This window comes from Mucilaginibacter sp. P4_E8 (assembly GCF_056401495.1).
Map to the genome: position 1 here is coordinate 1 of NZ_JBFUJG010000036.1, position 52,118 is coordinate 52,118.

The 52,118-nt window shown below is 40.5% G+C and carries 37 protein-coding genes and 1 pseudogene; 27 read left to right on the forward strand and 11 right to left on the reverse strand.

All coding sequences use genetic code 11. The features are described from left to right. Positions 1 to 197, forward strand: a pseudogene (locus AC1DRQ_RS15000) (IS110 family transposase); the annotation flags it as partial. A 296-nt stretch (positions 198 to 493) separates the two neighbouring features. Here the strand turns inward: AC1DRQ_RS15000 and AC1DRQ_RS15005 are convergent. After that, entirely contained in the window at positions 494 to 1,396 is a 903-nt protein-coding gene (locus AC1DRQ_RS15005; protein WP_477425509.1) for an AraC family transcriptional regulator, read from the reverse strand. A 358-nt stretch (positions 1,397 to 1,754) separates the two neighbouring features. On the opposite strand from AC1DRQ_RS15005, the gene AC1DRQ_RS15010 reads away from it, so the two are divergent. The 5 genes from AC1DRQ_RS15010 (at position 1,755) to AC1DRQ_RS15030 (ending at position 7,187) form a co-directional block, all read left to right on the forward strand. Further along, the gene (locus tag AC1DRQ_RS15010; protein ID WP_429396574.1) at positions 1,755 to 2,552 is read left to right on the forward strand and encodes an SDR family NAD(P)-dependent oxidoreductase; all 798 of its coding nucleotides are present in this window, start codon (positions 1,755 to 1,757) and stop codon (positions 2,550 to 2,552) included. A gap of 4 nt (positions 2,553 to 2,556) precedes the next feature. Next, complete coding sequence (locus tag AC1DRQ_RS15015; RefSeq protein ID WP_477425510.1) at positions 2,557 to 3,789, forward strand: enolase C-terminal domain-like protein; 1,233 nt, start codon at positions 2,557 to 2,559, stop codon at positions 3,787 to 3,789. A 105-nt stretch (positions 3,790 to 3,894) separates the two neighbouring features. Continuing rightward, the gene (locus tag AC1DRQ_RS15020; protein ID WP_477425511.1) at positions 3,895 to 5,550 is read left to right on the forward strand and encodes a sodium:solute symporter; all 1,656 of its coding nucleotides are present in this window, start codon (positions 3,895 to 3,897) and stop codon (positions 5,548 to 5,550) included. Between the two features lie 8 nt (positions 5,551 to 5,558). After that, positions 5,559 to 6,011 (forward strand): L-rhamnose mutarotase, encoded by a 453-nt coding sequence (locus tag AC1DRQ_RS15025; protein ID WP_429396580.1) that lies wholly within the window; start codon positions 5,559 to 5,561, stop codon positions 6,009 to 6,011. A 591-nt stretch (positions 6,012 to 6,602) separates the two neighbouring features. After that, positions 6,603 to 7,187, forward strand: a complete 585-nt coding sequence (locus AC1DRQ_RS15030; protein ID WP_477425512.1) for an RNA polymerase sigma-70 factor — start codon at positions 6,603 to 6,605, stop codon at positions 7,185 to 7,187. 65 nt (positions 7,188 to 7,252) lie between these two features. On the opposite strand, the gene AC1DRQ_RS15035 is transcribed toward AC1DRQ_RS15030, so the two are convergent. The 3 genes from AC1DRQ_RS15035 to AC1DRQ_RS15045 form a co-directional block, all read right to left on the reverse strand. Next, on the reverse strand, positions 7,253 to 7,942 hold the full coding sequence (locus AC1DRQ_RS15035; RefSeq protein ID WP_477425513.1) for a tetratricopeptide repeat protein: 690 nt from the start codon (positions 7,940 to 7,942) through the stop codon (positions 7,253 to 7,255). 5 nt (positions 7,943 to 7,947) lie between these two features. Then, positions 7,948 to 8,730 (reverse strand): serine hydrolase domain-containing protein, encoded by a 783-nt coding sequence (locus AC1DRQ_RS15040; RefSeq protein WP_477425514.1) that lies wholly within the window; start codon positions 8,728 to 8,730, stop codon positions 7,948 to 7,950. Between the two features lie 294 nt (positions 8,731 to 9,024). After that, on the reverse strand, positions 9,025 to 9,474 hold the full coding sequence (locus tag AC1DRQ_RS15045; RefSeq protein WP_429396588.1) for an SRPBCC family protein: 450 nt from the start codon (positions 9,472 to 9,474) through the stop codon (positions 9,025 to 9,027). A 114-nt stretch (positions 9,475 to 9,588) separates the two neighbouring features. Between AC1DRQ_RS15045 and AC1DRQ_RS15050 the strand changes: the two genes are divergently transcribed. Next, positions 9,589 to 9,816 (forward strand): hypothetical protein, encoded by a 228-nt coding sequence (locus AC1DRQ_RS15050; protein WP_477425515.1) that lies wholly within the window; start codon positions 9,589 to 9,591, stop codon positions 9,814 to 9,816. A 163-nt stretch (positions 9,817 to 9,979) separates the two neighbouring features. Here the strand turns inward: AC1DRQ_RS15050 and AC1DRQ_RS15055 are convergent, their stop codons facing one another. Beyond that, complete coding sequence (locus AC1DRQ_RS15055; RefSeq protein ID WP_477425516.1) at positions 9,980 to 10,606, reverse strand: FISUMP domain-containing protein; 627 nt, start codon at positions 10,604 to 10,606, stop codon at positions 9,980 to 9,982. Between the two features lie 268 nt (positions 10,607 to 10,874). Between AC1DRQ_RS15055 and AC1DRQ_RS15060 the strand changes: the two genes are divergently transcribed. The 12 genes from AC1DRQ_RS15060 (at position 10,875) to AC1DRQ_RS15115 (ending at position 34,141) form a co-directional block, all read left to right on the forward strand. Next, on the forward strand, positions 10,875 to 12,005 hold the full coding sequence (locus AC1DRQ_RS15060; RefSeq protein ID WP_477425517.1) for a FecR family protein: 1,131 nt from the start codon (positions 10,875 to 10,877) through the stop codon (positions 12,003 to 12,005). 271 nt (positions 12,006 to 12,276) lie between these two features. Then, a complete protein-coding gene (locus AC1DRQ_RS15065) occupies positions 12,277 to 15,753 on the forward strand; it encodes a SusC/RagA family TonB-linked outer membrane protein (protein ID WP_477425518.1) in 3,477 nt (1,158 codons plus the stop codon). A gap of 40 nt (positions 15,754 to 15,793) precedes the next feature. Beyond that, the gene (locus AC1DRQ_RS15070; RefSeq protein WP_477425519.1) at positions 15,794 to 17,677 is read left to right on the forward strand and encodes a RagB/SusD family nutrient uptake outer membrane protein; all 1,884 of its coding nucleotides are present in this window, start codon (positions 15,794 to 15,796) and stop codon (positions 17,675 to 17,677) included. Positions 17,678 to 17,711: 34 nt separating this feature from the next. After that, positions 17,712 to 18,953 (forward strand): DUF4959 domain-containing protein, encoded by a 1,242-nt coding sequence (locus AC1DRQ_RS15075; RefSeq protein ID WP_477425520.1) that lies wholly within the window; start codon positions 17,712 to 17,714, stop codon positions 18,951 to 18,953. 27 nt (positions 18,954 to 18,980) lie between these two features. Further along, positions 18,981 to 20,204, forward strand: coding sequence for a DUF4998 domain-containing protein (locus tag AC1DRQ_RS15080; RefSeq protein WP_477425521.1), 1,224 nt, complete (start codon positions 18,981 to 18,983; stop codon positions 20,202 to 20,204). A 228-nt stretch (positions 20,205 to 20,432) separates the two neighbouring features. Next, positions 20,433 to 22,715, forward strand: a complete 2,283-nt coding sequence (locus tag AC1DRQ_RS15085; RefSeq protein ID WP_477425522.1) for a glycoside hydrolase family 95 protein — start codon at positions 20,433 to 20,435, stop codon at positions 22,713 to 22,715. Between the two features lie 270 nt (positions 22,716 to 22,985). Next, complete coding sequence (locus tag AC1DRQ_RS15090) at positions 22,986 to 24,923, forward strand: SGNH/GDSL hydrolase family protein (RefSeq protein ID WP_477425523.1); 1,938 nt, start codon at positions 22,986 to 22,988, stop codon at positions 24,921 to 24,923. Positions 24,924 to 24,941: 18 nt separating this feature from the next. Then, positions 24,942 to 26,243 carry an alpha-L-fucosidase gene (locus tag AC1DRQ_RS15095; protein ID WP_477425524.1) on the forward strand — a complete coding sequence of 434 codons (1,302 nt, stop codon included), beginning with the start codon at positions 24,942 to 24,944 and terminating at the stop codon, positions 26,241 to 26,243. A gap of 15 nt (positions 26,244 to 26,258) precedes the next feature. Continuing rightward, positions 26,259 to 28,604 (forward strand): glycoside hydrolase family 95 protein, encoded by a 2,346-nt coding sequence (locus tag AC1DRQ_RS15100; RefSeq protein WP_477425525.1) that lies wholly within the window; start codon positions 26,259 to 26,261, stop codon positions 28,602 to 28,604. Between the two features lie 21 nt (positions 28,605 to 28,625). Then, on the forward strand, positions 28,626 to 30,668 hold the full coding sequence (locus AC1DRQ_RS15105) for an alpha-amylase family protein (RefSeq protein WP_477425526.1): 2,043 nt from the start codon (positions 28,626 to 28,628) through the stop codon (positions 30,666 to 30,668). A gap of 48 nt (positions 30,669 to 30,716) precedes the next feature. Continuing rightward, positions 30,717 to 32,921 carry an alpha-galactosidase gene (locus AC1DRQ_RS15110; RefSeq protein WP_477425527.1) on the forward strand — a complete coding sequence of 735 codons (2,205 nt, stop codon included), beginning with the start codon at positions 30,717 to 30,719 and terminating at the stop codon, positions 32,919 to 32,921. A 296-nt stretch (positions 32,922 to 33,217) separates the two neighbouring features. Beyond that, positions 33,218 to 34,141 carry a hypothetical protein gene (locus AC1DRQ_RS15115; protein ID WP_477425528.1) on the forward strand — a complete coding sequence of 308 codons (924 nt, stop codon included), beginning with the start codon at positions 33,218 to 33,220 and terminating at the stop codon, positions 34,139 to 34,141. Between the two features lie 61 nt (positions 34,142 to 34,202). On the opposite strand, the gene AC1DRQ_RS15120 is transcribed toward AC1DRQ_RS15115, so the two are convergent. Both AC1DRQ_RS15120 and AC1DRQ_RS15125 read right to left on the reverse strand, forming a co-directional pair. Next, positions 34,203 to 34,949 carry a DoxX family protein gene (locus tag AC1DRQ_RS15120; RefSeq protein ID WP_477425529.1) on the reverse strand — a complete coding sequence of 249 codons (747 nt, stop codon included), beginning with the start codon at positions 34,947 to 34,949 and terminating at the stop codon, positions 34,203 to 34,205. 369 nt (positions 34,950 to 35,318) lie between these two features. Beyond that, complete coding sequence (locus AC1DRQ_RS15125; protein WP_429396618.1) at positions 35,319 to 35,591, reverse strand: DUF1905 domain-containing protein; 273 nt, start codon at positions 35,589 to 35,591, stop codon at positions 35,319 to 35,321. A gap of 258 nt (positions 35,592 to 35,849) precedes the next feature. Between AC1DRQ_RS15125 and AC1DRQ_RS15130 the strand changes: the two genes are divergently transcribed. The 3 genes from AC1DRQ_RS15130 (at position 35,850) to AC1DRQ_RS15140 (ending at position 40,512) form a co-directional block, all read left to right on the forward strand. Beyond that, positions 35,850 to 36,890: a methyltransferase gene (locus tag AC1DRQ_RS15130; protein WP_477425530.1), complete on the forward strand. Its 1,041-nt coding sequence runs from the start codon at positions 35,850 to 35,852 to the stop codon at positions 36,888 to 36,890. A 245-nt stretch (positions 36,891 to 37,135) separates the two neighbouring features. Further along, positions 37,136 to 38,419: an IPT/TIG domain-containing protein gene (locus tag AC1DRQ_RS15135; protein ID WP_477425531.1), complete on the forward strand. Its 1,284-nt coding sequence runs from the start codon at positions 37,136 to 37,138 to the stop codon at positions 38,417 to 38,419. 1,031 nt (positions 38,420 to 39,450) lie between these two features. Beyond that, a complete protein-coding gene (locus tag AC1DRQ_RS15140; RefSeq protein WP_477425532.1) occupies positions 39,451 to 40,512 on the forward strand; it encodes a GNAT family N-acetyltransferase in 1,062 nt (353 codons plus the stop codon). Positions 40,513 to 40,610: 98 nt separating this feature from the next. Here AC1DRQ_RS15140 and AC1DRQ_RS15145 read toward each other — a convergent pair whose 3' ends face one another. Then, a complete protein-coding gene (locus AC1DRQ_RS15145; RefSeq protein ID WP_429396623.1) occupies positions 40,611 to 41,213 on the reverse strand; it encodes an FMN-dependent NADH-azoreductase in 603 nt (200 codons plus the stop codon). Positions 41,214 to 41,322: 109 nt separating this feature from the next. On the opposite strand from AC1DRQ_RS15145, the gene AC1DRQ_RS15150 reads away from it, so the two are divergent. The 3 genes from AC1DRQ_RS15150 to AC1DRQ_RS15160 all read left to right on the forward strand — a co-directional run bounded on the left by AC1DRQ_RS15150 (position 41,323) and on the right by AC1DRQ_RS15160 (position 44,793). Beyond that, a complete protein-coding gene (locus AC1DRQ_RS15150; protein WP_477425533.1) occupies positions 41,323 to 41,679 on the forward strand; it encodes a winged helix-turn-helix transcriptional regulator in 357 nt (118 codons plus the stop codon). Between the two features lie 168 nt (positions 41,680 to 41,847). After that, positions 41,848 to 44,229 (forward strand): ABC transporter permease, encoded by a 2,382-nt coding sequence (locus AC1DRQ_RS15155; protein WP_477425534.1) that lies wholly within the window; start codon positions 41,848 to 41,850, stop codon positions 44,227 to 44,229. A gap of 342 nt (positions 44,230 to 44,571) precedes the next feature. Continuing rightward, positions 44,572 to 44,793: a hypothetical protein gene (locus AC1DRQ_RS15160; protein ID WP_429396629.1), complete on the forward strand. Its 222-nt coding sequence runs from the start codon at positions 44,572 to 44,574 to the stop codon at positions 44,791 to 44,793. A 115-nt stretch (positions 44,794 to 44,908) separates the two neighbouring features. Here AC1DRQ_RS15160 and AC1DRQ_RS15165 read toward each other — a convergent pair whose 3' ends face one another. Next, the gene (locus AC1DRQ_RS15165; RefSeq protein ID WP_477425535.1) at positions 44,909 to 46,450 is read right to left on the reverse strand and encodes a SulP family inorganic anion transporter; all 1,542 of its coding nucleotides are present in this window, start codon (positions 46,448 to 46,450) and stop codon (positions 44,909 to 44,911) included. A gap of 390 nt (positions 46,451 to 46,840) precedes the next feature. On the opposite strand from AC1DRQ_RS15165, the gene AC1DRQ_RS15170 reads away from it, so the two are divergent. Next, positions 46,841 to 47,959 (forward strand): Gfo/Idh/MocA family protein, encoded by a 1,119-nt coding sequence (locus AC1DRQ_RS15170; protein WP_477425536.1) that lies wholly within the window; start codon positions 46,841 to 46,843, stop codon positions 47,957 to 47,959. Between the two features lie 72 nt (positions 47,960 to 48,031). On the opposite strand, the gene AC1DRQ_RS15175 is transcribed toward AC1DRQ_RS15170, so the two are convergent. After that, positions 48,032 to 49,402, reverse strand: coding sequence for a glycosyltransferase family 39 protein (locus tag AC1DRQ_RS15175; protein WP_477425537.1), 1,371 nt, complete (start codon positions 49,400 to 49,402; stop codon positions 48,032 to 48,034). Between the two features lie 264 nt (positions 49,403 to 49,666). On the opposite strand from AC1DRQ_RS15175, the gene AC1DRQ_RS15180 reads away from it, so the two are divergent. Continuing rightward, positions 49,667 to 51,607, forward strand: coding sequence for an acyltransferase family protein (locus AC1DRQ_RS15180; protein WP_477425538.1), 1,941 nt, complete (start codon positions 49,667 to 49,669; stop codon positions 51,605 to 51,607). A 171-nt stretch (positions 51,608 to 51,778) separates the two neighbouring features. On the opposite strand, the gene AC1DRQ_RS15185 is transcribed toward AC1DRQ_RS15180, so the two are convergent. Next, positions 51,779 to 52,118: hypothetical protein (locus AC1DRQ_RS15185; RefSeq protein ID WP_477425539.1), on the reverse strand; the 340-nt coding region annotated here is incomplete at its 5' end.

Here is a 52,118-nt window from a genome sequence, read left to right on the forward strand (position 1 = left end):
TGAAGCAGGAATTAAATATGGCGGCCAGGACAGCAATCACCTATGATCCTGAAATCAGCGCCTATGCTGAAAGAAAACTTAAAAATAAAAAATATGGATTGGTATTAAATAACGTAAAATTCAAGTTGATCTTAAGAATGTTTGCGCTTGTGAAGCGTGGTAAAATGTATGTGGAAAATTATAAGATAACGGCCTGAAAAATCTTTTTTTATTAAATTTTGGAATTATAGCAAACCTATAATACAAATCGGTCAGAACCACGGGCTGCTAAATTTTGCCCTGCTACGCACGCTCAATTCCATTGCTTCTGGCAAAATTGCTAATGCCCCTGCAGCCGCACGGGCCACCATTGTTCTGCCTAATTTCGTCCGAAGCTTATCTGCTGAGAAAAAATATAATTCAATCTTTCATTTTGGCTCCCTCTTTCCGCCGAAGGCGAAGAGAGGGATGACGAGCGCAGCGATGTCGGGGTGAGTCGACTTGTGGCTTAGCATCAACCCGTATTTTTTGCGGTAACCCTGTACTGCTCAGGTGAGGTGCCGATGTATTTCTTAAATATGCGCGAAAAGTAGTAGGGGTCTTCATAACCCAGATCAACAGCTACTGTTTTTATCTTGTCGCCATTAGCATATAGTAACTGACATGCCTTTTGCATTTTCAGATGAATAAAATAATCAATAGGGGGCATCCCGGTAGCTTTTCTGAAAATATTTGAAAAGTGCGATACCGATAAACTGTGTTTAACGGCCATATCCTCAACAGTAAGTTTTTTATTCAGGTTGTTGCGCATATTGTTAATGGTTTTGGTAATGATGTCGCCTTCATTGTCCTTGTCATTTTGAATATGTCGTTGCGGAAATAAAAAGATAGCTATCAAATGATACAGGCAAAAACTGGCACTGCACAGGTTTTCAGCACTGTAACCCATTTCAAGGGTTTGATAAATATTTTGCCATATTTCAATGGCTTTTTCACTAAAAGGTATTTGAACAGGACCCCTTGTTATGCTCAAATTAAGTGATCTATTAAAAGCCTCCATATTATCGCCGGTAAAGTGAACCCAATAAATAGTCCAGGGGTCGTCCTTATCGGCCCAGTATCGCATGTATTTGTCGGTAGCGGGTATAATTACAAATTGGTTTGAACTTACTTCGTATCGTTTATTATCTAATATATAATGTCCCTTTCCCTGCAGGCAGTAAATAAGTATATTATCCTCGCAACCCTTCCTTCGTTCGCGATAATGAAAGCTTGCCTTAGGGAAATAACCTATATTGGTAATATAAACAGGGAAAAGTTCAGGATCGCGTTCTTTGGCCTCTTTCAATATTTTTTGAGGGATCGCAAAGAGTTTTTCTCCTATAAAGCCATCTCGTCTTTTTAAGCTGCTACTCATTAAAGTAATAATTGGTTTTGCAATGGAATATTACATTATAAAAGCATTTTGCCAGTAATGTAATATGCTATTATAGATAAAACAAATTGCAAAAACAATCATTCAGAGCATATTGCAAACCATTCATAACATTTTGCCAATATAACACATCTTACAGGTATTTTTTAGTAGCATAATCCATCAAAAAAAATGTTTTACCTATTATAATGTACAATACGTGCAGTTACTTTTGATTGTTCAGTAATGACCAATTTAACCGGGTATATTAACAAATTTCAGGGAATTCCATTGGTAGGTTTAACACTATAAAAATATTAATGCATTAAATGCAATGCCTTAATTTCAACTACAACATCATATGTTACTAAAAAACAAAGTGATCTTTTTAACGGGCGGCACCGAAGGTATTGGCTTTGAATGCGCCAGGGTATATCACGCGGCAGGGGCCCGGCTCAGTATAATTTCAAACTCAGCAATAAGCATTAGCCAGGCACGCAGAAAACTCCCGGCAGATAATATACATTTCATAAAGGCAGATGTATCGGTAACGGGCGATATGGAAAAGGCAATTGCCGAAACTGTCAATAATTTTGGAGGGATTGATGTGATCCATAATAATGCCGGTATCTCTAATCCGTCAAAAGCCGTTCATGATACCACAGAAGAAGAATGGAGCAACCTGTTTGATGTAAATGTGAAAGGCATTTATAACACCACCAAATTTGGTATTGAGGAATTAAAAAAAACACGCGGCAATATCCTGAATACCGGTAGTTTGGTAGGCGACATTGGCCAGGAAATACATGCGGCCTATAGCGCTACCAAAGGCGCTGTAAACGCGTTAACAAAATCAATGGCACTTGATTATGCCGCTTACGGCATCAGGGTTAACGCGGTTGCCCCGGCCGGCGTATGGACACCAATGCTTCGTGCCTGGAGTAAAGAGCAGCCCGATTCACTGACCATTGAAAATTATCTCGACCAAATACATCCGCTGGGTTATTGCCCCGAGGGGGATGTTGTGGCCGATGCCTGTTTGTTCCTGATATCAGAACAGGCACGTTTTATTACCGGTTGTATTTTGCCGGTAACGGGCGGGGCCGAGTTAGGTTACAGACGAGTTATAAATCAATCTATCCAACTAAATCAGATCTAAAAAAATGATAAAAAATATAAAGGTTGATGATGTGCGCTATGCACTTGATGGCAGTGCAGGGAGTGACGCTATACACACTGATCCTGTATATTCATACGCGGTAACACGGTTGTTTGACGACAGTGGTTTAACAGGCACCGGTTTTGCCTTTACCCTGGGCGAAGGGAATGACCTGGTTTGCAAAGCTGCTCAATACTACGCCAGTAAACTTGTGGGTAAGGATATTGAAGAAATGATGGCTGGTTTTGGCCAACTGTTTAACCAGCTTTCAAACGATCAGCAATTCAGGTGGCTTGGACCGCATAAGGGTGTTGTGCATTTGGCACTTGCTTCGGTTACCAACGCTTGTTATGATCTTTGGGCAAAAAAAAGAGGGGTGCCGCTATGGAAATTATTAACCGACCTATCGCCCGAAGAAATTGTGGCTACGTTAGACCTGTCGTACCTGGAAGACGAGCTTACCCATCAGCAGGCTATTCAAATGCTTCAAGCTCAAAAATCAACCAGCATGGGGCGTCAGGGTATTTTAGAGAAAGGTTATCCTGGTTATGATACTTCCATAGGCTGGTTCAATTACTCTGACGAAAAGGTGCGTGAAAACTGCAAAAAAGCTTTAGCCGAAGGATTTACCGCCATGAAGCTAAAAGTTGGTTCTGTTGATCCTGAAAGGGACATACGCCGGGCGCATATTGTAAGGGAAGTTGCCGGCGATAGCATAAAAGTAATGCTTGATGCAAATCAGCAATGGAACCTACCGCAGGCCATATCCATCTGCAATAAATTTAAAAGTATGAACCCTTACTGGGTTGAAGAGCCCACCCATCCCGATGATGTGCTTGCCCATAAAACTTTGGCTGATGCTGTGGCTCCGGTGAAGCTGGCTTTGGGCGAACATGTGCCCAATAAAATCACCTTTAAAAACTATCTGCAAACCGGATGCGCATCTTTTATACAGGTTGATGCGGTAAGGGTAGGCGGGGTAAGCGAATTTATAACCGTTAGTTTACTATGTAAAAAATATGGCGTACCCGTAGTACCGCATGTTGGTGATATGGGGCAACTACACCAGCACCTGGTATTATTTAATCACATTTCGGTAGGGCACCAGGCTTTGTTTTTAGAGCATATCCCGCATTTGCAGCAGCATTTTACCTATCCGGTTAAAATTAATAACGGGGTATATACAACGCCTCAGGAGCCTGGAAGCAGCTGCGATCTGATAGTTTTGAGTGAGTAGTGAGTAGTGAGTAGTGAGTAGTGAGTAGTGAGTAGTGAAAAAATGCCTGGCAATGTAGAGTTTAGAAATTACTATTTAGAGTTTAGAAATTAGAGTTTAGCACCAATGATTCATACCCCCGATCTTATTATCAGCGCTTTATACATTGCATTTATTTTTATTATAGGAATGTGGTCAGGCATCCGCCATCAGCTTAAAACCCGTAATAACAATAATGAAGCAGGCGAATATTTTTTGGCGGGTAAAAAGCTGCGTTGGCCAATGATAGGTTTGGCATTATTTGCAACCAATATATCATGTGTTCACCTGGTAAGCCTTGCACAAAGTGGCTTTGACAAAGGATTGCTTAATGGCGACTTTGAGTGGATGGCTGCATTTACATTGATATTACTGGCACTGTTTTTTGCTCCTTTCTATATCAAATCAGGGGTGGCAACCTTGCCCGATTTTTTGGAGAAACGATATGACCGGGCCAGCCGCGACTGGCTTGCCATTATATCGGTAGTATCAGCTGTACTTATTCATATCGCATTCTCCTTATTGGCAGGCGGGGTGGTTTTACATACGCTGTTTGGTGTTGATATGTACACCAGCGTAATTGTAATATCCATCATAACTACCATTTATACCATTGTTGGCGGTTTAACGGCCGTAGTGGTAACAGAATCTATCCAAACCATTGTACTATTGGGCGGGGCCATCATTATGAGTGTTGCCGCTTATAATAAAATGGGTGGATGGGAGCCAATGGTTGATGTGTTAAAACATACCGGCGAGCTAAATAAGCTCTCGATGTTACGGCCACACGGCGACCCCAGCGGAATGCCCTGGTACGCCGTGTTTTTAGGATATCCGGTACTTGGAATTTGGTACTGGTGTGCCGATCAAACCATTGTGCAGCGTGTGTTAGGGGCTAAGGATGTGAATCATGCCCGGGTAGGTCCGCTGTTTTGCGGGTTTATAAAAATATTACCGGTTTTTATTTTTGTGATGCCCGGCCTGTTTGCCTACACGCTGGCCCAAAGCGGGCATCTGGATATTTCGGCTTTAAAAACCGTAGTGGCGGGTAAAGAAGTGGTTGACAGCAAGGGGATTTATACCTTAATGATAACCCAATTAATACCGCAGGGTTTGATAGGAGTATTGGTTGCCGCATTACTGTCGGGCTTAATGAGCCAGATCTCGGGGGCGTTAAACTCTATTTCAACCATTGTGAGTTATGATATTTATAAAAGGTACAATCCCGAAACCAAAGATGCACGACTGGTAAAAGTTGGTAAGATAGCAGCGGGTGTGTCACTACTCCTGTCGCTGGCATTGTTGCCATTACTTAATCATTATGGAAGTATTTTTGATGGCCTTAATGACATTATTGCTCACATAGCCCCGCCAATAACCTGCGTGTTTTTATTAGGTGTATTCTGGGAAAAGGCATCGGCAATATCGGCTAAATATACCTTATGGATCGGTTCGGCTATTGGTGTTGTGGTATTTACAATGAATAAATTGTTCCCAACTACGGCCATAGGGCAGGTGCCATTTATGATGATGGCTTTTTATTTATTTGTTATTTGTGTTGTTATACAGGTAACGCTATCCTACCTGTATCCTGTAAAGCATACCGAAGAAAGTGCGACACTGTATTGGAAATCGCCGTGGGAGCCCTTACGCGGCCCTGCTTGGAGCGGTTTAGGAAATTATAAAGTACTCTCCCTGCTATTGGTGTTTATTATGGTTATACTCTTTTACATATTCAGATAATTTGACCTATGTATAAATTACGTTTAATTCAAACTTTAGCCATTGTTGGATGCCTGGCTTTTGCTGCATGTAATAATCAGCAAGATAAAACATCAAAGACTGTTATAACAGACACGGTGAAAGTGCAGCGTTTTGGAATGGTAACCGGTTTAAAGCCCGAAAAAACGGCTTATTATAAAAAACTCCATGCTGCAGTTTGGCCCGGTGTGTTAAAAAAGATAAAGGATTGTAACATACATAATTACTCTATTTATCTTCAAAAAATTGACGGCAAATATTTCTTATTCAGCTATTTTGAATATACCGGAACTGATTTTAACGGGGATATGGCCAAAATGGCTGCAGATAGCACTACACAGCGCTGGTGGAAAGAAACAAATCCGGCACAAAATCCATTGCCCGAAGCCGCAAGCCAGAAAAAGATATGGCAAAATATGGAAGAAGTTTTCCATACCAATTAAACTGACATCTTTTTTACAACTAAATACGTAAACCGTCGGGAATAAGGAAGCCCGGGGCTTTGCGTATTTTTTGTTTAAAGTAAGTATGCTCGCGTCGTTTATTTAACCCTATTTACTTGAGATGCCGTTTGTTTAGGACAGGAATAAAATAAATTTGCAACATTAATGTAATTGTTCTAAAAAATAAATGACATTTACTGAGATCTTTGCAGATCATATAGATAAGATTGCTTTTTTTAAAGGCTTTTATCTATTTTTAGCTTTTAAATGTATATTGTACATTTATATAACCAATTGTATACTAATAAGTCAACTTAATTTTGTCTGGTTCAGGCAGCCCGAATTTATTTGAAAATATAAATTCTGCGCTATGGGATGGCCCGATTATTAATGGTTTATTGACATACTAATATTTTCTATTATCAGGAACTGTATGGTAGTTGCAAACAATTAAAGTTAAAATATGGAGAAATATTTACCCCAAAAGAGAAGTGTTGTTTTTTTTGAATTCACCTGTACCATGCGCTGCCCGGGTGAGCAATTAGTTGGATGTTCCGAAATAAGTTCTGTTAATATATTAAGGTAAACACCATGCCTGATTACAGCACATATACGGACGAACGGCTAACCCTTTTTTTAAAGAAAGGTGAACAGGGTGCCTTTACCGAAATTTATAACAGGTATTGGGATACAATGCTGGCCATTGCATGGAATCATAGCAAGGACCGGGCTGTTTCTAAAGACATTGTACATGATGTGTTTATTTCCTTGTGGGAAAGACGAGATTTGGTCAATATTCAAAATCTGCCGGGTTTTTTGGCCGTCTCCGTCAAATTAAGTATATACCATTATTATCAAAAAGAACAGCGCCGCAGCCAACTTGCCCTGAAGAATTTTGAATATGAAATCATTTCTTATGAAGAAGATAAGCTGGATGCCCGTTTTCTGCAGCAGTATATCGATGATATAGTAGAAGAGCTTCCTGAAAAATGCCGTCTGGTATTTCGCTACAGCCGTGAAAATGGTATGAAGAACTCGGAGATAGCTGCCGAGATGCAAATTTCCGAAAAAGGTGTAGAGGCTAATTTGACCCGTGCCCTTAAGATCATTCGCGGCGAACTAAAAAAGTACGGCGTATTGTTGCTTGCCATCATTTATATTTATCGCTCTTTCTAAATTTATTCAGAATTTTAATGAGACTGTTTTTCTCTTTTAGTGAGACTATATGCTTATTAGCACTTCTAATCATTGCCGATCTTTTTAAGTTTTCTCAAACAACGCTCGCAGTTTGGGTCAAGTTTTAATGCTGTTTTGAAAGCTTCTTTTGCCCTTTCTTTTTGTCCGTTCATTACATAAATTTCACCCAGACTATCGTAGCAGTTGACGGATTTTGGGTAGGCTTCTGCATTTAATTGCAGCACACTTATAGCATCCCGCAGTTTTCCCTCATCAACAAAGGCATAGCCCAACTTATCCAGCCATTCTTCGGTGAAATCATAGTCGTCGGAATTGTTATTCTTTAGCTCGAAATATTTCTCTTTTGCTTTAGCAAAACTTTCTTTACACATTAACGGCGCAATCACCAGGTTAACCGGCTTTTTTAATTTCCAATCAGTCAGGTTATAAACTGCATTGAAGGCAAGCTCTTTTATCCCGCCATCAGGAACAAAACTGAATAAATTACCCATTACAACAACAGCAACCGAATCTTGCGGGATAATGCTAATGTTGGATGCATACCCTACGTCGCTGCCACCATGACCAATCACTTGTTTGCCATTCCGGGTATCCAGAAACCATCCCAGGCCCATTGAGCTTTCCTGATCAAATTTGTATTGGGTTGAAAGCATCATTTTCAGGCTTTCGGAACTGATGATCTGTTTCCCATAAAGTTTTCCGTTATTCAGGATCAGGCTTGCCCAAATAAGCATATCATTTATTGTAGAATGCAAGGTAGAACTGCTGCATGACAACGGTTATAAGGATAGATGCCGCTCACCTGGAATTTGCAGTTTGCACCAAATACGTGAGGGGTTGTTGCGATGTCAGGCCGTACCGCTTTAACCAGGAAAGTACTGTTGTACATTTTACACGGCTTGAAAATATATTTGTCCATATAGGTCTCAAAAGGCATACCCGATACCTGTTTGATTACTTCTGCCAGTACATCATAAGCCATATTACTATACGAGAAATCCGAGCCAGGCTCGAATAAAAGCTCATTGATGGATACACTATCTTTAATGTACCTTTCTAATGCTTTGTCGTCATACTGAGGTTTATTCCAGCCATAATCCTTAACATCAGGAAAACCGCTCGTGTGGGTGAGCATTTGCCTGATCGTTACTTTTTTATAACGGGGGGCTTTCATTTTAAAATAACGGATGTACGTGGTTAAAGGCGAATCAAGCTTTATTTTGCCCTTGCTGGCAAGCTGCATGATGGCCGTGGCCGTAAATGGCTTGGAAACAGAGGCCATGTGAAATGAGGAACTGGCATCAATAGCACCGGGTTTACCCAATTCCTTAGCCCCAAATCCCTGGGCATAGATCACTTTGCCGCCTTTGATAATGCCAACAGCAAAGCCCGGCAGTTCGTAAATATTCAAAACTTTAGCATAAACGCTGTCCAATCGGGCTTGAACAAGGGCGCTGTTTTCCTGACTGTACGTTTGGTTGAGGCAAATAAAGAACAGGAAAAATAAAGCAGAATATTTCATAGGAATAAGGTTCTGTTAGGCTATACTAACGTCAAAAAACTATGTAATTGTAATTATAATATTGGAAAAATCAATGGAACACATATTAGTAAAAGTTTAATTATAAGACGTTTATAAATATAGAACGTGACAGTAAAAGTGAAAAAATCGTCTCATTAAATAGTTCTTCGTCACTTTTGGTGATGATTCAAAACTCAGATCAATAAAAGTGATTTTTAGGAATTTTTCCTATCAATTACATTTCACGATTATCAATTTTCACCAAAAGTGACGCAGAAACAGTTTGGGAGCTAATCAAGCATCCGGTATTTCAGGTTCTACCAGTTTAATGAGTTTTTCCAGCGATTCCTGCCAGCCCAGGTAACACATTTCGGCTGGTATCACCGAAGGTATTCCTTCCTGCAGTACTTTTAGGTCTGTACCTACGGATGTTTTTTGAAGCCAAACAGAAGTAGTCATTACACCAGGCAGGTTTGGGTCGTCAAATTTGTCTGTGTATTTCAGAAACTCATTTTGTTTGATCTCTAAATATTCCCCACCAAATGAATGGCTGTTACCGGTTGTAAAATTGTGAAACGACATTTTATAAGTACCACCTACCCGAACGTTCATGTCGTGTATGGTACAAAGAAAACCATAAGGCGGCAACCATGAAGCCATAGCCACGGTTTCGGTAAAGGCACGATATACCTTTTCAGGTGAAGCCTTAATAACTCTGTGTAATGAAACTTTGTTGTCTGACATAAAATTATTTTTTTTTGTTCCTACTCGTTTGGCTTTTCGGATCGCCCGTTTTTGTATATGGTAGCTGCTCCACGGTTTGTTAATTGTTGCTTATATCAATTTGCTTTAACAAAGATGCAAGTAAAAACAGGTATTGAACAGGGCAGTATGCGACAATTTACAACCAATTTGCGACAGGTTATTGAGGTTTTTAGGTATCCCATCCATCCAGGCGAAGAATTCCTGAACAGCTGTGGCTATAACCAGCTAATGATCCATCATATTCAAAATGCAATCACCATATTTATGGAAAACACCCTCCGGCACCCGGATTCGTTTAATACCTGTGACAGTTTGGGCTAAGCTTATATGAATGGTTGCAAATGTATGATCGGGTGTAAAAAACTACACCCTGTGATTTTATAGCTTTTCATGCACCACTTTTTTGAACTTATGGTGCCCATAGAAATAATACCAAAGTTTGGATGGAGCAGGTATTACAGGTTAATGGTTTATTATTGCTCCTTTATTTTACGACATCACAGATGCAGCGAACGGAGATAGCCGTTTGCTTTTGGCCATCCTGGTGGCGATTCAGTATTTTACCATTTTTGCCAAAGTTATAAAACCAGGCGCTGACTGTATCGCTTTCTGTAGCCGTCCAATAAAATCCATGGGCATCAACATCAGTGTTACTGCCTTCAGCCGGATCACGGATACCGCCATATACCGCATTAAATGCAGCCTTACCGCCATTTATAAGCGCCTGATAGGCAGCTTTTCCACCATCTTCCGAATCATCGCGTACGCCGCCATACCATTTGGCCATTTTTTGCCATTCTTCATTAGTTGGCAAACGCCAGCCTGCACCTAATAATTTACATCCTTCCTGTGCCGCCTGCCAGGTATATAAACGGCCGTATGAATTATTTTTCTGTTCTGCTTTTTCATAACCATAAGATCCGGGGATATTGATGTTCAGGTTAGCCGTCATCCATTTTTTGTTATCCGGCATGAGTTTGATGGTGTAGCTATTGCCGTCTCTGTCACGCATGGTGTTGTTTTGCGCCTGGCCATTAGCTCCATAATGGATAAAAAAAGAGCAAAGGACAATAGCCCGTAACGTTGCCGGAATATTTACACTATTCTTCATGTTATTCAACAATCATTTACACGAAATTAAAAATTTTATTCAGTTATTGAATAGTCTGCAATTTCCAGCCAGGGCCATCACGGTAAATTAACTGCCACATTATTTATCATACACGAAGGCACGAAAGACATGGTGCGACAAGAACTATAAAAGATGGTGCATGAAAAGCTATAAAATGACACACCCGATAAAAATTAAAATTTATTTTAATAGTGATGTAGGGTAAAGTGCATCTCGTGTAACATACCATTATAAAGCGCCAAACCAATTGAACCGCGAAACCATTTACAGCTTAATAAAAAAACATAAAGACGGCACAGCTACAGCTTCAGAAAAGCAAGCTTTGGCCAACTGGTATAATCATATTTCCAATCAGGAATCGGAATTTCCGGAAGATAAGGAAAGTGTTCGTGAAGAAATATTGATGCGCTTGTTGAGTGAGATCGATTTCCCAAAAACAAGATCCTTTGGTTATAAAAATTGGCTTGTAGCTGCATCTGTACTGATCATGCTTACTGCAGGTGCCCTTCTATTTGAGAAAAAACAAAAGGAAAGTAAAAATTCAGCAATTGCGCTTAGCCAGCATATTCAGCCAGGTAGTAACAAAGCTGTTTTAGTGTTAGCAAATGGAACAAAAATTCGATTAGCTGATGTTGGTAACGGTAAAATAACCCAACAAGGTGGAAGCCAGATCATTAAAACAGCCGACGGTAAATTGACCTATGATGCCGGCTCAGATGCATCTGCCAATGGTCAGTTACAGTACAATACCATGGAAACCCCAAAAGGCGGGCAATATCAATTGCTTTTACCTGATGGCACCAGGGTATGGCTTAACGCCGCCACAACATTAAAATACCCGGTTGATTTTACCTCCTCTAAAGAACGTGTGGTTGAGCTCAATGGCGAAGCCTATTTTGAGGTTGCCCATAATAAAAACCAGCCGTTTAGAGTGGTTACTAATAAACAGGTAGTTGAAGTTTTAGGAACTCATTTTAACGTGAATGCTTATCCTGATGAGCAGCATACTAAAACCACGCTGTTAGAGGGAGCTGTTAAAATTACGGCAGGCAGTAAAAATACCATGCTAAAACCCGGACAGGAAGCCGACCTTACAGCGGCATTCACGGTCTCGGATGTTGACCCGCTTGAAGCTGTTGACTGGAAGAATGGCTTTTTTAGGTTTGATGATGAAGACCTGGAGATTGTAATGCGGGAGATAGCCAGGTGGTATGATGTAAAAGTTGTATTTCAGGATGAAAGCGTTAAAAAAGAATCGCTTGTTGCAGTTACCACGCGATTTTCTAATATAGCAACTTTATTAAAGATGATTGAAAAAGTGACTGATGCCCGGTTCATTATTGAGGGGTCTACCATCAGGGTCACAAAAAATAAATAAACCTAATTATATATTCTTTAAACCATTTAAACCGAGAAGACAATGAAAGACTACACCTGACCAGGAAGAGTATAATTTAAAGGCAAGACCAGAGACACTCGCGATGCCTCTGATCTCAAAGCTTATTAAATTATTAAATGCTATTGGAGATAACAATTTTAACATTAACCAGCCTAAACAAATGTACAAAAATTTTACTACAAACATTTGTAAGCCTTCGTGCTACATCAAGAAATTCCTTCTGATAATGAAAATAACGAGCCTTATACTCATGCTTGCTTTTATGCAGGTTAGCGCATCGGTTTTTTCACAAAATATAACTTATAAACAAAGCAATGTTACCCTAAAACAACTGTTTAGTGAGATCAACAGGCAAACAGGATACAATGTGTTCTGGTCGCCAAAGGGCCCGCAGAAAAACTATACTCTAAATGTTGATTTTAAAAACATCGACGTAAAAGATGTGCTAAACACAGCCCTGAAAAAATTTCAGCTCTCTTACATCATTGATGGTAAATCCATCATCATCAAAGAAACACCAGTGGTAAAACTCCCCGTTACGCCGGCGCTAATAATGGCCGACATTACCATAACGGGATCAGTTAAAGACGCAAAGGGAGAAACCCTGCCCGGGGTGAGTATTTCGGTTGTCGGTAATTCTAAGCAAGGTACTGTCACGGATAATAATGGTAAGTTTATCCTGGATGTAAAGGAGGGTGCAGCGATTAAAGTAAGCTTTGTAGGTTTTAAATCGCAAACTTTTACCATCACATCTTCAACCAGGATATTCAATATCACGTTGGTGGAGGATGTACAGTCGGCAGACGAAGTGGTAGTAACCGCCTATAGCCGCAAACAAACCCGCGAAGCTATAGTTGGTTCGGTTACTACTGTAAAGCCAGGGAATTTAAAGATACCGGCAAGTAACCTTACCAACGCTTTAGCCGGACAGGTAGCCGGTGTTATTGCATATACGCCAAGCGGTCAGCCGGGTAATGATAACTCCAAGTTTTTTATAAGGGGTGTAACTACATTTGGCTATAAACAGGATCCTTTAATTTTAATTGATAACGTTGAGCTAACATCAACAGACCTTGCAAGGCTAAATGTTGATGATATTGAAAGTTTTTCGGTATTAAAAGACGCGAGTGCAACTGCTTTATATGGAGCAAGAGGTGGTAATGGCGTTATTTTAGTAAAAACCAAAGAGGGTAAAGCCGGTAAAGCACAGATCAATTTCAGGCTTGAAAACTCCAGATCGCAATCTACCAGAACGCTCGAGCTTGCTGATCCTATTACGTACATGAAGATGTATGATGAAGCTGTCAGAACACGCTATCCGTTAAACCCGCTTCCATATACCCAAAATAAGATCATCAATACACAAAATACCATAAACAATGCGCCTGGTAGCAACCAGTATGTTTATCCTGCTGTTAACTGGGTTGATATGTTGTTTAAAGATCATACCAATAACCAGCGCGGTAATTTAAGTGTACAAGGTGGCGGCGGTGTTGCCCGTTATTATGTTGCCGGTTCATTTAGTAATGATAATGGTATATTAAGAACTGATATCAGGAACAACAACAATAACAATGTTAATTATAAAAACTACCAGCTGCGTTCAAACGTAAACATTAATATTACTGATAAAACCGAACTGGTTGTACGTTTATCAGGTACCTTTAATGAATACAACGGTCCGCGTAGCAACGACGGCGGATTGGCAACTGACCTGTACAACCTGGCCGTGCATACCAGCCCGGTTGATTTTCCGGCTTATTATCCTGCCGATTCTGCCAATCTTAAAACCAAGCATATTTTATTTGGGAACGTGCCTGCCGCAAGTGGTGGAGTAGGCTCAACTACCTATATTAATCCGTATGCCAATTTGCTATCGGGGCACCAAAATTTTTCAGAGTCAAGAATGCTTGCTCAACTTGAGTTAAATCAAAATTTGGATTTTGTAACCAGCGGCTTAAATTTTCATGCCATTTTTAGTACTAACCGCTATGCGTACTTCCAATCGCAGATGTATTACAACCCATTTTATTATAACGTAGCAAATTATGATAAGGCAAGTAATCAATACACATTGAATTGGATCAACTCGCAGCCGGGRCAGGCTACAGAATACCTTTCCTACAACCGGGATGTAGGTTCAGATAACCTGCAAACCCAGATTTACTTGCAAGGGGTATTGGATTACAGCAAAACACTTGGGAAAAATCATAACATAAGTGCGGCTTTAATAGGAACCCGTCAGCAACAGCTTTATTCAAATAACAAGGATCCTAACATTGTTCAAAACCACCCGGATCAAAACCCATATACGCTGCAGTATTCATTACCTTACCGTAATGAAACCCTTGCAGGCCGAGCAACTTATTCATTCAAAAGTAGGTATTTTTTGGAGTTTAACTTTGGCTACAACGGTTCTGAGCGGTTTTCTGCAAATCACAGGTTTGGTTTTTTCCCAACTGCAGGCGCGTCATGGATCATATCTGAGGAGAAGTTCTGGGGCGATCTGTATAATGTGTTCGACCGTTTTAAACTGCGTGCCAGCTATGGTTTAGTGGGTAATGACCAAATCGGAAGCCAAAGGTTCTTCTATTTATCAGATGTAAATCTTAATGGCGGTAACCCGGCCTCTTTTGGTACAACCAACGGTTATGGACACAACGGCGTAACCATAAATAGTTACCAAAATGAGGATGTAACCTGGGAAACATCAAAGCAAACCAACTTAGGTATAGAGTTTACCTTACTTAAAAAAATCAACGTTATTGCCGAAGTTTACAAGAACAATAAATACAACATTCTGCAAAATCGTGCTTCTATACCAATAACAATGGGTCTTGAAGCACCTATATCTGCCAACATTGGTAAAGCCGAATCAAAGGGAATTGATATCTCAGTTGATGGCAAACAAAATATTGGCAGGGATTTTTCCATGGCACTTAGGGGTAACTTTACCTATTCATCAAACAAATACACACAATATGAAGCGCCTGATTATGCAGAAGCTTACAGGCACCAGATTGGGCAGCCCATTAACCGCCAGTATGGTTATGTAGCCGAAAGGTTGTTTGTTGATGATAATGAAGCTGCCAATTCGCCTTCACAAATTTTTAGTACAGGTGGTTTTGCACCCAAAGGCGGTGATATTAAATACCGTGATTTAAACGGCGATGGCAAAATTGACGGGGCCGACCAAACATTTATTGGTAACCCAACAGTGCCGCAAATTGTATATGGTTTTGGGATATCGGCATCCTATAAAAACTTTGACCTTTCCGGGTTTTTCCAGGGGCAGGCAAAAGTGTCATTCTTTATTGATCCGGCACGTACCTCGCCTTTCATCAAAAGTCCTGATTCATATTATACAGGCAATACCCAATTGCTGCAGGCATATGCTGATGACCATTGGTCTGAGGATAATCAAAACTTATATGCACTATATCCAAGGCTCGGACCCGATGGCGCAGTTATTGAAAACAACAGGCAAAACAGTACGTGGTGGCTACGCGACGGAAGTTTCCTGAGGCTTAAATCGCTTGAATTTGGTTACACATTACCACAAAGAATAGCAAAAGCCTTATTGGTTAAAAATGCAAGGATTTACTTTAACGGTTTAAACCTGTATACATGGAGCCCTTTCAAATTGTGGGATCCGGAGCTTGGCGGCAATGGCTTTGCATACCCAATACAAAAAGTGTTTAACGTAGGTATAAATATCAATTTATAACATTACTCAAAATATGAAATCGTATTATAAATATCTGTTCATGACAATCCTCGCAATATCTTGCGTGTCATGCAAAAAGTACCTTGATGTTACCCCTGATAACGTAGGTACTATAGATTACGCCTTCAGGAACCGTAACGAAGCGGAGAACTACCTGTTTACCTGTTATGCTACATTACAGCAATTAATATATCCACAAAATAATCCGGGGTTTACTACATCATCAGAAATCGTATTCCCGAATGACCTTACCGATTTTCAAGGTATTGATCCAACCGGATTTAACCTGATAAGAGGTACTCAAACCAGTCAAAACCCCGGACTTAATTATTGGGATGGTGCAAATGGGGGCCAGGCTACATACAGATCTATCAGGCGGTGTAATACCATGCTTGAAAATATTGATTTGCCTGTTGACCTTGGTGTTGATGAAAAGAAAAGATGGATAGCCGAAGTAAAATTCCTTAAAGCTTACTATCATTTTATTTTATTCAGGTTATATGGTGCTATTCCAATTACTGATGTAAACCTTCCTATTAATAGCTCAACCGAAGATACGAGAGTTAAAAGAGCCCCTGTTGATTCGGTGGTGAACTATATGGTAAGGCTGATTGACCAGGCAACACCTGATTTGCCAGCTGTTATACAAAACCAGGCAAAAGAACTGGGCCGCGTAACACAACCTATAGCCCTTGCTGTAAAAGCGCAGATACTTACCACGGCGGCAAGCCCATTGTTTAATGGCAACCCAGATTATGCTGGTATAAAAAATAAGGACGGCCAGGCGCTGTTCCCTTCAACAGTTGATGCTACCAAATGGGATAGGGCTGCCGCTGCTACACTTGCTGCCATCAACTCTGCCGAAGCAAATGGCAATAGTTTGCATAAATTTATAGCGCCGGCAAATGTTGGCACCCTTTCAGATTCATTAAAAACAGTAATGGATCTGCAAACCGCGATCACCGAAAAATGGGATCTGAATACAGAGATCATTTGGGCGTTAAACCCTTATTTCCCCGGCCAAACCTATTGCGGACCAAGGTTAACGGCTAAAGCTGCTGCTAACCCATCGTTCCAGGGAACATTTGCAGTCCCTATTGCTGAGCAGGAACTGTTTTATACCAATAAAGGGGTGCCTATTAATGAAGATAATACCTGGGATTACACCAACCGTTATTCATTAAGAACCGGCGATAAAGCAAACAGGTTTTACATAGGCAATGGTTACACAACCGTTAAAGCGCATTTTGACCGTGAGCCAAGGTTTTATTCGTCCCTGGGTTTTGATGGTGGTATATGGTTTGGTAACGGCCTGGTTAACCAGGAGGCCCTGTATTACATTCAGGCACGTGGCAGTGGCGCACTTGCAGGCCCAACTGATAACGTAAGGCTAAACATTACCGGTTGCTGGCCAAAAAAATTGGTTAATTATTTAACGGTTTATGATGATGGCTATACTATAGCCGATTTCAGGATGCCATTGATAAGGCTGGCCGGTTTATACCTGCAGTATGCCGAGACGTTAAATGAACAGGGTAAACCCTACGCCCAGGTTGTTCCTTACCTTGATAGGGTTAGGGCAAGAGCCGGTTTACCGGGCGTTGTTGACGCATGGAGCAACTATTCAAAAAATCCAACAAAATATACTACCCAGGATGGTATGCGCCAGATAATACACCAGGAAACTCGTATCGAGCTTGCTTTTGAATGCGAACCAGGCTGGGACTTGCGCCGTTGGAAAGAGCTGCAAAGCGTATTGAGCAAACCACTACAGGGATGGAATATTTTTGAATCCGATGCGGCAAGTTTCTATCGCCCGCATACTGTAGTAATACCTGTTTTTAATTCAAGGAATTATTTATGGCCGATAACCAATAATGACCTGATAGTTAATCCAAACCTTGTTCAAAATTTAAACTGGTAATAACAGGAAATTTAACAATCATATAATTGAAAATATGAAACAATTAAAAAATTATTCATTTCTGCTCTTTTTGGGTATGATAATGATCATGATAAGCTCGTGTAAAACAAACAATGGGGATCGGGAGCCAATTTCTACAGATAAATCAAAACCCGGTGTGATCACCAACATTAAGGTTAACAACTATAATGGCGGCGCATATATAACATACACCTTACCTAACTCTGATAATATACTGTATGTATTGGCTAAGTACCAGATAAGGAATGGGGTATCCAGAGAAACAAAATCATCTTATTATACCGATACCGTAAATGTAGAAGGTTTTGCCAAAGAGGCAGATTATGATGTTACTTTATATACAGTAAGCAGGGCAAGTGTAATGTCTGATGCGGTTACGGTTAAAGTGCATCCTAAAACACCTGCTTATACACAAATAAAAGCAACCACCACTATGACAGCTGATTTTGGTGGTGTTAATGTTCAGGCGTTAAATCCTTTAAAAAAGGAAATAGGCGTAATAATAACGGTATTTGATAAATCAACGGGCTTAATGGAGGTTCAGGATCAGCATTATACTAAAGCCGATACTATAAACTATTCGTTAAGGGGATTTAATACAGATCAACGTGATTTTGGGGTTTATATAACTGATAATTTTGGCAATGTTTCTGATACGCTTAAAAAGCAACTAACCCCGCTTTTTGAGACGTTACTGGATAAAAGTAAATTTAGCACTTACAATTTACCAAGTGACACGGAGATAGGTTACGGCTGGGTGCTTAGCAACTTTTGGGATGGTAAAACGGATGGCAGCTCGTCAGGCTGGCACACTAATCCAGGTCATACCCCGCCATTTGTTGGCACCTTTAACGTTGGTCAAACCTATAAGTTAAGCCGGTTTGTTTTATGGGAAAGACCTGATGACGGATCAAATAAATATGCATATGGTCATGGTAATCCTAAAAAGTTTACCCTATGGGGATCAAACGCTGCATCGCCTAAAGATGTTCAGTTACCGGTATCGTCAGCAGTAGGTACAGTTCTTGGCGATTGGACTAACTTAGGTAATTACACTTATCCTAATCCACCATCAGGCTTGCCGCCAATAGCCCATAACTCGGCCGATAACGCTTTTGTATTGGCGGGTGTTAATTTCAATATTTCATTGGCGGCCCCCACGGTTCATTTTATACGCTTTGCAACGTCCCAGTCATGGTCTGACGGTAACTTTGCACACGCAATGGAAATATCACTTTACGGTAAACCAGAATAGGTTATTGTTTATTAAAATTAAAGAAACATGAAAAAGCTTATATATATACTACTTGGCTGTTTGTTATTAGCCACATGGTATGGTTGCCAGAAAGATAACCATGCTACAGATTACAAAAAGTTTTATGACGGGCACGAAATAGTTTACACGGGAGCTGTAGGGTTTGCTATTGTACAACCCGGTAATTTAGAATTAGGGCTAAAATGGAAGGCGAGCTCAGACCCCAGCATTACTAAATATGTAATTTATTATAACAACAAAGCCGACTCACAAATAGTAAATATTAGTGGTAAAACGGATACTATCAGAACCGTTATTAAAGGCCTTGCCGAGTATACATATTCGTTTACAATTTACTCATATGATGCTAAGGGTAATAAGTCTATCCCTTATGAGGTTAATAATGCAAAGGTGTATGGACCATTTTACATCGCTACATTATTAAACAGGCCGTACGATGCGGTTACGCCTTATACCATTACTGACGATGGATATTTAAGACTTAATTTTCTTAAACCTGATACCATTAATGTGGGTACAACCATAAAGTACACCAACAAAAATGGCGTAGCCGCACAAAAGGAGCTTAGCGGAGATAGCGCTTCTATAACTATACCTGATTATAAATCGGGTACGCCAATAGCTTATAACTCCTATTATATACCCGTGCGGAATGCGCTTGACGTGTTTCATGCATTAAAAACAGACGCGTTTCCTGCAGTGACCGGTATTGTTCAATGTGATAAATCGTTGTTTAAAAAAGTAAAACTACCCAATGATATGGGCAGCCTGGAAGATGGTACTGATATTGATAAGCTTTGGAATGGATCAACTACACCTCAGGGATACCCTAACATATTTCATAGTGACGGAAACGCTTCTTTACCCCGAACGCTTACATTTGACATGGGTAAGATATACAAACACCTTTTATCAATAGAAGAAATTGGGCGTAATTGCTGTCATAATCCTGATGATTTTGAAGTATGGGGCATTACAGATCTTACCAATGCATCTACTACATTACCTGCTAACGATCCCGGATGGAAAGCTGAGTCAATTGCAAAAGGTTGGAAACTATTAAAAGAAATTAAAAGAACAGATGATGGACAAGCGCCATTCAAAACTGATTTTGATAGTAATGTACCGCCTGCGCGTTATATACGCATCAGGGTTTTACACAACTCAAACGGCGAAAACAATTATACCAATATGACCCAAATTACATTCTGGGCCAATTTGCTTAATTAATTATCATTAGGGGTACATATTTAGTTTACATAAAAAGGGTTCACAGGATAATTTCCTGTACCCTTTTTTATTAGGAAAAACTCTTTCCCTTATCAATAAACTTTTGTTGCATTATAACTAATATGTTACGGGAGCATATTGGTTAAATTAAAACTGTTAATATTACATTTAATGTTTATTTTTAGCACCATTTAAACCCAAATATAAACCGTAGAAATCCGCTTTAAAATGATCAAGAAGATAGTTTGTTTCTCGCTATTCTTTATGCAGATAGCATTTACTGCCATTACAAATGCCCAAACAAGTCCGGGACTGCACCAGCAAAGTTTAACGGTTTGGGATGATAAACCTGCCAAAACCTGGATGACCGAAGCATATCCCATGGGTAATGGCCGTATTGGCGGTATGGTATTCGGAGGGCTTGCACAGGAGCACATCCAATTTAATGAGATCAGTTTGTGGACAGGCAACGAAACCGAAACCGGTGCTTACCAGGCCTTTGGCGACCTGTTTATTAATTTCGATGGTAAAGACAGTACACAACAGATTCCATCAAACTACCGCAGGCAGCTGGATATCAGCAAATCTGTTCAGCAAATAACCTATACCGATAATGCGGTAGCTTTTAAACGCGAATACTTTTGCAGTTTCCCTGATAAAGTAATGGTATTGCATTTTACAGCCGATAAAAAGGGCGCTTATTCAACCATCATAAAACTTAAGGATGCACATAATACCACTGTTATAGCCAATGGCACATCCCTGCAAGTTGCGGGTAAGTTAGATAACGGCCTGGCATACCAGGCCTCCATAGTAGTAAAGACAGAAGGCGGCTCCGCCGTAATTGAATCAGATGGTAATGGTGGTTCGCAGCTTAATATAAAACAGGCAGATGCTTTTACCATATTACTTTCGGCAGCTACTGATTACAGTAATAAACGTGAGCAAAACTGGCGCGGCGAAGCTCCTGATGTGACGGTTAAACAGGCTTTAACCGCAGCATCGGCTAAAACATATCAGCAATTATTAACCACTCACCTTCATGATTATCAGGCTTTGTTTGGTCGTATGGCCCTAAACCTGGGCGCAACACCAGCCGAAAGAAGCTCCCTGCCAACTTACAAACGTTTAATTGATTATAAAAAAGACGGCGACCCGCAGCTGGAAGCCTTACTTTTTCAGTACGGCAGATATTTGCTCATCAGCTCATCACGTAAAGGTGGTTTGCCTGCCAACTTACAGGGCTTATGGAACGACAACAATAACCCGCCATGGCGAAGCGATTATCACTCCAACATCAATATCCAGATGAATTACTGGCTGGCAGAGCCAACCAATCTGTCTGAATGTCATTTCCCTTATCTCGATTATATTAACAGTATGCGCGAGGTGAAAAAAGAAAGCACCCGCAAAGAGTATCCTGGTGTACGCGGCTGGACAGTTAAAACCGAGAACAACATTTTTGGCGGTTCAAGCTTTTTATGGAATACACCCGGCAGTGCCTGGTACGTGCAAGGGATCTGGGAGCATTATGCCTTTACCAAGGATAAAGATTATCTTAAAAGCTTTGGATATCCCATTATTAAAGAAGTGGTTGAGTTTTGGGACGATCATTTAAAACGCCGCCCCGATGGAACCCTGGTTTCGCCCCTGGGCTGGTCGCCAGAGCATGGACCTACTGAGGATGGGGTAACTTATGATCAGGAAATTATATATGACCTGTTTACCAATTACATTGAGGCTGCTGATATTTTAGGCATCGACAAAACGTACCGTAATCATGTAGCCGATATGCGTGAACATCTGCTAAAACCCAAAATAGGTAAATGGGGACAATTGCAGGAATGGGAAACAGACCGTGATGATCCTAAAGATACGCATCGCCATTCCTCAAACCTTTTTGGTTTGCATCCGGGCCGGCGTATAAGCACCATTAAAACACCCGAATTGGCACAGGCTGCTAAGGTAAGTCTGCTGGCCCGTGGCGATGTATCAACCGGTTGGTCAATGGCCTGGAAAATGAATTTTTGGGCACGCCTGCAGGATGGCGACCATGCTTACAAGATCCTTACCAATTTTATAACACTGGTTGGTGGTTCAGGTGTAAACTATAACGAGGGTGGAGGTTTATATTCTAATCTGTTTTGTGCGCACCCGCCATTTCAAATAGACGGGAACTTCGGCTATGCGGCCGGAGTAGCAGAAATGTTGCTTCAGAGCCAAACCGATGAGATCCAGTTATTACCTGCTTTACCCAAAGTATGGGCAACCGGCAATGTTCAGGGTTTACGTGCCCGTGGCGATTTTGAAATTACCAATATGGAATGGAAGGCTGGTAAAATTGTTAAACTATCTATCAAATCATTAGTCGGTGGCGAATGCAAGCTGCGGGTTCCTAATGCTTTAAAAGCTGATGCCGGGGTTTCAAAAAATATAGGCGACGGACATGATTATAAATATAGCTTTAAAACCCAGGCCGGTAAGGTTTATAATTTTATGGCGGCTAATTAATAGGTTGAATGTATTTAATGGGTAGATGGTTCAATAACCGGTTAAATTGATATTTAATTGGTTATTCCGGGGGATTGTCCATCTACTTCAAAGGTTTATCCATTTTTTGAAATACAATAACCAAATACATTTACCCTAACCAATAAAACACATCCAGTTATATACCGCAACCCCACAATTATATACCTGGCTGTGCTTTAAATCGATAAAATTTTTAAAAGGCATATTAATTACGTTCATTTCTTTTGATCAATACTTCTATATAAAGGCATGATAAAATTTAAACACCTCATTACTTTAATACTATTAATCAGCACTTTTCTGTCTGTTAAAGGACAGGATAAAACCAGCCATTGGAAAGGATTCGAAAAAGTACAGTTAACAATTGATGGTCATGAGGCATATTATGTAAAACCTCCGCATCCGCTGGCTGGTAATCCCTGGGTATGGCGCGCATCATTCCCAGATTGGCATACTGAGATTGACAGCATATTGCTGACCAAAGGTTTCTATGTTGTATTTGTGAATGTTGATAACCAGTATGGTAGCCCTGCCGCTTTGCAGGTTTGGGATAAGTTTTACGCTTACCTCACCGGTAAATTGGCTTTCGCTCCAAAGGCAGCCCTTGAAGCGGTAAGCCGCGGCGGATTATATGCTTATGGCTGGGCCAAACGCAACCCTGATAAGGTGAGTTGTATTTATGCCGAAACACCCGTATGTGATTTCAAAAGCTGGCCCGGTGGCAAAGGAAAAGGTCCTGGCGATGCCAACTCATGGGCCGAATTAAAACAGGTATATCACTTTAGCGAAGAACAGGCTATGGCCTATAATGATAATCCTATTGATCATCTGGAGGGGCTTGCATCATTTCGTGTACCTGTATTGCATACCATTGGCCTTGATGATAAACTTGCCCCACCTGCCGAGAATACCTATTTATTTGCCCAAAGATATATAGCTGCCGGCGGACCGGTAAGCATCCATCCCATAACCCAGGGCCCTAAAGAATTGCAGGGCCATCATTTTAATATTGATCGCCCTGATTATTATGCCGATTTTATTTTCAACAATTCATATCCTGTAAAAAATATCCTGCCTTATAGCAATTACTTTAAAACAGCAGGCAAACTCAATAACTTTTATTACGCGGTTACTGTTAAGAAAAAAGCTACCGTTTCTTTTCTTGGCGGTTCTATTACTTTTAATCCCGGCTGGCGCCAAAAGGTTTGCCAGTATTTAAAGGAGACCTATCCGGCAACCGATTTTCATTTTATAGCTGCAGGCATACCTTCTTTAGGTAGTTTGCCACACACTTTCAGGCTTCAACGCGATGTGCTCGACTCTGGCAAAACCGATCTGTTGTTTGTAGAGGCTGCCGTGAATGACAGGGGAACCGATAGCACCACACAGGTACGTTCCTTAGAGGGGATTGTACGCCATGCAAAAAATGCCAATCCGCTAACGGATATCATATTTATGGCTTTTGTTGATCCTCAAAAAATGGATAATTACAGCAAGGGCAAAGTATCACCCGAACTGGTGAATCATGAAATGGTTGCCCGCCATTATAACATCCCCTATATCAACCTGGCGCTGGAGGTGAATGATAAAATAAAGAACAAGGAGCTAACCTGGGCCGATGACTTTAAGGATATCCATCCATGGTACCACGGGCAGGAATTATATTTTGCCAGTATCAAAAACCTGCTGCAGGCCTGTGTCGAAGATCAGTATAAACTTCCGTTTAAAACAAATCTGCCCAAACCAATTGACAAAGCACGTATTGAAAACGGCAGCTATTATGATCTGTCGAATGCCAAATTAGATAAAGGATGGCAGATCACCCCAAACTGGAAACCGTCTGACGGGCTGCAAACCCGCGATGGTTTTGTTAACGTACCGGTGTTAAATGCTACTGAGCCAGGTTCAGAATTATCACTACCGTTTAAAGGTAACGCTGTTGGCATAGCGGTAGTTGCAGGAGGAGATGCGGGTACTATATCATACGCTATTGATAAAGGCGAATTTAAAGACCTTGACCTGTTCACTGAATTTAGCAGCTGGCTGCATTTGCCTATCTACCATTTGTTGGGCAGCGATTTAAGCAGGGGCAACCATGTGCTGAAAATTAAAATAAGCGATAAGAAAAACAGCTCGAGCAAAGGCAATGCCTGTCGTATCGTGCATTTTTTGGTGAATAATAAGTAAACTATTAATAAACCTAATATGATAAAGAAAAAAGCGGGGCTAATGATAGCGCTGGCAATTAGCACCTGCATGGCTATTGCCCAGCAAAAAACTCCTAAAGCGGTTATGGATCAGTTTATGGACAAACGTTTTGGTATGTTTATCCATTTTGGCCCGGTAACCCAGCGTGGTACTGAAATTGGCTGGAGCCGTAATGATCAGGTAGCACAAGCCGACTATGACAGTCTGTATCATGAATTTAATCCACAACTATTTAATGCCGATACCTGGGTAAAAACCGCGAAGGATGCGGGTATGAAGTACCTGGTAATTACGGCCAAGCATCATGATGGTTTTTGTTTATGGCCAACCACATTTTCTGATTATAATGTATCAAAATCACCTTTTAAAAGAGATATCGTAGGCGAACTTGCCAAGGCCTGCAAAAAGCAGGGGGTAACCTTTTGCATCTATTTCACCGTGTTGGATTGGCACGATCCCAATTACCCCATCCATAACCCCCATCATCCCGAAATTGGTGCAACAGCGGGCGATATGACCGCCTTTAAAACAACCATGAAAAACGAACTGCGCGAGGTGATCACCAAATACAAACCGTTTATGCTTTGGTTTGATGGTTATTGGGAAAAACCATGGACAGCAGCAGATGGTAAGGAAATTTACCAGTTTATAAAAAGTGTTGATGTAAATGTTATTGTAAATAACAGGCTGGGTAAGGTAAGTGATAAACTAAACGACGAGTCAGTAGGTGATTTTTTAACACCGGAGCAAACCATAGGCAAACTCAATATGAATGACCCATGGGAAAGCTGCATTACCATTTGCAACCAATGGGCCTGGAAGCCTAATGACCAGATGAAATCGCTTAAACAATGTATTCAAACATTGGTAACCACGGCATCGGGCAATGGTAACCTGCTGTTTAATGTTGGGCCGGCAATGGATGGCCATATCGAAGCAAGACAGGTGAAAAGGCTGCAGGAAATGGGGGCCTGGTTAAAATTATACGGCGAAAGTATTTACAGTACTCAGGGAGGTCCTTATGTGCCGAATGAAGTATATGGCACCACCCGTAAAGGTAATAAGGTTTACGTGCACGTGTTTCAGCGGAAGGATGGTACATTAACTATCCCTGCGCTGCCAAATACAAAAATTACCAAAGCTTATTTCATGAACGGCAATGCCGTAACGGTAAAATCAGATAACAACAGTTATAAAATTGATTTACCAGCTGTTTTGTCCGACGAAAACTGCTCTGTAATTGTTTTGGAGTTAGATAAGAACGCCCTTGATATCCCCGTAATACCCATAAAAGCCTAATAATATTCCTAACTGATGATCATCAAATATTTTCCATCAATAACTACCGTACTGCTGCTTACATCAACGCTTGGCTTTGGTCAAAAACCTGCGTTAAGATTGCACTACAACAAACCCGCCGCAACCTGGGAAGAAACGCTTCCGCTTGGAAACGGACGCCTCGGAATGATGCCGGACGGGGGAGTGGACAATGAAAAAATTGTATTAAATGATATTACGCTTTGGTCGGGCTCACCGCAGGATGCCAACAACTATGATGCCTACAAAAAACTACCGCAGATCCGCGAGCTGCTACTGGCCGGTAAAAATGTAGAGGCCCAGGCCCTCATTGATAAAGATTTTGTTTGTAAAGGCCCCGGTTCCGGGGGTAGGCAATGGGGCTGCTACCAACTTTTGGGCGACTTGAACCTGAAATTTGATTATCAGCAAGCTGGCGGAACCGACGTTAAATTCACCAATTACCAAAGAGCGCTTTCATTAAATAATGCCATTGCCAATTGCAGTTATGAGGTAAATGGCGTTACTTACAAACGCGAATATTTTACCAGCTTTGGTGACGACGTGGACATGATCAGGCTAACGGCCAATAAGCCAGGTCAGTTAAATTTCAGCATCAATATATCCCGCCCCGAAAGATCGGTTACCAGCACCACCGGCAATACACTGCAAATGCAAGGCCGCCTTGATAACGGTACCGATGGAAACGGAATGCAATACCTGGCCAATGTTAAAGCCAAACTAACCGGGGGCAGTCTTACCACAACTGCAAACAGTTTAGTGGTAAAAAACGCTACAGAAGCAGTTATCTATATATCGGCAGCAACTGATTTCAGGAAACCTGATTTTAAGCAGCGCATACAGCATGATCTTGATGCTGCTATGAAAAAGCCTTATGATCTGCAAAAGCAATTACATATATCCAAGTATCAGGAACTATTTAACCGGGTTAATATCAATTTAGGGGCAACCGGCGAAAACCCGGAAACAACCGACCAGGAACTGGTTAGTTTTCATAAAGAACCTAATAAAAACAAAGACCTGCCGGTTTTATTTTTTCAGTTTGGCCGGTATTTAAGTATCAGCAGCACACGTGTAGGTTTATTGCCACCAAACTTGCAGGGTTTATGGGCCAACCAGATTCATACCCCATGGAATGGTGATTATCATTTGGACGTAAATGTACAGATGAACCATTTCCCGGTTGAGGTAGCAAACCTGTCGGAACTTAACCTGCCATTGGTTGAGCTGGTGCGCGGCCTGGTAAAAAACGGGGAACGAACCGCCAAAGCCTATTATAATGCCGATGGATGGGTAGCCCACGTAATTACCAACGTATGGGGCTTTACAGAACCTGGCGAAAGTGCTTCATGGGGTGTAACCAAAGCCGGATCGGGCTGGTTGTGCAGCAATATTTGGGATCATTACGCATTTACCAATGACAAAGCTTACTTAAAAAGTATTTATCCTATTTTAAAGGGATCAGCACAGTTTTATAGCAGTATCCTGATCAAAGACCCCAAAACGGGTTATATGGTTACTGCCCCTTCGTCATCGCCCGAAAATAGTTTTGTAATGCCCGATGGGAGTGGCCAGCATGCCAGTATTTGCATGGGTGCTACTATTGATAACCAGATCATGCGCGAACTGTTTACCAACGTAATTACCGCATCTGAAACGTTAGGGGTCGATGCCGCCTTCCGTAATACTTTAAAATTAAGGTTAAAGCAAATACCGCCCGCCGGTGTGATCAGTAAAGATGGCCGCATCCAGGAGTGGCTGGAAGATTATAAAGAAACCGACCCGCAGCACAGGCACATTTCGCATTTATATGGGATCTACCCGGCTTCAGAGATCACCGCTGATGGTACACCCGAACTGGCCGAAGCAGCCAAAAAAACGCTGAACGTTCGGGGTGATGATGGCCCAAGTTGGTCAATTGCCTATAAACTGTTATTCTGGGCAAGGCTGCATGATGGTAACCGGGCTTACAAACTGTTTACCGAGATCATGAAACCCACGTTACGTACCGATATAAACTACGGCTCGGGCGGCGGTATTTATGCCAACCTGCTGTCGGCCGGTCCGCCATTCCAGATCGATGGAAACTATGGCACTACCGCGGGTATTGCAGAAATGCTGATACAAAGTCACGAAGGTTATATCAACCTGTTACCTGCCATACCCGATAGCTGGAAAGCAACAGGCGAGGTAAAAGGTTTAAGGGCCCGTGGCAATTTTACCGTTGATTTTAAATGGGAAGATGGTAAAGTAACAAGCTACAAGGTCAAATCAACTACTCCCGGCAAGGTTAAGATAAAAGTTAACGGCGTAATAAAAACAGTAACAGCCCAAAAAATTTGAACCAAGCTATAAATCACCATAATGAATAATTTTTTAAGAACACCCGTAAAACTGATCATTGCTTTATTACTGATCCTGCCTTTTGCAGCGTCGACAAAAACACCGGCAAATCCTAAACAGGTTACTATCCCTTACGGAGCAGGCAGCTCTATTTCATATGATCTGGAAAACGGAACATATACCGTTTATCAAGGTAAATACGCGGCATTCTCTAAAGTAATCGCCTCATTTAAAATTAATAATAAAACCGCTTCGTCAAAAGATTATACCGCCAGAGTATACAGTAAAACTACAATTAGCGATGGTTTTGGCAAGGGTACAAAACATGTGATCACCCTAACAGGTAAAAATTTAACCACAATAAAGCAGGTGTTTTACACTTACGCAAGCAGGGCGTTTTTTCTTACACAGATAGAAGCCACGGGTAAAAATCTTAAAAGCAATTCTATTACCCCGTTCTCAGGTAATATTCCGGCTGTTAATGGCGATGCACGCAGTATTTTTGTACCGTTTGATAATGACACTTTTATCCGATACAATGCCAAACCATTTGTAGCCCCATTCACCAATATGAGCGCCGAGGTAGGAGCGGTGTATGATAATACCAGCCGTAATGGTTTTATAGCCGGTTCGGTAGAGCATGAGGTATGGAAAACGGGCATCCGCAGTACTGCGAAGGCCGGCAGTGGGAATGCCATGGATGTTTGGAGCGGGTACACCGAAGAAAGCGTAACCCGCGACAATATTGCGCACGGTGAAATAAGCGGTGACATCATCAGATCACCTAAAATATTTGTAGGTTATTTTGCTGACTGGCGCAACGGACTGGAAGAATATGCTAAAGCCAACCGCATTGCAGAGCCGCCTTATGTTTTTAACTGGACAAAACCTACCCCTGTTGGCTGGAACAGTTGGGGCGTGATGCAGGAAAAACTTACTTACGAAAAAGCGACTAAGGTTGCTGATTTTTTTGCTGATAGCTTATCAGCCTTCCGCACGGGCAATACTGCTTTTATCGATTTGGATTCATACTGGGATTTTATGCTGAAAGGTGGCCTGGAAGGTGATTACAGCAAGCTAAAGCAATTTGCTGATTACTGCAAAAGCAAGGGCCTGCAGCCCGGCGTATACTGGGCGCCATTTACCGACTGGGGATGGAAAGGCGGCCCGGACAGGAAAGTGCAAGGTAGCAATTATACCTACGGCCAACTTTGGACAAAAGTGGGCAACGGCTACCATGATATTGATGGTGCAAGAGCTATCGATCCAACACACCCGGGTACTAAACAACATATTGACCTGGTTATTGGTAAACTTAGGGAATGCGGTTTTAAAATGATCAAGATAGATTTTTTAGGTCACGCAACGGCAGAGTCGACCCATTTTTATGATCCGAAGGTTACTACCGGCATGCAGGCCTATCGTGAGGGAATGGAATATCTGATCAATAAACTGGGTGACCAGATGCTGATCTATGCTGCTATATCGCCAAGTTTGGCTACTGGCAGGTATGTACATACCCGTCGCATAGCCTGTGATGCTTTTAAAACCATAAAAGATACCCAATACACCCTGAATAGTGTAAGCTATGGCTGGTGGCAAACCTATTTATATAATTATGTTGATGCCGATCATGTGGTATTATCAACCGAAAGTGAAGGCGCTAACCGCGCCCGAATGCTATCCGCAACCATTACGGGTACTGTGATATCCGGCGATGATTTTTCTGTACATGGCCAGTGGAGCGCGAGGGCAAAAGCTGTGTATCAGAATAAGGAATGGCTTAAAGTTATTGAAAACGGTAAGGCTTTTGAACCCATTGAAGGCAATACCGGCGAAAACGCGTCTGAAATGTTTACCCGCAAAATTGGTAATGTTGTTTACCTGGCCGTATTTAATTACTCGGGTGATCCTAAGGAATTTACTATAGATGCGAAAAGGGTAGGACTTTCCCCGCAAAAGGAATATCTTGTTCACGAAATATTACAAAACAATAAAGCAAGCATGAACATAAAAATTGGCGCTTCCGATGCTGCATTGTATAAATTTGAAGAGAAACCATAAACTAATCTGATAACCTTATTTATTTACACTGAAAATAACCCGATAAAAGTGAGAAAAACATTCCGAAATCATTTAATGCCCTTTTGCCTGGTAGTTGGTACCGCGCTTACCGCAGGCAATAGTTTTGCCCAAACAGTAACCATCCCGGTTGAAACACAAAACAATGCATTGGTACTGCAAACCGATGCTGAGAAAAATCTTAAAATGGTTTATTTCGGCACAAAGCTGAGCAATGCAAAGGAGTACGAGCGGATCCAAAAAATGTATAACCAGGCCGATGATTCTGGTATCCTTAATTCGGCTTATACGCCCTCAGGGTCAGCAAACCTGGCCGAACCTGCCATTACGGTTACCCATGCCGATGGTAATAAATCACTAAACCTGGTTTATGTGAGCCATACCACTACCAAAATTGATGACGACGTTTCTTTATTGACGGTTGTACTTAAAGATCCGGCGTATGATTTTGAGGTAAAGCTGTTTTATAAAACCTTTTTTAAAGAGGATGTTACTGAGCAATGGTCGGTTATAAAACATGGCGAAAAGGGTATTGTAACGCTAAATAAATTCGCGTCGGCAAATCTTAATCTAAAAGGAGCAGGCTTTTGGCTTAAACAATACCACGGCAACTGGGCGCTTGAGATGCAGCCCGAAGAAGCAAAACTCACCCACGGCATTAAAACCATCGACAGTAAGTTAGGCACCCGCGCAAATTTGTATGAACCATCTATGTTCATGGTATCGATGGATAAACCGGCTACTGAGGACGAGGGCAAGGTTATGCTGGGTTCGCTGGAATGGTCGGGCAATTTTAAAATTGACCTGGAGCTTGATGTATCCAACAATTTGCGGGTAATAGCAGGCATAAACAACGCTGCATCAGAATATCACCTGAAACCTAATGAAGAATTTACCACTCCTGCATTTGTTTATACCTACTCAGACCATGGTAAAGGCGATGCCAGCCGTAAGCTGCAACGCTGGGGACGCAAGTATAAAATTGTTGATGGCGAAGGCTCAAGGTTAACCTTGCTGAACAACTGGGAGACGACCTATTTTGATTTTAATGAAAGCAAACTTGCCCAGTTATTAAAAGACACCAAAAAGCTTGGCGTTGATATGTTTTTATTGGATGATGGCTGGTTTGGTAATAAATATCCCCGAAATGGCGATAACGCAGGCCTGGGCGACTGGCAGGAGAACAAACAAAAACTGCCAAACGGTATCAGTTCGCTGGTTAAAGAAGCACAGGCTAATGGTGTAAAATTCGGGATCTGGATAGAGCCCGAAATGGTAAACCCGGCCAGCGATTTGTATCACAACCATCCTGATTGGGTAATTAAACAGCCTAATCGCGCTGAAAAATATTTCCGTAACCAGTTGGAGCTTGATCTGGCCAATCCTAAAGTTCAGGATTTTGTTTTTGGGATAGTAGATGATCTGTTTACTAAAAACCCAGATCTGGCGTATATTAAATGGGATTGTAATGCAGTGATTTATAACGCATATTCGGCTTATTTGAAAAAAGATCAATCGCATTTATATATTGATTATGTGCGTGGTTTATATAAAGTGCTGGAGCGTGTAAGGGCAAAATATCCAAAAGTGCCTTTAATGTTATGCTCAGGCGGTGGCGGTCGTGTTGACTATGGCGCGCTTAAATATTTCACCGAGTTTTGGCCAAGTGATAATACCGATCCACTGGAAAGGATCTTTATCCAATGGGAGTATTCGTACTTCTACCCGGCCATCACCAGTTCAAACCATGTTACCGACTGGGGCAAACAACCAATCAAGTTCCGTACGGATGTTGCTATGATGGGTAAGCTGGGTTTTGATATCGTGGTGAGTAAATTAAGTGAGCAGGATTTAAGCTACGTTCATGATGCTTTAAAAAACTATGATAATTTGAAAGAGACTATTTGGCATGGTGATCAGTATCGTTTACAAAGTCCGTGGGATAATGATGCAGCATCAATTATGTATGTTGATAATGCTAAATCAAAGGCTGTGGTATTTAATTATCTGGTGAACAATAGATATGGTACCGGTACAAAAGTTCCTATCCGTTTAAAGGGCCTCGATCCGCAGAAAAAATACCAGGTTAAAGAAATTAACCTTTACCCGGGCTCAAAGTCTGCTTTAGATGGTGACTTGATTTTTACCGGCGATTTTTTAATGACCGTTGGCATAAACCCTGATGTAAACAGCGGCAGATCAAGTGTGGTTTTGCAACTGGATGAGGTAAAATAATACCTTTTCCATTACAGAAAATATCCAATAAGGGAAAGCCTGCAAATCATATGATTTGCAGGCTTTCTTGCTTTTATCCCTAATCAGATTTAACGTGTTTTTTCGCAGGTATAAATACGTGTATGATATTTAATTAATTGAGTGTAAATACGTTGCAGGTAAAGTAATTACCCTGCATCCTTTTCATGTCATCTGACCCACCTTTGATGTGCAGTATAAAATGCGTTTGTAACAGTTTTAATTTCTGTTAAAGGCATCGGTATAAATTAACCCTATAACCTTTTAAAAACCATTACATGAAAAAATTCAATTACTTATTAATGTTATTAGCAATAGGTATGCTATTAACAGCATCGTGCGGAAAAGACGGTGCGGTTGGTCCTGCCGGTTCCCAGGGAACCGCAGGAGCACAGGGGGCTGTTGGCCCAGCTGGCCCTCCGGGCGCTAATGGACAAAGCGGAAGCGTTATTTTCAGCGGTTCTACTACTCCGGCTATTGCTACGGGCGCGGTTGGCGATTTCTATTTAAATATCTCTACCGGATTATTATATGGCCCTAAAACTGCTGCCGGCTGGGGAGCTGGCTTTTCACTCCAAGGACCAGCAGGAGCAAAAGGCGCACCGGGCAACAAGATCCTTAACGGCACCGGCGCTCCTGCGAATTCTTTAGGTAACCTTGGCGATTATTATCTTGATGCAGGAAATTATTTATTGTACGGCCCAAAAACTAACTCAGGCTGGGGAGCAGCAGTATCCTTTAAAGGAGCTACAGGTGCACAGGGCCCTCCGGGAACTGCCAACGTGATGTACACCGACTGGTTTACTCCGGCTACATACACTAAGGATACAGTTTTTGGATCATGGGGATTTTATCACGATATCAGTATTCCGGCTATTACACAAGCCGTACTTGACCATGGAACTGTAATAGCTTTTGCCAAATTAAACGGTTATAATCCATCTATTTGGCCTACCAACCAGGTAGGACAGTTACCAGTAGCTATTACTTATATACAGGGAACTGCCAATATAGATACATGGTCTTCTTTTTCATCTCTTGGTAAGGTTAGGATCAAATTAGTAAGCAGCCTGAACCTTTATACCAGTATTTCTAATGCACATCAGTTTCGGTTTGTAATTATTCCGGGGGGAGTTAGTGTTCCTGGTACTTTAAATTATACAGCATTACAGCGTTATTTACGCATACCAGAAAACCATTAATAAACAATAGCAAGGCCAATGACCATGAAGGGGAGCATAGAACTATGCTCCCCTTTTAATATTATGCTTTACGGGTGGCAGAACCTGCTATTAAAATAGCTATTCCGCTAAATGCCAGTGCTACAAACAGGCTTGTCCATTCGGGCTCTGTATGAATGCTGGCGATAACCCGTGGTAAATGCAGAATTAAAACCCAGATAAAGAACATCAAACCCAAAAGAACTCCCGATAACTTCACTTGTTTTTGAATAATGAAACTAATGGCCGAAGCAAAAAAAGCTGCCATAACCAAATAATTCCAAAACAAACGCGCTGGTATCCAGGCAGGGATGAGGCCAGCTACAAACTGCGCATACATAAAATGCTGAATGCCAAATACCACTAATCCAATTGCAAAAATATAGCTGCCGGTTTTTATCAGTTTAAATTGATCACGCTTCCAAATACTGCCTAACAAAACTAAAATTCCGCTAAGGATTGAAATAACTTCAAATATCGCTGTCCATTCAGATGCGTTATGGAAATTTGAAATCAACAGGGGGATATGGATCAAAAGGAGCGCTAACAAGTAAAGCAGTGCAGCAGCAAATTCCCCGTAGTGCATATATTTTTTTATAAAAATGAGTATTCCCGCTCCAATCATTAAAAAGCCTGTGAGATAGGCCAATATTTCTTTGCCGGGAAGGGATGCTGGCACAGGCAACAAACCCGTAGGAAAATGACCGGTTACTATATGAATTACACCAATTGCAATGATACTTACACCCAGAAACAGCTTTCCGGTGCTTAGGTAAAGGTTACTATTCATTATTTAGGTTTTAAAGTTTCGCATTAAGATAAATAAAAAATATCTGATTAATATTTTATGATGCTCATAGCCAGATCCTTATCGTGGTTGTAAAGAGCGGATGGATGCGCTTAATGAAATAGAAAAGGTATACGGAGAAGTTGAGTTATGTATCGTCCCCGAAATTAAAGCTTTGGTTGATCAGCAGTTAGCAGCCTCTACACAGGCAGATCAATTATGCAAAGTAATTTCGCTCTGTACAGCATAAAGATTGCTTCGTGCCTCGCAATGACGCGTGGAGAGGGTAAAGTATTCTCTTGCGCTCGTTTGCAAACGAACGCAAGCCGGTTAGTATAGGATTATTTTGTTTTACGGTTAAACAGAGCAATGTTATATCCGTTCTTCCAGGTTAACGGTAACTTGGTCTCCAACATCTTTTCCAATGGTTTTACGCAGATCGGCCTTGATGGGTAATTTGTGTGTACCATTGCCTAATGCCATAAACGAACTTTGGAACGGGCACCCATCAACCAGGCCACGCACCTTTACCAGTCCTCTGGTTTTAAAAAACTCAACAGAATCGGGCCATACCAGGTAAGTCCATCCGCCCTTATTATCACTTTTTTGCAGCGTTGCTGTAAATTGTTTATTCAATGTGTTCATAATCATTTAATTTACTTGTGCATTTATTGATTGACATTACAAAGCTAATTGCATTTCGTGGTGTCCGTTAGGTGCAAATGCGGCTTTTAAAGGTTGTTTTGCGACAGATACACAGGCGGTTAGGATTTGATCAAAAAACTCCTTTAATTCTTATATCAAATTAAATCGCTGTATTTTAGATAACCAAATTTTGCCTGGCTCCGGTAGAACTTTCCGGAAGGCAAACCAATTTATTAAAACCGATAATTAATTAAAAAAATGGAACAGCAACCTAACCAGCCATCACCCGAAAACATTATGAAAATTGGTACGGGCTTTTGGGCCTCAAAAATTCTTTTGACTGCAGTAAATTTTGAATTATTCACCAAGCTTGCTGAAAAGAAAACTATGAAGGCCAAAGAGGTCAAAGACATTTTAGAGCTTAAATGCACAGACAGAAATGTTTTTGATTTTTTAGATGTTTTAACCGTGTTTGGTTTTTTAAACCGTGAAGGTATTTTGGATACAGCTATTTATTCAAATACCTTGGACACTGATACATTTTTAGATAAAAACAAACCATCATATATTGGAGGTATCCTTGAAATGATGAACAATCGTTTATATGCATTTTGGGGTAACCTGGGCGAGGGGCTGCTTACCGGGCTTCCGCAAAATGAAGCAAAAAGAAGCGAGGATTTTTTCGGTTTGATATACAAGGACCCTGAAAAATTAAAAGAATTTACCAATGCAATGACCGGTATCCAAATGGGTAATTTTATGGCCTTTGCTCAAAAATTTGATTTTACAAAATATAGAACGCTAATTGATGTAGGCGGTTCGGCCGGATTGCTTTCGCTTATGGTTGCAAAGCATAATCCCGATATGCATTGTATAAGTTTTGACCTGCCGCCGGTTGAGCCTATTGCAAATGCTACCATACAGCAATACGGGTTATCAGACCGTGTAAAAGCGGCAAGCGGCGACTTTTTCACTATGCCAATACCCAATGCAGACGTTGTTGTAATGGGAAATATCCTGCATGATTGGGACGAAGAAAATAAAATGTCATTAATGAGAAAAGCTTATGACGCACTCCCCGTGGGTGGGGCATTTGTAGCTATTGAGGGCATAATAGATGATGAAAGAAAGCAAAACGCTTTTGGTATGATGATGAGTTTGAATATGCTTATTGAAACAGGAACAGGATTTGATTACACATTTGCCGACTTTAACAGGTGGGCAAATATTGTCGGGTTTAAATCAACCTCACTGCTTCCATTAGCAGGACCATCAAGCGCGGCAATAGCATATAAATAAACCAATCAGTTATAAAAGAGTTCGGGTTTTGTAGTGAAAAGGCCACAAAGTAATTCAAAAGCCTTTAGATGAAAATCTGGAGGCTTTTTTGTTGAGGACTCTTCTGCTTATGACTTATTTCGTGGTGCGAATATAAAACCGACTGCAGGTTGAAAATATAGCAAAGCCCATTTATTAGTGTCCAATCGCTTTTTAGTAGTTTAATGTTTGGTAGTAAGGGTATTATAAATTATCTTCGGGTAAATATGAAAAGCCTTTACCTTAAAAGATCCGTTTTATCACTGATCATATTTATCACACTATCTGTTTTTATAACATCGTGCTCGAAATCAGGCACAGGTATCAACCCTAAACCGCCAACCGAAGCCGTTGTTTCAATAACTGCATTTTCGCCTTCCAAGGCATTGCCCAATAGCATAGTAAGTATTACAGGAAGTAATTTTAATACTGCATTAGCAAATAACGTTGTAAAGTTTAATGGCGTTAATGCGCGGGTTAATTCGGTAAATGCAACAGAAATTGTTGTAACAGTGCCTGGTACTGCAACTACTGGCAAAATTGAGGTGAGCAGTAATGGCAAAAATGTTACTTCTGCAACAGATTTTACGGTAACTACTGCTACTATGAGTGATTTTGCCTCCTTGGGTGCAATTGCTATCGATCAGATAGCTTTTGATTTTTCGGGGCAACTTTATGGCGAGAATGGTAGCAACATCTATAAAATTAGTAATGCCGGACAGATAGACTTTCGCGTTAACATTTCGTCCAATTCATTTAGAGGTATCGCTTTTGATAAGGCAGAAAACCTGTATGTGGCGCCCGGAATTAATGTAACCAAAATTGCTCCAGACAACACTGTCACTGTATTAGCCGGGCAAATTATCAGCTCAGGAGGGCTTGCTGATGGCACGGGTGCAGCAGCAAGGTTTTCAGGAAGCTCTTACGGTATTGCTAACGACGCGAACGGCAATATTTATTATGGCGATGCATCTGCCATGCGTAAAGTAACAACGGCTGGTGTGGTTACCACCCTGGCAGGGAATTTAAAATTCGAACAGGGTTATGTAGATGGTAAAGGAGCGGAAGCTAAGTTTGGCTACATGACCCGTTTTACAGTTGATCAGACTACCGGCGATATTTATGTGGTTGATTCTGACCATTATTGCATTCGTAAAATAACCCAGGATGGAGTTGTAACCACCGTAATAGGTAGTACTATAGCCGGCCTTGCCGACGGAGAAGGCATAAAGGCCCGGATATTTGGCCCCCAGGCTTTAGCGGCCGATGGAAAAGGAAATATCTTTTTTAGCGATGCAGATTTTGGAGCACCTGTTTACAAGATCAGGATGATAAATAAATTAGGGCAGGTGAGTACGCTTATCACAGGTACATCATTTACCACACTGGTCAATGGACCATTAGGCACTGCTACTGTTAATCGCCCTTTAGGTATTGCTTTCGATCCCTCAGGTAATTTATATATCGTTAACTCGGGAGCCAATAAGATAAGTAAGGTTACTTTTAATTAAAAAATACATCTAAATTAATCTGCTTTACTGACACCGATGTAGCTCCCGCTATGTTGGTTCCTAAGGAAGGTACTCCGAGCTTGTACAAAGGAGTGTTGTTGCGCCTATAGTTGGTGTTATCACCGCACGATATCATCCTCCAACCCTGCCGCACAATACAAATCATCCATAAAAGAGTTCGATTTTTGTAGTCTAAGAACCATATTTTAAACCCATCTATCGGAGCGTCATGAGAAAGATTATTCGAAAGCCTTTGGAAATCTGAGGGCTTTTTTACCTTTATGTAGCGTATGCTTAAACTCAATTCGGAATGGATTTTATTTTAACCGGAATCATCATTATTTGCGTTGCTATTTGGTTTATAATGGCAAGTAAGAATAAATCAAAATTTGGAATAAACTTAAAAAGGGTTTACTGCCCTGTCTGTAATACAAAACAACCGATAGTAAGGATACCTGAGAACGGAAATCAATTTCTATATGGAGGAACTACTTGTCCTAAGTGCCATGCAAATCTTGACAAGTATGGGAACGTTACCCCATAAAATGCGGCAGACGCTAATAATCTGAGACATAATAATGAAGAGATAGAAACATTATTTAGCGGTAAATTTAAAGCAACATTCTTTAATTTTCTTAAATACCATCTGTACAACTTACTCAAATAAAAAAAGGCTCTCCCTTTGAGACAGCCTCTTGTGTCGTGTCAACGTATTTAATCTTGATAAATAAAAAATAATATACAAGCAACGGATACTGCACAGGCAACGTATAACTAATAGGCAACGTAAATAAACAGGTATCGTAATCCTTTGGAATTATGTCACAAAGCGCTACAATTAAAGCAGTATGTTAAAATAAAAAACATCTGTTAAAATTGTTGTTTAATAATTAATAGTATCATGTATGTGATATGGCGAAGCAATGGATAGTACTAATAATATACTATAATTATTAAGCCCCAGGTAGTAAACTCCTCGGGTACTGATGTTTATGCCTTAAAGTCTGATTGCTGATTTAAAAATATAATTCATGCTTAAATTATTAACCATCCACGATAAAACGGAGTGGAATTTTTATGTTAAAAATTCTGCTGAATATGATTTTTACCATACCTGGCATTACCATTCGCTGGATACATCAGGCAGCCCAATTTTAGTAGTATACATTGAGAATGAAAATTACATAGCTTTTCCGCTTATTAAACGGCAGATCCCGGGAACGGTATATTGCGACCTGACTTGTGTATATGGCTATACCGGACCGATCTCAAATAAAAGAATGGAGCAGCTGGAAGATTCATTAATGGAAAATTTTAAAGGTGCATTTCTTGATTACCTTAAAGCTGAAAACTGCGTATCGGTATTTTCGAGGTTGCATATCTTTTTTAAACAGCCCTTGCTGCTTGAAAGGTTTGGTGGGATATATGATAATGGTCTCAGTGTTGTATTAGATCTGTCTGTAAGTATAGAAGCTCAGCGAAAAAAGTACCGGCAATCAACCATTGATGCCATAAAGCGTTCCTGGAAAATGGGGTTCCGGCTTATTGAGGAAAGGGGTGACGATGCAATTGCTCTTTTTTTTGGTGCCTATAAAGAGAATATGGAGAGGATTGGTGCTTCAGACTATTATTTATTTAATGAAGAATATTTCAAAAAAATTACTAACACCGATGAATATGATGCCAGGGTATTTATAGTATATGATGGCGATAAAGTAATGGCAAGCACTATTGTTATGCTAACTAACGGCATTATCGAGGCTCATTTACTGGGGACACGTACCGAATATATGCACTTTAGCCCTTTTAAGTTTCTGGTTGATGAAATAACAGTGATAGGCAGATCGCTTGGAATGCGTTATTATAACTTGGGTGGGGGCATAGGCTATAAACAAGACAGTCTTTTTTTTGGAAAATTAGGGCTTTCTGATTTAACTATAGATTATAAAAGCTGGCGATTTATAGCTAACCCTGAGATCTATCAGCAGTTACTTAATGATAAAGGTATTGATAAGAATTTAGATGTGGATTTTTTTCCTTTATATAGGTATAACCCGACGTTAACCGTTTTATCAGAAGGAAAAGAAAATTAAGGAGATCTGATTTCCAACAGTATATTTAGTTTAAAATGAAAGAGGCCGTCTCAAAAAGACGGCCTCTTTCATTTTACTTTTACATTCCAAAGTTCACCTTAATTTAAGTGAATGCTGCTGATCCCTTTTTCTAAGGCGGTATCCTGTATGCCCGGTATAGCAGAACCTTCTACGCGGAATACACTAATATCGGTCAGGCCAATAAAGCTTAGTATATGTTTTAAATAGGGCTCAACAAAATCAAATGACTGCATAGGGCCATCTGAATAAACCGCGCCTGATGCCAAAGCGATATAAACCTTTTTACCTTTTAATAACCCTTCGGGGCCATTTCCATCATATTTAAAAGTAACGCCTGCTCTCACAATGTGATCTATCCATGCCTTTAGCGAAGAGGGGATACTAAAGTTATAAAGTGGTGCACCAATTACAACGATATCAGCATCGCGGATCTCCTGTATGGCTTCGTCCGAATGTTTTACAGCTTCGATGTTTGCCGGGGTTCTGCTTTCTGCAGGTGTAAAAAAAGAGGCCAAATGGGCTTCTTCCAGGTGAGGAAATTGTTTCGTGATCAAATTGCTTTCTTTTACCGTACTGCCGGGATATTCAGCTTTTATCTTTTCAATAATTGCATTTCCAAGTTTAATGCTCAGGGAGGCTTCGCCTCTTGGGCTCGAAATAATATGAAGTATTCTTTTCATCGTTTTAATTTTATCTGGACAAATCTATTTACATTTGCTTATAAAATATTAGTACTATACAAAAGGTTAGTGGTAACCTTTTGTATAGTTTTATGAAAATCAAGTAGTTATGGAATCTGGCGTACAGGTAAGCACTCCGGAATGCGCGGGTATGTTAAACGCCATCGGCGATTCGCTGTATGTTATTGGCGGTAAATGGAAATTGCGAGTAATTGTAGCATTAGGAGAAGGCAATAAGCGCTTCAATGAAATACAAAGAACGGTAGATGGCATTTCGGCCCGTGTATTATCCAGTGAGCTAAAAGAACTGGAACTGAATGGTTTTGTAAAAAGGATTGTTCATACACAAACCCCCGTAGTGGTTGAATACCAGCTAACGGATTATGCCGGGACATTGAGCGAAGTACTGCGCACCCTGGCAGAATGGGGTACCAAGCACCGCGATAAGATCAGGAGGGAGAGGTAGGCAGATTTTTGATCACTATAGTTAGTACTTCTTATACTGAAACCGAACAATTCACTGTACGCAAATGATACATTTAATTACGTAAATTTAATCATAAGTATTTGATTTGTAAATATTTATATAAGTGGCATAAAAATTTATCATTGGTTTTCATCAATTGCGTAAACCATGATCAAAAACTATCTTAAAACTGCCTGGCGAAACTTAATTAAAAATAAAGTTCACTCCTTTATTAATATTGTGGGCCTGTCTGTTGGTATGGCTGTAGCCATGCTCATCGGTCTTTGGATCTGGGACGAGCTGTCGTTCAATAAATTCACCTCCAATTACGATCATATAGCCCAGGTAAAGCAAAATGTTACCAATAACGGCGAAGTACAAACCTGGGAAAATGTGCCGTATCCTTTAGCTGCCGAACTGCGCAAAAGCTATAGCAGCGATTTTAAATACGTAGTGATGACCGCAGGGATGGGTAACCATATTGTGGCGCTTGATAATAAAAAACTAACACGCAACGGTGGTTATATGGAGAACCAGGGCCCTGATATGTTAACCTTAAATATGTTAGCAGGCAGCAGGAGCGCACTGAAAGACCCTTCATCCATTTTAATCTCCGCATCTACCGCCAAGGCTTACTTTGGTGGCGCCGACGCTGTAGATAAAACTTTGAAAATTGATAACCAGATCATAGTGAAAGTTGGGGGCGTTTACCAGGACCTGCCGCAGAATTCTACTTTTGCCAATCTTCAGTTTATTGGCTCGTGGGAAATGTTTTATAATGCCAACGATATTAAGTCCATGAACGAGCCCTGGCGCCCTAATTTTGTAAGCCTGTACGTGCTGATGGCTGGTAATGCCAATATGGCCCCGGTTTCGCTAAAAATAAGAGATGTTAAGCTGCGCCATGTTAACGCGGTGCTGGCTAAAAAGAAACCCGCGCTTTTTTTGCAGCCCATGAGCGAGTGGCATTTATACGATCAGTTTAAAGATGGTAAGAATATTGGTGGCCGCATCCAGTATGTATGGATGTTTGGTATCATTGGGGTATTTGTGTTGCTGCTGGCTTGTATCAATTTTATGAACCTGAGCACAGCCCGGTCAGAGAAACGGGCCCGCGAGGTAGGGATTCGTAAAGCGATAGGTTCGCTGCGCAGCCAGTTAATTTACCAGTTCTTCAGCGAATCGTTGCTATGCGTAGCTTTGGCTTTTTTATTGGCCCTGCTTTTTGTGACGTTAAGTTTGCCGGTGTTTAACGAGGTGGCTGATAAACAGATGGCTATACTTTGGAGCTCGCCATTGTTCTGGATATTAAGCATTGGCTTTAGTTTGCTCACCGGATTAATAGCAGGCAGTTACCCGGCGCTTTACCTGTCCTCGTTTAAGCCGGTTAGGGTATTAAAAGGATCATTCAGGGTGGGCAAACTGGCAGCTATGCCGCGAAAGGTACTTGTGGTGGTTCAGTTTACTGTATCAGTTATACTCATTATTGGTACGATTGTGGTGTTTCGCCAAATAGAATTTGCTAAAGACCGCCCGGTAGGTTACAGTCGTGATGGATTGGTATCGGTACCTATAGGTACCAATGATATCCATAAAAGCTACGAAGCGGTAAAGGACGAGCTATTTAAAACAGGTGCTGTTGTATCTATGGCCGAAGGCGATGTTGCGCCTACCGAAACAGCGGGCAGTACAAGCGCCATTGAATGGAAAGGTAAAGACCCTAACCTGAGCGTTGATTTTAAGCAAAATGGGGTATCCCCGGAGTATGGTAAAACCGCAGGCTGGCAATTTGCAGCAGGTCGTGATTTTTCGCGTGAGTTCCTGACCGACTCTATGGCTGTAGTGATCAATAAAGCCGCCGTGAAATTTATGGGGTTGAAAAACCCGCTTGCGGAAACCCTTACCTATTATGGTAATCAATTTAAGATCATCGGTGTAATAAATGATATCATTGTCGATTCGCCTTATGGGCAGGTAATGCCTACCATATTTTTTATGAATAAGGGTACGGGTAGCACAGTATTACTAAAAATAAACCCTAAAATAAGCGCAAGCCAGGCATTAGAAAAAATAGAACCCGTATTTAAGCATTTTAACCCTGAGCAACCGTTCTCCTATAGTTTTGTCGACCAGGCGTACGCCAAAAAGTTCGGCAACGAACAGCGCATAGGTAAGCTTGCCGCGTTTTTTGCCAGCCTGGCCATCCTGATCAGCTGTTTGGGCCTGTTTGGTATGGCATCGTTCATGGCCGAGCAGCGCATAAAAGAAATAGGGGTACGAAAGGTTCTTGGAGCTTCGGTATTTAATCTTTGGAGCTTACTATCAACCGATTTTATCCGCCTTATTACCATATCAATTTTAATAGCCAGTCCGCTTGCCTGGTACCTGATGCATAACTGGCTTCAGCACTTTGATTACCGGTCTGTAATATCGGTATGGATATTTGTTTTAACCGGTTTGGGAGCCATAGCTATTACGCTTATTACCGTTAGTTTTCAATCTATAAAAGCGGCATTGGCTAACCCAATAAAGAGTTTAAAAACAGAATAGATGGTTTTGTATTGAACAGCATTTTTATTCCGTAAGGTAAATCGGTATCCGGTTTGGCTAAAGCCCATATCTGGTTGCTTTATCCGTCCCATAAATGGAACGGCAATGAATGGAAAACCACCCCGTAGATTCGTTATATTTATCATTGCCGTTGGCTTTAGCCAACGGATTATAAGTTAAATTTATATGGCTTTAGCCAAAACTATCGTGTGATTTAACCATTGGTTGATGCTATCACCTCACCATCTTAAATAAACCTGATAAAAAAATTTTGGCAGGTATTTTGATGAGTTATTTACCTGTTATTTTTTGTAACTTTATAATACACAAAAACTTAGCGTTATGGAAATCGATCATGCATTCAATTTCCCTTTAACCTTTAAGGGACATGTAGTAAAATGTACTTTAGTGCCCTATGAAAGGGTATATGAAGTGCTAATTGATGATGAGCTGGTAACAGAGATACACCACGATACTAACGGATGGGTTAACGAAAACCCAGGTACGTTACCTGATGATGTCCTAAAGATCATTGGTGAAAAAATCGAAAAAAACTGGGTATAATAACAAGAAAACCCCGGTTTATACTGTTGCCGCGTTCTGAGTAGATCCAGGCTCTGGCAGTTTCTAACTAAAGATATATGTATGTTTAGCTGGAAACTGCTTTACAATCATCACACTAAGATAACCTTTCAGTGGCGACGCGGTAGGCAGGATCTTCAAGTATGTTCACATCAATTACATCAGCAGCATTTTTAAGCAGTAGCCGGCAATCGTCACTTAGGTGTTTCAAGTGTAGTTTTTTACCAACCTGACGATATCGTTCCGTCAGTTTATTTAAAGCTTCAATGCCCGACATATCTGACACCCTGCTTTCCTTAAAGTCGATCACCACTTCTTCAGGATCGGTCAGTACTTCAAACTTTTCGTTAAAGGCTGTTACCGATCCAAAAAATAAGGGACCAAATATCTCATAATGTTTAACACCTGCTTCATCAATATATTTCCTGGCCCTGATTCTTTTGGCACTTTCCCAGGCGAACACTAAAGCAGATATGATAACGCCAATCAAAACGGCTAAAGCGAGATTATGAAGCAAAATCGTGATTAAGGCAACCAGTATGCCCACAAAGACGTCCTGCTTGGGCATTTTGTTGATTATGCGAAAACTTACCCATTCAAAGGTGCCAACGGCCACCATGATCATTACACCTGTTAAAGCGGCCATGGGTACACGCTCAATAATAGGAGCTCCAAACAGGATAATTACAAATATAGTAAGCGACGCTATGATGCCTGATAACCTTGCCCTTGAACCGGCAGAAAGGTTAACCAGGGTTTGCGCGATCATCGGGCATCCGCCCATTCCAAAGAAAAACCCGTTTAGGATATTGGCGCTGCCCTGAGCAATACATTCGCGATTACTATTACCCCGGGTAGCGGTCATTTCGTCAACTAAATTCAAGGTCAGCAGCCCTTCGGTTAAACCAACACCTGCCATGATGAGCGCATAAGGAAATATAACTTTTAATGTTTCCAGATTGAATGGCACAGATGGAATATGAAACGGCGGGAAGCCGCCGCTTACCGCTGCAATATCTCTTACCGTTTTGGTGTGGATTCCAAATAAAAGTACAATTACAAAAACCACGATAATAGCTACTAAGGATGGTGGCACAGCCTTAGTGATACGTGGCAACAGTACAACAACGCCGATAGTTAAAGCAACCAGTCCTGCCATAATATAAAGCGGGGAACCAGTTAACCAGGATTCATGACCGCCAACTACCGTCTTAAACTGTTCCAGTTGTGCCATAAAAATAATAACAGCCAATCCGTTAACAAAGCCATACATCACCGGTTGCGGAACCAGTCTGATAAATTTGCCTAATTTGAATAAGCCAATCAGTATCTGAATGCAGCCGGCTAAAGCCACTGCAGCAAAAACATAATCAAGTCCATTTGATTTCATCAGGGCTATCAGCACAACAACAGTTGCCCCCGCGCCGCCTGATATCAGACCAGGCCTTCCGCCGAAGATGGAGGTAACCAAACCCATGATAAATGCAGCGTATAAGCCCACCAACGGCGGGAAACCAGCCAGGATAGCAAATGATAATGATTCCGGCATCATAGTCATTGCAACTGTCAGTCCGGCTAATACCTCGTTTTTATAGTTTATGGGTTGTTTAAAATCAAATAAATTAAAGTAAGCCTTCATAGCATGTTGGTTTAGGTTGAAAAATAAAAAGTGAATTAATAGCAAAAAAACACTTAGCAAGAATTGCATTGCCCTGAGTAGTCAACCCCTGCTACTCAGGTTGGTGTAACGGTGGAAGATGAAATAATCCTGTTCATTCGACAGCGAAATTAGAAAAAATGTGGGTTCTTAAGCTCCATTATAGTAAACAACGCAGGTGCTCAACCCATCTGGTTATTAAACTTCAGACATTTTTCGTTTGAAAATTTGGGGTTTTAACTGTATAACTTATACAGGGGTAGGTGTTTAAGTTAATAATCATAAATGTTTAAAAAACATTTATGGCTGTTAAAGCATTCTATCAGAAATGTGTAAATTGTAATCGTAAACCAAATATAAAATCACGCAGTTATGAATTCACGTCGGGACTTTTTACAAAAATTAGGAGTATCAGCTTTGGCCTTGCATTTGGCCCCGCTTTCGGGATTTGCAAGTTGTACAGACGATCGTAATAAAGCCTATGATGGGCCGGTTTTACGGGTGGCCATTATGGGGCTTGGCAGTTATGGCACCCGGGTTGCCGAAGCCATGCAATCCTGTACAAAAGCCAAGCTGGTTGGCGTAATAAGCGGTACGCCTTCAAAGGTTAAAGACTGGCAAAGCAAATTTAAAATTCCTGAAAAGAACTGTTACAATTATGAAAATTTCGACAATATTAAAAACAACCCCGATATTGATGCGGTATACGTTATAACCCCGAATGGACTGCATCATGACCAGGTAATACGGGTGGCCAAGGCAGGCAAACACGCCATCTGCGAAAAACCAATGTCGGTAAATGCTCAGCAAGGGCAGGAGATGGTTGACGCTTGTAAAAAAGCTAATGTGAAGTTACTGGTGGGCTATCGTATGCATTTTGAACCTAAAACACTTGAGGTGATCAGGATGAGGAAAGCCGGCGAGTTTGGGAAAATTATGTTTTTTCAGGGCCAATGCGGGTTTAAAATTGGCGATCCTACACAATGGCGGTTAAATAAGCAACTTGCCGGCGGCGGCGCTATGATGGATATAGGTATTTATGCCATCAATGGTTCGCGCTATATGATTGGCGAAGAGCCTGTTTGGGTTACAGCGCAGGAAACCAAAACGGATACTGTGAAATTTAAAGAAGGCGTTGATGAAACCATTCAATTTCAGTTTGGTTTTCCGAGTGGAGCCGTGGCATCATGCCTGTCAACCTATAATATGAATAATCTTGACCGCTTTTTTCTTGACGGTGAAAAGGGGTTTGCTGAATTACAACCATCCACGGGTTATGGCCCAATACAGGGGCGTACACATAAAGGTGAATTGAATCAGCCTATTACCACTCATCAAACCGTACAAATGGATGAGATGGCCGGGATCATCTTTTCAAACAATCAGCCTGTTGTACCCGTAAACGGCGAAGAAGCGGTGAAAGATTTAAAGATCATTGATGCTATTTATCTGGCGGTTAAAACTGGCAAAAAGGTTGATATAAGTCTTTGATCAGGATTTGTGCTGATATACAGCAGTTAGCCAGGATCATATTGTTGTGTTTTTCATCGTGGGTTTTATGACCTAAACCGATGCGGGATAATGCTGTAATTTATCGCTGTCTATTGCAAAGCATATTTTGTCGATATAGGAAAACACCAGGATGATGAGTGCAGGCATAGTGGCTAAAATAAGGCGTTGATATTCGGAATAGCCACCTATTACGGCTACCGCTATCTGACCTGCAATAAGTAACCATAAAACTATTTTAAACCAGGGCACCATTTTTCTTTTGATCCACCCTGCAATAATCAATACCAGGTCAAGCATGATAAAAAAATAAAGGATATTAAAAGTTATACAAAATACTAAGTATTCTATATTCTCCACTCTGAATGCTAAAACGGTGAGTTTGTGCTCCGCATAATTGGTAAATATATTTGCTGCCTGCAAATCAAGTAGCTTACCCCCAATATATTGTGCATAAACTACGGGTTGGTTTTTTATGCAGTTAATTATAAATGAATGAACCCTTTCCGGTTCATACTTGGCCATAATATTTATTCCGGAAACCCTTTGACCAGCACTTTTTTGTTGCAGGTTTATATTACTTTTTATAGCTGCGGATATTTCAGGATCATTCCCGTTCATATACATACCTGCATTAACAATAACAGCCATTTCGTTATTGTTGCTTACCTGGGAAATACCATTAAAGCCAACGTTCTTTTTATTTAAATGCGAATAGCCCGATATGAAGAGGATAACAACAACCGATGCGGCTAAACCCGATAAACACATTTTCCAATCTTTTTTAAAGATCATTAATCTTAAAACCCAAAAAGCTATTACCAATGGCAATAGATAAATGAAGGAAGGACGCAGCATGATGGCAATAAATACATATAAAGTAAGCATCCAGGCTTTAATGTTTCCGGGTTTTTGCAGGTAACTAACTACCATATAAATAAAGATCAAACTACAGATTACAGAAAGCGATTCGGTAAGAATAATTTTATCAAAGTTGATAACCGGCAGCATTACCCCGTATAGTAACGATGCTGCAAACATTACAGGCTGTTTTTTAAAAATGGCCCGTACTACCTTATAAAATATGATAATGGATAAAAAGGAGATCGCGATTTGGACTGTAACTACATGGTTTATTAAATTTTGATGGCCAAACAATTCTATCAGTTTTATAAAATATGGATAAACAGGTGTTCTGCGGCCGTCGGTTTCACCCTTTAATATATTTGCATGATAGGTTATATAGGATGGGGTATCAACGGCTGTAGTGTTTAGCAGTACCGAGTAATATACTGACCGTACAACCCCACTAATAACCAATATCCAAAWCAAATGAGCCGATACGATTTTTACCAATGTATTATTCCAGCGTCCCTTTTGCGCAAAGTGGGTTAGCTTTAATTGAAGATCATCTTTTATGGTCATATTAATATTGGGCTAACACTGTATTACTGGTGATAATGGGTAAAAGGTTGATTAAATAAATTTTTGTTAAATCCTTTTCAAGTTAACATCTTTCCGGAGCATGTTCAATTAGTTTACTTAAAATCCTGTCTAAATTATTTATTGACAATAGTTAGAATGGGTTTAAGCCCATATTTTTATTTCATTTAATATCACCTGATAAGTGAACTAAAATAGGTAGCTTGGCCCAGATCATTAATAAATGTGATCACCTAAACCTTTTTCATGGCCCTAAATTCTGCTGCAAAATTAAATTTCAGATATGATATCAATGCATTAAGGGCAATTGCCATACTTGGGGTTCTTCTTTTTCATTATAAGGTTCCGTATTTTTCCGGGGGATTTTCAGGTGTTGACATATTCTTTGTTATATCCGGCTATCTCATGAGCCGAATAATTATTAATGCTATGAACAAGGGGAATTTCTCGTTCGTAGATTTTTATGGTAAAAGACTTAAAAGAATTGTACCTGCATTATTAGGTTTAGTGCTGGTTATTACCCTGATTGGTTTTTTTATCTATTTCCCGGATGATTTTCAGAAAATTGAGGCAAATGGCACTGCGAGTTTACTTTTCCTGTCAAATATTTATTATTGGGCACATTCTGGTTATTTCGACCCTTTGTCGGATACCAATATGTTTTTGCATACATGGTCATTATCGGTAGAATGGCAATTTTACATGATCTACCCGGTAGCTCTTTTATTATTACATAAGATTGTTAAAAAGAAATCGGTTTTTAAATTTCTTTTTATAGGAATTACGCTATGTTCTGTTGTCGGGTCCTTTTTATTAACCAGACATAATGCCTCAGCCTCATTCTACTTTCTGCCCAGCAGGGCATGGGAAATGATGTTTGGCGGTATCGCATTCCTGCTCGAAGATAATTTTAAATCATTCAAATACCGAAAGTATGTTGCCTATTTGGGTTATTTTATGCTTTTGGCTGGTCTTGTATTTCTTGATGAGCGTTTGAGGTGGCCGGGTTCTTTTACTATGCTGCCTGTATTTGGCACTTTCATCATCATCACCTCCAACTATAATCAATTCAAATTACTATCTAATAACGTTATTCAATTCATCGGAAAAATATCTTATTCATTATACTTATGGCATTGGCCCGTTTATGTGATCGCATTTTATTTAGGCTTTCAACTTAGCTTTTTAACAGTTGTTTGTATGATCATCATCTCTTTAGGATTGGGGTTTTTGTCGTACAGGTATATTGAATCTATGCAATTTACTAATAGCAAACGGATACTTGCGGGCATGGCTGTTGTTGCAGGGATATGTTTTGTATTTAGTTTTACCAATTTAAACGAGATATTATTTAGCCGCCAGTCCATTTATTTATCCAACTATAACAGATCCCACTTTGCCGACAGGGATAAGCAATTTGATCATGGATGCTGCTTTGTGAATGTAACGTACGATGAGGATGAAAAATTTAATATGGCAAGTTGTCTTAAATTACAACCGGGACATCAAAATATTTTACTTATCGGCGATAGTCATGCAGCTCATTTCTCAGAATCCTTTAAAGAACAGTTTGCCAAAATGAATGTGCATTTGATCCAGGCTACATCAAGCGGTTGCTATCCGTTGATGAGAAAAAATGGTGCACCCAAATGTTATGATATGATCAACTACCTGTATACTAATTTTATACCGCAAAATTCCGGGCAAATTGACGGTGTAATGTTTAGCGCCAATTGGTATAAATATAAAGGTGGTTATCCGCAACTTGTTGCTGATTTTGATAAAACCATTGAGTACCTGAACCGCTATCATATTAAAGTTATCATTATTGGGCAAAATGAAATTTACAAATTACCTTATCCTGTTATACTGGCCAAGGAGTTACAATATGATATTAAGTTACTCGGTAAATTCATATCAGCCGAGTCATACGCCATGAATGATCACCTGATAACTGGGCTACCAAATAATTATATAGATATTATTAACCGCATACCTTTTACTACGCTATCGGCTAAAAATGCACCTTACTTATTTGACGAAAATCATTTTACCAAATATGGAGCTGACCTGGCGGTTCAAAAAATACTCGCCGATCCTTTGGCGCCTGCGTTCTTTAAGCCGATTGACAGGGCACTTAGCCCTACAAGTTCACTTCTGAACAAAGTAACAAAACCTGGTTTTTAGCCAGGTTTTGTTACTTTGGTTTAAATATATTGGGGCTTTGTAAGTATTGCCGGTTTCACAACGTTCCTGAGCAAAACAGCTTATTGACCTGGGTGAGGGGGAAACTCCCGACCCAGTATGGTACATATCACCGAGAGATGGATAAATAATTAAAAATAAATATAACACTTATCAAAGTATATCCTTTTTCCCCTTTTCTTTTAAATAAAGCCCATAATTATTAATGTCTTCATTTACGGAAAGCAGTAAACGGAATTTTGATTTATTAAAATTATTCCTYTTATTTTTTATTGACGTGGTTAATAAAAATAATAAATTCATTTTAGGCTCAACAAAACTTATATTTTTTGATGATTGAAGATAAAGTACTTTATTTAGGTCAAATAATTGTTCAACGATTCCGTCATAACGTTCTAAAATTCGTTGAAGTAAAACCGCATTGGCTTTAGAGAAAAGCCTTAAATGGTTTAATTGAACTCTTGTTTCGATTAATTCGTTCTCAATATCATCC

Coding starts and splice junctions, on each gene's coding strand:
- AC1DRQ_RS15005 (WP_477425509.1), bottom strand. CDS start 1,396: ATGAGTAGCAGCTTAAAAAGACGAGATGGCTTTATAGGAGAAAAACTC.
- AC1DRQ_RS15010 (WP_429396574.1), top strand. CDS start 1,755: ATGTTACTAAAAAACAAAGTGATCTTTTTAACGGGCGGCACCGAAGGT.
- AC1DRQ_RS15015 (WP_477425510.1), top strand. CDS start 2,557: ATGATAAAAAATATAAAGGTTGATGATGTGCGCTATGCACTTGATGGC.
- AC1DRQ_RS15020 (WP_477425511.1), top strand. CDS start 3,895: ATGATTCATACCCCCGATCTTATTATCAGCGCTTTATACATTGCATTT.
- AC1DRQ_RS15025 (WP_429396580.1), top strand. CDS start 5,559: ATGTATAAATTACGTTTAATTCAAACTTTAGCCATTGTTGGATGCCTG.
- AC1DRQ_RS15030 (WP_477425512.1), top strand. CDS start 6,603: ATGCCTGATTACAGCACATATACGGACGAACGGCTAACCCTTTTTTTA.
- AC1DRQ_RS15035 (WP_477425513.1), bottom strand. CDS start 7,942: ATGCTTATTTGGGCAAGCCTGATCCTGAATAACGGAAAACTTTATGGG.
- AC1DRQ_RS15040 (WP_477425514.1), bottom strand. CDS start 8,730: ATGAAATATTCTGCTTTATTTTTCCTGTTCTTTATTTGCCTCAACCAA.
- AC1DRQ_RS15045 (WP_429396588.1), bottom strand. CDS start 9,474: ATGTCAGACAACAAAGTTTCATTACACAGAGTTATTAAGGCTTCACCT.
- AC1DRQ_RS15050 (WP_477425515.1), top strand. CDS start 9,589: ATGCAAGTAAAAACAGGTATTGAACAGGGCAGTATGCGACAATTTACA.
- AC1DRQ_RS15055 (WP_477425516.1), bottom strand. CDS start 10,606: ATGAAGAATAGTGTAAATATTCCGGCAACGTTACGGGCTATTGTCCTT.
- AC1DRQ_RS15070 (WP_477425519.1), top strand. CDS start 15,794: ATGACAATCCTCGCAATATCTTGCGTGTCATGCAAAAAGTACCTTGAT.
- AC1DRQ_RS15075 (WP_477425520.1), top strand. CDS start 17,712: ATGAAACAATTAAAAAATTATTCATTTCTGCTCTTTTTGGGTATGATA.
- AC1DRQ_RS15080 (WP_477425521.1), top strand. CDS start 18,981: ATGAAAAAGCTTATATATATACTACTTGGCTGTTTGTTATTAGCCACA.
- AC1DRQ_RS15085 (WP_477425522.1), top strand. CDS start 20,433: ATGATCAAGAAGATAGTTTGTTTCTCGCTATTCTTTATGCAGATAGCA.
- AC1DRQ_RS15090 (WP_477425523.1), top strand. CDS start 22,986: ATGATAAAATTTAAACACCTCATTACTTTAATACTATTAATCAGCACT.
- AC1DRQ_RS15095 (WP_477425524.1), top strand. CDS start 24,942: ATGATAAAGAAAAAAGCGGGGCTAATGATAGCGCTGGCAATTAGCACC.
- AC1DRQ_RS15100 (WP_477425525.1), top strand. CDS start 26,259: ATGATCATCAAATATTTTCCATCAATAACTACCGTACTGCTGCTTACA.
- AC1DRQ_RS15105 (WP_477425526.1), top strand. CDS start 28,626: ATGAATAATTTTTTAAGAACACCCGTAAAACTGATCATTGCTTTATTA.
- AC1DRQ_RS15115 (WP_477425528.1), top strand. CDS start 33,218: ATGAAAAAATTCAATTACTTATTAATGTTATTAGCAATAGGTATGCTA.
- AC1DRQ_RS15120 (WP_477425529.1), bottom strand. CDS start 34,949: ATGAATAGTAACCTTTACCTAAGCACCGGAAAGCTGTTTCTGGGTGTA.
- AC1DRQ_RS15125 (WP_429396618.1), bottom strand. CDS start 35,591: ATGAACACATTGAATAAACAATTTACAGCAACGCTGCAAAAAAGTGAT.
- AC1DRQ_RS15130 (WP_477425530.1), top strand. CDS start 35,850: ATGGAACAGCAACCTAACCAGCCATCACCCGAAAACATTATGAAAATT.
- AC1DRQ_RS15135 (WP_477425531.1), top strand. CDS start 37,136: ATGAAAAGCCTTTACCTTAAAAGATCCGTTTTATCACTGATCATATTT.
- AC1DRQ_RS15140 (WP_477425532.1), top strand. CDS start 39,451: ATGCTTAAATTATTAACCATCCACGATAAAACGGAGTGGAATTTTTAT.
- AC1DRQ_RS15145 (WP_429396623.1), bottom strand. CDS start 41,213: ATGAAAAGAATACTTCATATTATTTCGAGCCCAAGAGGCGAAGCCTCC.
- AC1DRQ_RS15150 (WP_477425533.1), top strand. CDS start 41,323: ATGGAATCTGGCGTACAGGTAAGCACTCCGGAATGCGCGGGTATGTTA.
- AC1DRQ_RS15155 (WP_477425534.1), top strand. CDS start 41,848: ATGATCAAAAACTATCTTAAAACTGCCTGGCGAAACTTAATTAAAAAT.
- AC1DRQ_RS15160 (WP_429396629.1), top strand. CDS start 44,572: ATGGAAATCGATCATGCATTCAATTTCCCTTTAACCTTTAAGGGACAT.
- AC1DRQ_RS15165 (WP_477425535.1), bottom strand. CDS start 46,450: ATGAAGGCTTACTTTAATTTATTTGATTTTAAACAACCCATAAACTAT.
- AC1DRQ_RS15170 (WP_477425536.1), top strand. CDS start 46,841: ATGAATTCACGTCGGGACTTTTTACAAAAATTAGGAGTATCAGCTTTG.
- AC1DRQ_RS15180 (WP_477425538.1), top strand. CDS start 49,667: ATGGCCCTAAATTCTGCTGCAAAATTAAATTTCAGATATGATATCAAT.